Here is a 56,959-nt window from a genome sequence, read left to right on the forward strand (position 1 = left end):
TACGCGCCGCGGTCCTCGGGGCGGACCACGAACATGGCCAGGCCGGCGGTGAGCCGGTCCAGGCGGTGCGCGGGGCTGAGCTCGGGCAGCTCCAGGGCGTGCCGCAGCCGGGAGAGCGCGGTCTCGGTGACGTGGCTGCCGCGCGGGGTGGTGGCCAGGAAGTGCGGCTTGTCCACGACCACCAGGTGCTCGTCGCGGTGCAGCACGACCAGGTCGAAGGGGACGCGCACCTCCGGCGGGAGGTCCCGGTGGAACCACAGGTGCGCACCGGGGCGGAACGGTTCGTCCGGGGTGAGCGGGCCGTGCTCGCCGACGATCTCGCCGTCGCGCAGCGCGGCGTCGATCCGCGCGGCCGGGACGGCGGGCAGCCGCTCGACCAGGTGGTCGCGCAGGGTCGGCCAGGGGCCTTCCGGCGGCAGCCGGAGGTGCACCGGGTCCACGCCGTGGCGCTGCGGGAGGGGGGAGGCCGGGCGGCGGCTCTTGCGTCTCATCTCCCGGCCCAGCGTAGTGCGCGGCCCCGCCGGAGCCGCGGGCGAGGTGCGGCCGCGTCCGGCGGGCGGGGCGCCGCCGTTCGTGCGCACGGGGCTGCCGCCGTCCGTGGGGGCGCTGCCGCCGTCCGGCGGGCGGGGCTGCCTCCGTTCGCGGGCGCGGGGTTGCCTCCGTTCGCAGGCAGGGGCGCCGCCGCTGTCCGCGGCCGGGGCCGGACCGGACCCGGTCGAGGTGCTGACCCGGGTCGGGGCGGGGAGAGTGGACCGGTGGCCCCCGCACCCCCGGGGCCGCCGACCATCCGCCCACCCCCGCCGGCCCCGCGCCGGCCGTCTGCCGGACCCCGGTCGGACCTTCCGACGGACCACAGGAGGACGCGTGACCGCCGACGGCCCGGACGGGGTGCCGCCGCTGCACCTGCCCCGACGGACCCGGATGCTGCTGTACGGCTCGCTCCTGCTGCTGGTCGCCGCCGTGGTGGCCGCCCTGGCCATCGGCCCCGGGACCACCCTGGCGCCGCTGCTCGCGGTGGCCCCCGTCCTCGCCGGGGCCACCACCCGGCGGGCCCGGGTGCCGCTGCTGGTCGGCGCGGCGGCGCTGCTCGCGGTCGGGCTGCTGGAGTCGGCCAACGCGCAGCTGCCGCTCTCCGTCCGGATCAGCGTGCCGGTCACGGTGCTGGCCTCGACACTGGCCAGCGCCGCCAGCGTCGTCCTGGTGGCGGCCCGCGAACGGGAGCTGTTCCAGGTCCGGACGGTGTCCGAGGCGGCGCAGCGGGCCCTGCTCCGGCCGCCGGCCGAGCGGATCGGGCCGCTGCGGGTGGCGGTGCGCTACGTCGCGGCCGCGGCCGAGGCGCGGATCGGCGGGGACCTGTACGCCGTGGTGGAGACCCGCTTCGGGGTGCGGATCCTGCTCGGGGACGTCCAGGGGCACGGGCTCCCCGCGGTGGAGACGGCCGCGGACGTCCTGGGGGTGTTCCGGGAGGCCGCGCGGACCGAGCCCGACCCCGGGCGGCTCGCGGAGCGGCTGGACGCTGCGCTCACGGCCCGCCCGGACGGGGACCGGTTCGCCACCGCGGTGCTGCTCGACGTGGCGCCGGACCGGGGGCCGGTGCGGGTGGTGAACTGCGGCCACCCGTCCCCGCTGCTGCGCCGGGCGGGCCGGGTGAGCGAGCTGGAGCCCCCGTTCCCGGCGCCGCCGCTGGGGCTGCTCTCGCTGACCGGCGAGGAGTACCCGACGCGGCACTTCGACCCGGAGCCGGGCGACCTGCTGCTCCTGCACACCGACGGCGTGTCGGAGGCCCGGGACGCCGGCGGGCGGTTCTACCCGCTGGCCCAGCGGCTGCCCGGGCTGCACGGCGGGAGCCCGGCGGACGTGCTGGACGCCGTGCTGACGGACGTCGGCGGCTGGGTCGGGGACTCCGGGCTGGCCGACGACGCGGCGGTGCTGGCGGTGCGCTGGGAACCGTGACCGGGCGGCGTGCCGGGCGGCGCCGGCCCTTCGGGCGCTCGGACGCTTCGGCCGCTCGGGCGCGATTGTCAGTGCCGTGTGCCAGGCTCGGTACGCGATCGGCGGGGAGCCCGCCGGCGGGACGTGTTCCGCAATCGACGAGGGGACTGTGCCATGGGGTTCAAGGCCGAGGGGTCGTTCGAACTGACGGCGTTCGAACCGGTGGAGACGGAGGAGCGCGAGGGCGCGTCCTTCGGGCGGATCCGGATCGCCAAGACATTCACGGGCGCGCTGAGCGGGACGAGCGAGGTGCGGATGCTCTCCGTCGGAGGCCCCTCCGGCGGCCCGGCGTCGTACGTCGCGGTGGAGCACGTGACGGGTGAACTGGACGGCCGCAAGGGCTCGTTCGTGCTCCAGCACACGGCCTGGGACACCACCGCCACGACGATACGCGTGGTGCCGGGCACGGGCGCGGGCGAGCTGTCCGGGATCGCCGGGGAGTTCCACCTGACCGTCGACGAGTCCGGCGCCCACACCTTCGTCCTGGAGTACGAGCTGGGCTGAGGCGCGCCGCCCGGCCGGGCCCCGGCGCGCCGTGCCCGTGCGGCGCCGGGCCGCGCTGTCACGATGATGCGATCAGTGCACGATCGACATCGGAGGGTGGCACATGCCCGACACGGCGGTGGATCGTATGACGGCAGCCGACGCGGCCACCGGCACAGGGACAGCCACGGCCACGGCCACCGGCACGGCCACGGAGGAGTCCGCCCGCGCGGAGGCCGACACGGTGGAGGAGGTGCTCGGCCGACTGCGGGCGATCGGGGCAGGGCTGCCCGAGGCCGACGGCGTGGCGGTCTTCAACCGGCTCTACCTCGATGTCACGGCGGCGGTCCGCGACCGGCTCGCCGGCGGGTACTTCGCCGACCCCGCGGCGATGGCCGAGCTGGACGTGCTGTTCGCCCGGCGGTACCTGCGGGCCGTGGCCGCCGACGCGGCCGGGCAGGAGCCGCCCGCCTGCTGGCGGGCCCTGTTCGCGCTGCGCGCCCACCCGGGCGTGCACCCGCTGCAGTTCGCCCTGGCCGGGATGAACGCCCACATCCAGCACGACCTGCCGCTGGCCGTCGTGGACACCTGCCGCCGCCGGGGCTGCGGACCGGCCGCGGTCGAGGAGGACTACCACCGGATCAACGGGGTGCTGGCCGAGGTGGAGACGGCCGTCCGGGAGCGGCTGATGCCCGGGCCCGACCTGCTGGAGCACGCCGAGCCGCTCACCCACCTGCTCGGCACCTGGTCGGTCGAGACCGCCCGCGAGGGGGCCTGGTCCGCCGTCGAGGCGCTCTGGGAGCTGCGGCACCTGCCCGGCGCGGCCCGGGCCTTCGCCACCGCGCTGGACGGCTCGGTCGGACTGCTCGGCCGTGCCCTGCTGCTCCCGCTGGGGCTGCGCGGCGGACGGGACGCCCCCGGACCGGCGCCGGCCGGCCGGCTCCCCGAGGCGAGGAACCGGCCGGCCGGTGGATCATCCGCCGGAGCGGACGGTGGCGGAGCGGACGGTGGTGGACCGGGCAACGACGCAGCAGGCACCGAGGCGGCGGGCGTCTGCGCCGCGGCCGCGGTCGATCAGGCCCAGCTGGAGTGCAGCGGCTTGCCCTCGGCGTAGCCTGCCGCGCTCTGGACGCCCACGATCGCCTTCTCGTGGAACTCCTCCAGGCTGTTGGCGCCCGCGTAGGTGCAGGAGCTGCGCACGCCGGCGATGATCGAGTCGATCAGGTCCTCGACGCCCGGGCGGGCCGGGTCGATGAACATCCGGGAGTGCGAGATGCCCTCCTCGAACAGCCCCTTGCGGGCCCGGTCGTACGAGGAGTCCTGGGCGGTGCGGTTGCTGACCGCGCGAGCCGAGGCCATGCCGAAGCTCTCCTTGTACTGGCGGCCGTCGGCGGCGGTCTGCAGGTCGCCCGGGGACTCGTACGTCCCGGCGAACCAGGAGCCGATCATCACGTTGGAGGCGCCGGCGGCCAGCGCCATCGCGACGTCGCGCGGGTGCCGCACGCCGCCGTCCGCCCACACGTGCTTGCCGAGCCGGCGCGCCTCGGCGGCGCACTCCAGGACGGCGGAGAACTGCGGCCGGCCGACGCCGGTCATCATCCGGGTGGTGCACATGGCGCCCGGGCCGACGCCGACCTTGAGGATGTCGGCGCCCGCCTCGACGAGGTCGCGGACACCGGCGGCGGAGACCACGTTGCCGGCCACGATCGGGATCTGCGGGTCCAGACCGCGCACCGCGCGCAGTGCGCTGATCATGGACTCCTGGTGGCCGTGCGCGGTGTCGACCACCAGCACGTCGGCACCGGCCTCGATCAGGGCCTTGGCCTTGCCCGCGACGTCGCCGTTGATGCCGACGGTGGCGGCGATCCGCAGCTTGCCGGCCGCGTCCACGGCCGGGGTGTACAGGGTGGCGCGCAGCGCGCCCTTGCGGGTGAGGATGCCGACCAGGCGGCCCTCGCCGTCGACCACCGGGGCGAGCTTGCGGTGCCCCTCGGTGAGCTTCTCGAAGGCGGCGCGCGGCTCGATGGACTCGTCGAGCAGCAGCAGGTCGCGGGACATGATGTCGGCGAGGCTGGTGAAGCGGTCCACGCCCTGGCAGTCGGAGTCGGTGACCACGCCGACCGGCTTGCCGTCCTCGACGACCACGAGGGCGCCGTGCGCGCGCTTGGGCAGCAGCGAGAGCGCCTCGGCGACGGTGGCGCCCGGGGCGAGGGTGATCGGGGTGTCGAACACCAGGTGGCGCTGCTTGACCCAGGCGATGACCTCGGCGATGACCTCGGTGGGGATGTCCTGCGGGATGGCGACCAGTCCGCCGCGGCGGGCGACGGTCTCGGCCATCCGGCGGCCGGCGATGGCGGTCATGTTGGCCACGACCAGCGGGATGGTGGTGCCGGTGCCGTCGTTCGAGGAGAGGTCCACGCCCTGCCGGGAGCCCACGGCGGAACGGCTGGGGACCATGAAGACGTCGTCGTACGTGAGGTCGTACGAGGGCTTGAGGTCGTTCAGGAAGCGCATGAAGGGGGCTCTCTGGCTGGGAGAAATTACACCTCGGGTGCGGTTGCGGCGATGCCGTCGGGGCGCACTCGGGCGCCCTGCACCCAGCATTCGATTCTCCGTGAGGGCGGGGGCAAAAGCCAGTTCGAGGAACATTGCTGGGGCTGTGCACAAACCGTGATCAAAGCTCCGCGCGTAGACCTGGAGGATCATCCAAAGACTGCCTCCGACGTCGGCTTTTCGCCCCGGTCGGGACGACTCCCGTAGCATTCACGCGGTAATGGGCGAGGCGAACGGGAAAGCGGCAGCAGGCGTGGGCATCGGGCAGACGGACATCCAGCACGGCCAGGACGAGGGCACCGAGGAGGAGATCGACTACGGTCCGGGCCTCGACCCCGAGCGGCTGAAGCTCTGCCTCGACGTGATCGCCGAGCTCGACGAGCTGCACGTCGACCACCCGGACGCGATCACCGTCCGGCAGGCCGTGGGCGGCATATTCCGCACCCTCAAGCAGCGCCGCCGCCAGGAGACCCGGGCCCGCAAGACCGCCAACGACCGCGCGGTCACCGCCCGCACCGCCACCGGTGCGCCGACCCGGATCGACGACGAGACGGCCGGCGCCTTCGGCCTGACCACCGTCACCACCACCGAGATCGCCGGGATCCTGGAGCGCCCGCGCTCCTGCTACACCTGCAAGCAGCGGTACGTCGAGGTCGACGCGTTCTACCACAACCTCTGCCAGAAGTGCGCGGTGCTCAACCGATCCCGCCGTGACGCCCGGGCCGACCTCACCGGCAAGCGCGCGCTGCTCACCGGCGGCCGCGCCAAGATCGGCATGTACATCGCGCTGATGCTGCTGCGCGACGGCGCCCACACCACCATCACCACCCGCTTCCCCAATGACGCCATCCGCCGCTTCAAGGCGATGCCGGACAGCGCCGAGTGGATCCACCGGCTCAAGATCATCGGCATCGACCTGCGCGACCCTGCCCAGGTCATGGCCCTCGCCGACGAGGTCGCCGCCGACGGCCCGCTGGACATCCTGATCAACAACGCCGCGCAGACCGTGCGCCGCCCGCCGGAGTCCTACCGCGAGCTGGTCAACGCCGAGTCCGCCCCGCTGCCGGCCGGCGAGCTGCCGCAGGCCACCACCATCGGCCGCTTCGGCAGCGGCGGCGTCGCCCTGCCCGAGCTCCCCCACCAGGCGACCGGCGGCGAGCAGCGGCTGGCCGCCGAGGACGTCACCTCGCTCGCGCTGGTCACCGGCTCCGCCACCCCCGCCCGGATCGAGGCCGGCACCGCGATCGACGCCGGCGGCCTGGTGCCCGACCTCGCCGACACCAACAGCTGGGTGCAGACCGTCAGCGAGGTCGGCCCGGTCGAACTCCTGGAGGTGCAGCTCTGCAACTCCACCGCGCCGTTCATCCTGATCAGCCGGCTGCGCCCGGCGATGGCCGCGTCCGCGTCCCGCCGCAAGTACGTGGTCAACGTCTCCGCGATGGAGGGCGTCTTCACCCGCGGCTACAAGGGCGCCGGCCACCCGCACACCAACATGGCCAAGGCCGCGCTCAACATGCTCACCCGCACCAGCGCGCAGGAGATGTTCCAGAACGACGGCATCCTGATGACCGCCGTCGACACCGGCTGGATCACCGACGAGCGGCCGCACCCGGACAAGATGCGCCTCGCCGAGGAGGGCTTCCACGCCCCGCTCGACCTGGTCGACGGCGCGGCCCGGGTGTACGACCCGATCGTGCGCGGCGAGCAGGGCGAGGACCTCTACGGCTGCTTCCTCAAGGACTACGAGCGCGCCAACTGGTAACCATCCGAAGGAGAGCCCGAGTTGACCACCGCACCGCAGGCCGGGACGACCGCACCGATGCTCGGCGCCGGGATCATCGTGCCCACCGGGGACGGCCGGGTGCTGGTCGGCCGACGCACCACCGCCGGTGAGCCGCCCACCTGGAGCCTGCCGGGCGGCAAGGTCGACCCGGGCGAGTCCTTCGAACAGACCGCGGCCCGCGAACTCGCCGAGGAGACCGGCATCGTGCTGCCGGCCGGGGGGATGCGGGTGCTCGCCGTGCACCTCGACCACGAGCTCGGCCGGCCGCGGCTGACCGCCGCCGTCCTCGCCCCGCCCAGCCTGGCCGAGGCGGTGGTCACCGAGCCGCACGCCTGCGCCGGCTGGGAGCGCTTCGCGGTGGACGAGCTGCCGGAGCCGATGTTCTACCCGTCCGCGCTGGTCCTCGGCAGCTGGCTGCCCGGCCTGGACGGCGTGCGGCGGGACGGGACGCACGGCTACCCCGTCGTCCGCTGAGCGCGGGCGGCGGGGCGACCGGCGCGGTGGTCGGCTCCGTCACGGCACTCACCGGCCGTGACGGCGCTCAGCCGTTGCGGTGCCGGCCGTGACGGCGCTCAGCCGTTGCGGTGCCGGCCGTGACGGCGCTCAGCCGTTGCGGTGCCGCCGCCGGCCCGGCGATCAGCGAGAATGCGGCCCTGACCCGGGGAAACACCCGTTCCGGACGCGAAGTCGCACACGGAAAGCAGGGGGTGGCCGCGCGACCACCCCCTGCCCCGTACCTCGACCCGGCACCCCCACGGTCGAACCGGGCCACGGCCGCGCCCAGGCACGGGGGGCGCCGCCGGTACCCAGCCTGCCCGGCCGGGGCCACCGCTGCCGAGGGCCGAACGTCCCGGCTGCGGGGCCGAGCGGCACTGGCGGGACGGACGGCGGAACGAACGACGGAAGTGGCGGCCGGCTCGCGGCGACAGCGGTCCTCCGGGCGCGCACGACTCTTGTGCCCGGGGCCCGACGGGTGGAAATTGGTGGCGAACCGCCGTACTCCCCCGCGCCCCTGAGGAGCCGTCAACGTGTCCGACACACCCCGCACGGCCAGGCCCGCGTCGCTCCCGCAGCGAACCGGCCGTCAGCTGCGGCGGGCCCTCGGTGCCCGGCACGAACCCCTCGCCCGCCCGCTCGACCGCTCCCGCGCCCGGGCCTGGCTGCTCGCCGCACTCGGCGCGGCGCTCGTCCTCGCGGTCTCGACCGTCGGCGCACTGCTGCTGTACCGCGTCGCCGCGCCCCAGGCCGACACCGAACGCGCGCGACTGCACCAGGTCGACGCCGTGATCCGCACCGTCCCCGGCCAAACCGCCGCCGGCGGCGGGCGGTTCGCCGGGGGCCACAGCAGCCGGACCGACGTCGAGGCCACCTGGACCGCCCCCGACGGCACCCCGCACGCCGGCACCGTCCAGGCCCTGCGCCCGGCCGCCACCGGCAGCAGTGTGTCGATCTGGATCGACGCGGCCGGCAACGCCTCCCCTCCCCCGGTCGACCGCGCCGCCCTCGCCGTCTCCGCGGCCTGCGCCGGCACCGGCACCCTCCTCACCCTGCTCGCCCTCGTCGTCCTCGCCCTCCGTCTGCGCCTGCACGCCCTCGACCGCCGCGCCGAAACGGCCTGGACGGACGGCTGGGCCCGGCTCGAACCGCTCTGGAGCGGCCGCGCGGGGCACCGCCACGAGGACTGAGCCGCCCGGCACGGCGGGGCGGCAACGCCTGGCCGACGAACCCGGCTCGGGGCCCGGGGCCGCCCGGCGGGCGCAGCCGGCGGCCACGGACGGGCGGGCGGCGTCCGCCGCGCGCCCGCTCACAAGGGCTTGGTCCACTCCGGGGCGGGGGTGGACCCGGCGCTCCGGTGGGTGGCCACGGCGACGGCGAGGAGGAGGACGAGGGCCAGGCCGAGGGCGCCGGGGACGTCGGCGTGCAGGACGAGGACCGCGCCGAGGAGGGCACCGGCGAACATCCAGACCGCGGAGGCGAAGCGGCGGGGGCCGGTGAGGTCGGCGGCGAGGGCGGTGATCGTCATGGTGAGCACGGTGGTGGTGAGGTCGGGGATCCTCAGTGCGCGGACCACCGCGTTCTGGCCGCCCATGGCGAAGCCGAGCAGCCCGATCAGGGTGTAGCGGGCCGGGGCGGAGGTGTGGCCGATGACCGCCGCCAGCACGGTGCCCGTCGCGACGAGCGTCGCCTGGGCGCCGACGGCGGTGGTCAGCAGCCGGCCGCGGTGGCCGGGCAGGCGGCGGGCGAGGTGACCGCCGGCCAGGGCGCCGAGGAGGAACGCGGCCAGGGCGGCCAGCGAGGCGATGGCGGAGAGGTTCGGCGCCCCGGCGATCGCGAAGCCGAGGAACACCACGTTGCCGGTCATGTTGGCGACGAAGACGTGGCCGAGTGCGAGGTAGCTGACCGCGTCCACCACTCCGGTGACCACGGTCAGCACCAGCAGCATCAGCACCAACGGTCCGTGCTTCGGATCGGGGCTCGGCATCGGGCCTCCCAGGCGGCTCATGTGACGGTCCTTCCGTTTTACCCCCCCGGGCGGGCGCCGGGCCGCCCGGCTCGGACCACGGCCGCCCGCGCCTTGCCCCGTCTCTCCCCGCCTCTCCCGCGCCCCTCGGCTCTCCGACACCTCCCGACTCTCCTTCGACACCTTTGTAGAAGTTTGACCGAGCCCGACCCGCGGCGGGTCCGCCTTGAACTTCATCGCCCGGCATATATAGTTCACCGACATATGCAGTCGAGAAGCTCACAAGGGGGAAGTGTGTCCACCACCGATCCGGCCCGGCCGGGGCCCGTCCTGCAACTGGCCAACGTCACCCGGGTGCACGGGCGGGGCGCCGCCGAGGTGCACGCCCTGCGCGGCATCGACCTGGCCGTCCACCCCGGGGAGTTCGTCGCCGTCATGGGGCCGTCCGGCTCCGGCAAGTCGACCCTGCTGACCCTGGCCGGCGGGCTGGACCGGCCCAGCGACGGCGAGGTCCTGGTGGAGGGGGTCCCGCTCGGCAAACTCGGCAGGGGCAGGCTCGCCGACCTTCGGCGGCGCTCCATCGGGTACGTCTTCCAGGACTACAACCTGATCCCGGCGCTCACCGCCGCCGAGAACATCGCCCTGCCCCGCGAACTCGACGGCGTCCCGGGGCGCCGGGCCCGTCGGGAGGCGCTGGCCGCGCTGGAGGAGCTGGGCATCGGCGAACTGGCCGACCGCTTCCCCGACGACATGTCGGGCGGCCAGCAGCAGCGCGTCGCGATCGCCCGCGCCCTGATCGGCGAGCGGCGCCTGGTGCTCGCCGACGAACCGACCGGCGCGCTCGACTCCGCCACCGGCGAGGCCGTGCTCGGGGTGCTGCGCGCCCGCTGCGACGCCGGGGCGGCGGCGATGATGGTCACCCACGAGGCCGCGCACGCCGCTTGGGCGGACCGGGTGGTCCACCTCCGGGACGGCGCGGTCGACTCCGAGAGCCGCGGCCCCCGATCCGCCCGCCACCGGTCCACCGGTCACCGACCCGCCGACGGCCTTTCCCCCGGCGACGGTTCCGCCTACGACGGTTCCGCGTACGACGGTTCCGCGTACGACCGTTCCCCGTTCGGCCCTTCCACCGACGACGGTTCCGCGTACGACCGTTCCCCGGACCGTCCGACGACGGTCCACCGCCCCGGCTCGATCGGCGGGGTGACGCGGTGAGGCTCGGAGCCTGGCGGGTCGCCCTGCGCATCGCCCGCCGCGACGCCCTGCGGGCCAAGGGCCGCAGCGCCCTGATCGCCGCCATGATCGCCCTTCCCGTGCTCGGCGTCACCGGCGCCGACGTGGTCCACCGCAGCGGGCAGCTCACCCCGGCCGAGCGGGTCGAGCGGGTGGTGGGCGGCGCGGACGCCCTGGTCACCGCCCTCGACCCGGGCCGCACCGTCGAACAGGCGCCGGTCGCGGAGGACGGCGTCCTCGTCGTCCAGCCCCGCCCGGGGGAGCAGCCCACCGCCGAACAGCAGAAGGGCGCGACCGCCGACCCGATCGGTCTGGTCGGCTCGCTGCTGCCGTCCGGCAGTGCGCTCACCCCGGCCCGTCCGGGGCCGGAGAGCGGTGCGACCTCACCCGAGGGCCTGGTCCGCACGCTCACCACCGAGGCGAACCTCGCCGACCCGATCTGGCACGGCCGGATCGACCTGGTCGAGGGCCGCGCCCCGAGCGCCCCGCGCGAGGTGGCCGTCACCCGGGCGTTCCTGGACCGCTCCGGGCTCCGGCCGGGCGGCACCACCACCGTCCAGGGACTGGACGGGACGACCTTCACCATCACCGGTGTCGTGGAGCACCCGGACGAGCTCGGCCGGGTCGAACTCGTCGCCCGGCCCGGCGAGTTGCTGGACCAGCTGGCCGCCGCCCAGGCCGCCGGCCGACCGGCCGCCGAGCAGCGTCCGGCCGAGCGCGCCGCCTGGCTGGTCCGGCTGCCGTCCGGGGCCGCGCTCGACTGGGCCGCGGTGCAGCGGTTCAACGCCCACGGCTTCACGCTCACCGCCCGCTCGGTGGCGCTCGCCCCGCCGCCGGAGCAGGCCGTGCCCTACTACCGCGACGCGCACCGCTTCGGCGACCTGTCGACCGGCGACAACACCGAGATCGTCGTCGCCACCGTCACCGGCATGGCGCTGCTGGAGGTCGCCCTGCTCGCCGGGCCCGCCTTCGCGGTCGGCGCCCGCCGCTCCCGCCGCCAGCTCGCCCTGCTCGGCGCCGCCGGCGGCAGCCGCACCCACGTCGGCGCGGTGGTCCTCGGCGGCGGGCTTGTCCTCGGCGCGGCCGGGGCGCTGGCCGGGGTGTCGCTCGGCACCGGGCTGGTCGCGGTGCTCCGGCCGCAGATCGAACGGGTCGGCGGCGCACGGTTCGGACACCTCGCCCTGCCGCCGCTGGACCTGCTCGCGATCGCCGGGATCGGCCTGGTCACCGCCCTGCTCGCGGCCGCACTGCCCGCCGTGCAGGCCGCCCGCCGCAGCGTCACCGCCGGACTCACCGGCCGGGACACCGTCCGCGGCCCCAGCCGCGCGGTCACCGTCGGCGGCGTGGTGCTGGTCGCCCTCGGCGGCGTCCTCGCGGTGTACGGCGCCGGTGCCGTGCAGCGCGACCGGCCGGGCGTCGGCGGCTACGACACCCGGACGCTCACCGTGCTCGGCGGCTCGGTGACCGCCGAGATCGGGCTGCTGCTCTGCACCCCGATGCTGGTCGCCCTGATCGGCCGGGCGGCCGGCAGGCTGCCGCTCGGGCCCCGGCTCGCGCTGCGCGACTCCGCCCGGCACCGCTCGCGCACCGCACCGGCGGTGGCCGCGGTGATGGCCGCGGTGGCCGGCGCCGTCGCCATCGGGGTGTACACCACCAGCACCGACGCCGAGAACCGGCGCGACTACCGGCCGCAGGCCCCGTACGGCGCCGTCCAGCTCACCAGCTCCACCGACGGGCCCCGGCTCGACCGGCTGCGCGGCGAACTGGAGGAGCAGCTGACCGGCCTCGGCCCGCGCGGCGACCTCGCCGACGTCATGTACCGCTTCTGCGAGAACTGCTCCAGCACCGTCCAGCTCAAGGGCCCCGTGAACCGGCGCAGCCTCGGCGCCCCGCCGCACCTGGCCGCCGGGGACGCCACCGTGCTGCACAACCTGTTCGCCGTCCACGACCCGGCCGCCGAACAGGCGCTGGCCGCGGGGAAGCTGCTGGTCTTCGACCGCGCCCTGCTGGGCGCCGACGGGAAGGCCGTGCTGATGCTGCGCGGCGGCAGCGGCGCGGTGCAGCCGGGCGAGGTGCCCAAGCCCGAGCTCCAGGAGGTCCCGGTCGACGCGGTGCTGGTCGACAACGAGGCCGCCGCGGGCTTCGCCCAGGGCATGGTGCTGCCCTCCGCGCTGCCGCGCCTCGGGCTCTCCGCGCGGCCGACCGGCTCGGTCTGGCTGCCCGCCACGCCGCCAGACCGCCGGGCGCAGCAGCGCGCCGAAGCGGCTGCGATCCGGCTGGACCGGATGGCCACGCTCTCGGTCGAGCGCGGTTTCCAGCCGAAGAGCGACGCGCTCACCCTGGCGCTCACCGGCTTCGCCGGGCTGGTCGTGCTCGGCGCGGCCGGGATCGCCACCGGCCTCGCGGCCGCCGACTCCCGGCAGGACCAGGCCACCCTGGCCGCCGTCGGCGCACCGCCGCGGATCCGGCGGAGCATGGCGGGCCTGCAGTGCGCGCTGATCGCCCTGCTGGGGGCGCTGCTCGGCGCGGCCAACGGGTTCGTGCCGGCGGTGGGGCTGCTGAAGTCCCGGGCGAGCGGGTTCGGGGCCAAGCCGGCGCTGATCACCGCGCCGTGGGTCGAGCTGCTGCTGGTGGTGCTGGTGCTGCCGGTGGTCGCGGGGCTGCTCGCCGCGCTGTTCACCCGGTCCCGGATCCCGCTGGGGCGGCGGCTGTCCTGACCCCGGCCCGTCGGGTTCGATCACCGGTTGCACACGTACCGGGCACCGGTCGACACCGCTCGGACACCACCTGGGCACCACCCGGAAGACGCCGGGCGCCCGCCTCCGGAGGCCGGGGGCGGGCGCCCGGCGCTCGCCGTAGCATGGGCCGCGTTCCGGTGGGCGAAGGGCGCCGGCGGTGGGCTCGGCGAGGGAGACAAGGGCGGTGCTACGGGGCTTCGGCGATCTGGAGGCCGAGATCATGGACCGGCTCTGGGCCTGGGGCCGACCGGCCACGGTGCGCGAGGTCGTGGACGATCTGCGGCAGCAGCGCGCCGTCGCGTACACCACCGTCACCACGGTCGCCGACATCCTGCACACCAAGGGCTGGCTGCGCCGTGACAAGGTCGGCCGCGCCTGGGTGTACGAGCCGACCTGCACCCGCGAGGAGTACACCGCCCGGCTGATGCACCAGGCGCTGGAGACCACCCCCGACCGGGCCGGCGCGCTGCTCCGCTTCATCGACCGGATCAGCGGGGACGAGGCCTCCGCCCTGCTCGCGGCCCTCGAACAGGTGAAGTCCCGGGATCCGGAGTGACCCTCGCCCTGCTCGTCCTCTACCTGGCGGTGACCGGGGTGCTGCTGCCCCGGCGGCTGGCCGGCTCCGCGCGGCTCCAGGCCCGTCCGGCGGCCGGTGCGGGGCTCTGGCTCGCGCTGATGGCCTCGTTCACGGTCGCCCTGCTGCTCGCGGCGCACCACGCGGTGGAGCCCTTCGCCCACGAGCCGGCCGGGCTGCTCGGCCTCCTCCCCCACGCCGAGCCGGCCGGGGGTCTCCTCCCGCACACCCACGACTGGTGGCTGCTGGCCGCCGCCGGGGCGGTGGTCGCCGCCCTGGTCACCGCCGTCGGCGTCCGCACCGGGCGGGCCCGGCGCCGGCACCGGGCCGTGCTGGACCTGGTCGCCGTCCGGGACGGGCGCTGGGACGCACTGGTGCTGGAGCACGCGCACCCGACCGTGTACTGCCTGCCCGGACGGCGCTCCCGGGTGGTGTTGTCGCGCGGGGCGCTGCGGCTGCTGGACGAACGGCAGCTCGCCGCGGCCGTCGCCCACGAGCACGGGCACATCCGGGGCCGCCACCACCTGTTCCGGCTGCCGGCGGACACCTTCGCGCTGCTCCTCGGACCGCTGCCGCTGGCCCGGCTGGGGCGCTCGGAGGTGGCGGTGCTGCTGGAGATGGCGGCCGACGACGCGGCGCTGGCGCTCGCGTCCCGGGGTGAACTGGCCTCCGCGCTCTACGCGTTGGCGACCGCCGGGGTCCCGTCCCCGGACGGCGGGGTGGCGGGCGGCGGGGCGCTGGGGGTGGCCGCCACCGGGGTGCTGGCCCGGGTCCGGCGGCTGGCCCGCCCCGGTGGCGGCCGGCGGCGGCCGGCCTGGCGGCTCGGGGTGCTGGCGCTGCCGGTGCTTCCCGCGCTGCCGTACCTGCTGGCCTGCGCACCGCACCCGTGACACCGGTGGCACCCGAAACACCGGTAGCACCTGCAGCACTCGCAGCGGGCCGTCCGCGACCGGCCCGGAACGCCGCGGGCCCGCCGCCGCCGGAGCGGGAGCGGGCCTGCGGCGGGCAGTGCGGCGGCCGGGCCGCCGCGGGCGCGGTCAGGCCGGCCGGACGGCGCCCATGTACGGCATCGCGGAGATCGGGAGCACCTCGATGTTCTTGCCGGTGCGCGGCGCGTGGATCATCTTGCCGTCACCGATGTACAGCCCGACGTGGTGCAGGTCGTCGTAGAAGAAGACCAGGTCACCGGGCTGCAGGTTGGCGCGGTCGACGTGCGGGCCGTCGTTCCACTGGTCCTGGGACATCCGGGAGATCGTGCGGCCCCCCGCGCGGTAGGCCTGGCTGGTGAGGCCGGAGCAGTCGAAGCTGTCCGGGCCGGTCTTGCTCCAGCCGTACGGCTTGCCGAGCTGGGCCTGGGCGAACGCGATGATGGCCGCGGCCCGGCCACTGGCGGCCGGCAGCGGGGCGTTCATGTCGGGGCGGTCGGCGGAGCGGGAGGCGCGGTCCGCCGCGGCGGCGGTGCCCGCGGCGGCTGCCTGCTTGGCCTCGGCCTTGGCCTTCTCCGCGGACTGCTGGGCGTTGATCCTGGCGCGGTCCTCGGCGCTGAGCTTGTTCAGCATCTCCTGCGCCTGCGCCAGCTTGGTCTGGATGCCGTTCTTCTGCTCCGCCAGCTGCTTGCCGACCGCGTCGAGCGACGCGAGGGTCGCGGTGGCCTCGGCACGGTCCTGGTCGAGCTTGCGCTGCTCGTCCTGGGCCTGCTTCAGCAGGTTCGCCTGGGATTCGGCGACCTGGTTCTGCACCGCGGCGCGCTCCAGGTAGCCGGACGGGTCGGAGTCGAGCATCAGCTGGACCGACGCGTCGATGCCGTTGGTCCGGTACTGGTCGGCGGCGACGGCCCCGAGCCGGGTGCGCAGCTCGTTCATCGCCTCCTGGCCCCGGACCACCTTCTCCTGGATCTGGTTGGCGTCGACCTGGAGCTTCTGCTGCTGGGCCTGGAAGCCGTTGTAGCGCTCGATGGACTGCTCGGCCTCCTCGTTGAGCTTGTCCACCTGCTCCTTGACGGAGGCGAGGGTCGGCGCGGGCTCGGCGTGTGCGGTGCCCGAGGCGAGGACCGCGCCGCCGGCCGCCATGGCCGTGGTGAGGACCGCCATACGGGCCCGGCTGGGGGGGCTGGGCTTGCGGCGCTTTCCCATGGGCGGTCGGCTCTCCTTCGGGGGAATCCGGGGCCGGCCCGTACGGGCCGGGGACGGCGAAGGCAGGCGGGGCGAGCAACGGGGGGATGCTGCCCCGCCCACCTTCTTCGAAGTAACTTAATAGATGAGGGGCGGGGTTCCGCAATCCCCCTGATCATGACGTTTCGGGGCCATGACGGGACATCGATCGCGTTCCGTGCCATCGGTATTGACTACGGGCGCCGCCGCGGCCGCGGTTCACCCCGGTTCAGCTCGGTTCCCCCCGGCCCGACCGCCGGCGCTCCTTCCCCCGCTCCCGCCGCGGGTGACCCCGCCGGATCCGTGATCGCCGGCCCATGGCACGGCCCGCCCCGCGGAGTGCTGAGAATGCGCCAAATCGAGGGAAAGGTCACACACGGCGCCCCTCCTGCGGGTACGCGAACGGGCGCTAACCTGCGCACATGAAGGTCCCGCCCGAAGGGCTCCCCCTCGCCGCCGAGTTCCCGGCCGCGCACCGTGAGCAGTGGCAGCAGCTCGTCCAGGGCGTGCTGCGCAAGTCCGGTGCCCAGCCCGAGGACGGCGCCGCCGCCGAGCAGGCACTCACCACCGAGCTCCAGGACGGGCTCGGTGCACGCCCGCTGTACACCGCCGAGGACACCGCGGTCGACCCCGGGTACCCGGGCTTCCCGCCCTTCGTCCGCGGCGGCCGGCCGCAGGGCTCGGCCGTCGCCGGGTGGGACGTACGGCAGCGGCACGCCGACCCGGACCGGCGGCGCGCCAACGAGGCCGTACTGGCCGACCTGGAGAACGGCGTCGGCTCGCTCTGGCTGGAACTGGGCGGCGGGGCCCTCCCGGTGGACGCCCTGCCCGAGGCGCTGACCGGCGTGTACCTGGACCTGGCCGCGGTGGCACTCGACGCCGGACCCGAATTCACCGACGCCGCCGAGCAGTTGTTCAAGCTCTACGAGCAGCGCGAGGTCTCCCCCGGCGACGCCTCCGGCAACCTCGGCGCCGACCCGCTCGGCCTCCAGGCCCGCACCGGCGACACCGCCCGCACCGACGCGCTGCTCGCCGAGGCCACCGCGCTCGCGGCCCGCTGCGCCGCCGACTACCCGAACGTCCGGGCGCTGACCGTCGACGCCCTGCCGTACCACGAGGCCGGCGCCTCCCCCGCGCAGGAGCTGGGCTGCGCGCTCGCCACCGGCGTCGCCTACCTGCGCGCGCTCACCGCCGCCGGACTGTCGGTGGACGCCGCGCTCGGCCAGCTGGAGTTCCGCTACGCGGCCGACGCCGACCAGTTCCTGACCATCGCCAAGTTCCGTGCCGCGCGCCGCCTCTGGGCCCGCGTCGCCGAGGTGTCCGGGGCGTCCGCCGCGGCCTCGGCGCAGCGTCAGCACGCCGTCACCTCCCGGGTGATGATGACCGCCCGCGACCCGTGGGTGAACATGCTGCGCACCACCATCGCCTGCCTGGCCGCCGGGGTCGGCGGCGCCGACGCCGTCACCGTGCTGCCCTTCGACAGCGCGCTCGGCCAGCCGGACGCCTTCGCCCGCCGGATCGCCCGCAACACCCAGTCGATCCTGCTGGAGGAGTCCCACCTGGCCCGGGTGATCGACCCGGCCGGCGGCTCCTGGTACGTCGAGCAGCTCGGCGAGGAGCTGGCCCGGGCCGCCTGGGCCTGGTTCCAGGAGATCGAGCGGGCCGGCGGCCAGCAGGCCGCCCTCGGGTCCGGGCTGGTCGGCGAGCGGCTCGCCGTGACCTGGGCGGAGCGGTCCGTCAGGCTCGCCAAGCGGCGCGAACCGGTCACCGGCGTCAGCGAGTTCCCGCACCTGGACGAGCAGCCGCTGGTCCGCGAGCCGGCCCCGGCCGCGCTCGCCGGCGGCCTGCCGCAGGTGCGCCGCGCCGAGGCGTACGAGGCGCTGCGGGACCGCTCGGACGCCGCGCTCGCGGCCACCGGCGAGCGGCCGAAGCTGTTCCTGGCCTCGATCGGCACCGCCGCCGCGCACACCGCGCGCACCACCTTCGCGGCCAACCTGTTCCAGGCCGGCGGCATCGCGACGACCTCCCTCGAAGGCGTCGACCCGGCGGCGTTCGCCGAGGCGTTCACCGCCTCCGGCGCCACCGTCGCCTGCCTCTGCTCCAGCGACGCCCTGTACGGCGAGCACGCCGAGGCCGTCGCCGGCGCCCTGAAGGCGGCCGGCGCCGCGAAGGTGCTGCTGGCCGGACGGCTCGGCGAAGCCCCGGCCGGAGTGGACGGGTTCGTCCACGCGGGCGGGGACGCGGTCGCCGTCCTCACCTCCCTGCTGGACCAGATCACCGGCGCGCGCGGCGCCGACGACGACGAGAGCGAGGCGGCTCGATGATTCCCGACTTCACCGGTATCGGGCTGGACGGCGGCGCCGCCGACGTCTCGGACGACCAGTGGCAGGCCGCCTGGCGGCAGTCCACCGGCAAGGACGTCGACGAGCTGGTCTGGGACACCCCCGAGGGCATCGGCGTCAGGCCGCTGTACACCGCGGCGGACCTGGCCGGGCTGGACTTCCTGGAGACCTACCCGGGCATCGCCCCGTACCTGCGCGGGCCGTACCCGACCATGTACGTCAACCAGCCGTGGACCGTCCGCCAGTACGCGGGCTTCTCCACCGCCGAGGAGTCCAACGCCTTCTACCGCCGCAACCTGGCGGCCGGTCAGAAGGGCCTCTCGGTCGCCTTCGACCTGCCGACCCACCGCGGCTACGACAGCGACCACCCGCGCGTCACCGGCGACGTCGGCATGGCGGGCGTCGCGATCGACTCGATCTACGACATGCGCCAGCTGTTCGACGGCATCCCGCTGGACCGGATGTCGGTGTCGATGACCATGAACGGCGCCGTCCTCCCGGTGCTGGCGCTGTACATCGTCGCCGCCGAGGAGCAGGGCGTGCCGCCGGAGAAGCTGGCGGGGACCATCCAGAACGACATTCTCAAGGAGTTCATGGTCCGCAACACCTACATCTACCCGCCGCAGCCGTCGATGCGGATCATCTCGGACATCTTCGCGTACACCTCGCAGAAGATGCCCCGGTACAACTCGATCTCCATCTCCGGCTACCACATCCAGGAGGCCGGGGCCACCGCCGACCTGGAGCTGGCCTACACCCTGGCCGACGGGGTGGAGTACCTGCGCGCGGGCCTGGACGTGGGGCTGGACGTGGACGCCTTCGCGCCGCGGCTGTCGTTCTTCTGGGCGATCGGCATGAACTTCTTCATGGAGGTCGCCAAGCTGCGCGCGGCCCGGCTGCTCTGGGCCAAGCTGGTCAAGCAGTTCGACCCGAAGAACCCCAAGTCGCTTTCGCTGCGCACCCATTCGCAGACCTCCGGCTGGTCGCTCACCGCGCAGGACGTGTTCAACAACGTCACCCGCACGTGCGTGGAGGCGATGGCCGCCACCCAGGGCCACACCCAGTCGCTGCACACCAACGCCCTCGACGAGGCGCTCGCCCTGCCCACCGACTTCTCCGCCCGGATCGCCCGCAACACCCAGCTGCTGCTGCAGCAGGAGTCGGGCACCTGCCGGGTCATCGACCCGTGGGGCGGCTCGGCGTACGTCGAGAAGCTGACCAACGACCTGGCGGCACGCGCCTGGCAGCACATCCAGGAGGTCGAGGCCGCCGGCGGCATGGCCAAGGCGATCGACGCCGGCATCCCCAAGATGCGCGTCGAGGAGGCCGCCGCCCGCACCCAGGCGCGCATCGACTCCGGCCGCCAGCCGGTGATCGGCGTCAACAAGTACCGGGTGGAGAGCGACGAGCAGATCGACGTCCTCAAGGTCGACAACTCCGCGGTGCGGGCCCGCCAGATCGAGAAGCTGCGCCGGCTGCGCGCCGAGCGCGACGAGGCCGCCACGCAGGACGCGCTGAACGCGCTCACCCGGGCCGCCGAGGCCGGACCGCAGCGCGGCGGCTCGCTGGACGGCAACCTGCTGCACCTGGCCGTCAACGCGGCCCGGGCCATGGCCACCGTCGGCGAGATCTCGGACGCCCTGGAGAAGGTGTACGGCCGCCACTCCGGCCAGATCCGTACCATCTCCGGTGTGTACCGAGACGAAGCGGGCCCGTCGGCCTCCCTCCAGCGCACCCGCGACCTGGTCGAGCGGTTCGAGGAGGCCGAGGGCCGCCGGCCGCGCATCCTGGTCGCCAAGATGGGCCAGGACGGCCACGACCGCGGCCAGAAGGTGATCGCCACCGCCTTCGCCGACCTCGGCTTCACGGTGGACGTCGGCCCGCTGTTCCAGACCCCGGCGGAGGTCGCCCGGCAGGCCGTCGAGGCGGACGTGCACATCGTCGGCGTCTCCTCGCTGGCCGCCGGCCACCTCACCCTGGTGCCCGCGCTGCGCGCCGAACTCGCCGCGGCGGGCCGGGAGGACATCACCATCGTGGTCGGCGGGGTCATCCCCCCGCAGGACTTCGACGCGCTGTACGAGGCGGGCGCGGCGGCGGTGTTCGGACCGGGCACGGTCATCCCGGACGCCGCGCACGACCTGCTGACGGCCCTGGCGTCCGAGCTCGGCCACGAGCTGTGAGCCGCTGAGCCGATGCCTCCGCGGACGATCGACCTCGACAGCTACGTGACGGGTGTCCTCGACGGCTCGCGCGCCTGGATCGCGCGCGCCGTCACCCTCGTCGAGTCCTCCCGTCCCGACCACCGCGCGCTCGCGCAGCAGCTGCTCCAGCGGCTGCTGCCGCACGCGGGCGGGGCGGTCCGGGTGGGCATCACCGGGGTTCCCGGTGTCGGCAAGTCGACCTTCATCGACTCCTTCGGCACCATGCTGACGGGGGAGGGCCACCGGGTCGCGGTCCTCGCCGTCGACCCGACCTCCAGCCGGACCGGCGGCTCCATCCTGGGCGACAAGACCCGGATGGAGCGCCTGGCCGTCGACCCGCAGGCCTTCGTCCGCCCCTCCCCCACCTCGGGGACCCTGGGCGGCGTCGCCAAGGCCACCCGCGAGTCGATGGTGGTGATGGAGGCGGCCGGATACGACGTGGTGCTGATCGAGACGGTCGGCGTCGGCCAGTCCGAAACGGCGGTGGCCGGCATGGTGGACACCTTCCTCCTGCTCAGCCTCGCCCGGACCGGCGACCAGCTCCAGGGCATCAAGAAGGGCGTCCTGGAACTCGCCGACGTCATCGCGATCAACAAGGCGGACGGCCCGCACGAGACCGACGCCCGCGCCGCGGCCCGCGAACTCGCGGGCGCGTTGCGGCTGTTGCAGGCCCCCGACGCGGCCTGGACCCCACCCGTCCTCACCTGCAGCGGCCGTGAGAACGCCGGCCTCGACGTGCTCTGGGAGCGCCTCCAGCAGCACCGCAAGGTCCTCGACGCCACCGGCGCCCTGGCCGCCAAGCGCCGCGACCAGCAGGTCGAGTGGACCTGGGCGATGGTCCACGACCAGCTCTACGCCCGCCTGCACGAGCACCCCGACGTACGGCGCCTGGCCCCCGACCTGGAAGCCCGGGTCCGCGCCGGCACCCTCCCGGCCGGACTGGCCGCCCAGCGCATCCTGGACGGCTTCTTCGGCACGCCCTGACGACCGGTTGCGGGGCGGTGGCGGCACGACCGCCGCACCGCCCCGCCCGGGCGGCGCAACGCGTCACGGAGTGGTCTGGACCGGGTAGCCGGTGGGGCGGCCCTGGGCCTTCAGCCAGGTGAGCACCTGGTCGAGGGCTTCGACGGTCTGCTGGCGGTCGCCGCCGCCGTCGTGGAACAGGATGGTCGGGCCGAGGTGGAGCTCCTTCTTGACGGTGTCCACGATGGCGCCGGTGCCGGGCTTGTTGAAGTCCTTCGAGTCGACGTTCCAGCCGAGCGGACGCATGCCGTTCGCGGCGGCGATGCGCCGGCTGTCGGGGGTGAACGAGCCGCCGGGAGCCCGGTAGTACATCACCTTGGCGCCGCCCGCGGCGTCCTCGATCATCTTCTTCGCGTCCAGGATCTCCTTCTCCTGGTACGCGACCGGCTTCTTGTCCATGGAGGTGTCGTGGTCCACGGTGTGGTCGCAGAGCCGGTGGCCCTCCGCGACGACCCGCTTGACCAGGTCGGGGTGGGCCTTGGCCTGCGGTCCGATCATGCAGAACGTCGCCTTCACGCCGTGCCGCTTGAGGACGTCGAGGACCTTCGGCGTCCAGTTCGGATCGGGGCCGTCGTCGATGGTGATGTTGACGGCGTTGCCACCGCTCTCGGAGGCGTGGGCGATGCCGTCGGGTATCCCGCTGCCCTGCTGCGTGCCGCCGTCGCCGCCCTTGGCGCCGTCCCCGCCGCTGCCGTCGGCGGACGTGCCCTGCTCCTGTGCGATGTCCTGCCGGGGGACGCCGTCCGGCCCGGCGAGGGTCGCGACCCCCCAGGCGCCCGCCGCCAGGGCGACGGCCGCCACCGCGAGCGCCACCCGACTGCCGGCCAGGTCCTTCATCCGTGCTTTGCGGTCCATCGGCTGACTGCCCCCCACCTGTCTGCGGTCTCTCCGAGGTTCATGACGTGAACCCGATCGAACGGGTTCCCGAAATCCCCCGTCATCGCAGGTGAAGGCTTGATCGTCGACCGCCCTCAGGAGGCCCGGCCCCGGGCCCGGCCCAGGCGACGGCAACGAGGCAGGGACAGGGGCAGGCGGTGGTGTGCTCTGCGGGCGGAGCGGAAGGGAGGGGCTCGGACCACCCGACCGGTCCGGGACCCTCCCCGTCACCCGAACGAGGTCAGGCGCCCGTGACGGCCGCGAAGCGGGCCGAGACGTCCTGCCAGTTGACGACGTCCCACAGGCGGGTGACGTAGTCCGGGCGGACGTTGCGGTACTGCAGGTAGTAGGCGTGCTCCCAGGCGTCGAAGGCCAGCAGCGGCGTGGTGTTCTGGCCGACGTTGCCGTGGTGGTCGTAGACCTGTTCGACGATCAGGCGCTTGCCGAGCGGCTCCCAGGAGAGGATGCCCCAGCCGGAGCCCTGGACGCCGGTGGTGGCGGTGGTGAGCTGCTTCCTGAATGCCTCGAAGCTGCCGAAGTGCTCGGTGATGGCGTCGGCCAGCTCGCCCTCGGGGCGGTCGCCGCCCTCCGGGGAGAGGTTCTGCCAGAACAGCGAGTGCAGCACGTGGCCGGACAGGTGGAAGGCGAAGGTCTTCTGAAGGCCGACCAGGCCGCCGAACTGGTCCTTGTCGCGCGCCTCGGCGAGCTGGTCGAGGGTGTCGTTGGCGCCCTTGACGTAGGCGGCGTGGTGCTTGGAGTGGTGCAGCTCCAGGATCTCGGCCGACATCGCCCGCTCAAGCGCGGAGTAGTCGTACGGAAGGTCGGGAAGCGTGTAGGTGCCCATCAGGACACGGCCCCTTTCGGCGGGTTGAGCGATGCTGATCGTGCCGGGACAACACTATTGCGTATGACTTGCAGGAACGAGCCATGGGCTCCTGCTTATTCCTCGGCTTTGACGCTCGATCGGGGGCTTCCCGTCAGGGTCTGACAACTTTTCCGCTCCCGGGGCTTCCCGCAGCCGCCACCCGTGTGCCATTTTACATGTCACACATTGGAGCGGCTGTGTCCCCAACCACGGCCACCACCGGCCCCGGAGGCCCCCACACATGCGTCCCTTCCGGATAGCGAAGGCGAACGCGCGCAGGCTCCCTGCGCTCGGCGCCGCCTTCTTCCTCGCGCTCGGACTCTTCGCACCGCAGGCCCACGCGGCGCCCGCCCCCACTCCCCAGGGCAAGCCGACCGCGCCCACCGCCAAGTCCGCCGCGCCGCACGCCATCCCCGTGCCCAAGTCGCCCGACACCCCCAGGGACGCCCGGCCGCTCGCCTCGGACGCGCGGGCCAAGGCCACCGCCCCGACGGCGGGCAGCACCATCGGCACGAACGCCAAGGCGCCCCGGCAGCTCGCCGCCAACGCCTGCGACGTGTCCGCGTTCACCGGCAACTCCGGTGCCGCGCTGGTCCAGCAGGTCAAGGCCGCCGGCCTCGACTGCGTCAACACGCTGTTCACCCTGACCGGCGACAACGCCAGGGCCGCGTTCAACGAGGCCCAGATGGTCAGCGTCGCCAACGCCCTGCGCGACGTCTCCGCCGCCTACCCCGGCGACGACTCCACCTCTGCCGGCCAGCTGGTGCTCTTCCTGCGCGCCGGCTACTACGTCCAGTGGAACAACAAGGACGTCGTCGGCCCGTACGGCACCGCCCTGCAGACCGCCGTCCGCGGCGCGCTGGACGGCTTCTTCGCCGCCCCGCACAGCAAGGACGTCACCGAGGCCAACGGCGCCACCCTCGCCGAAGCCGTCACCCTGATCGACAGCGCCCAGGAGAACGCTCGCTACACCGGCGTCGTCAAGCGCCTGCTGGACGGCTACTCCAGCGCGTGGACGGGCTCCATGGCCGCCGCCGTCGCCAACACCGAGACCGTCATCGAGCGCGGCTTCGACCTGCCCGACTTCGTCGGCGCCCTGCAGGCCGACCCGTCCTTCGCCACCAGCATGGCGGGCTTCGTCACCCGCAACGCCTCCCAGCTGACCGGCTCCGACACGGTCACCTCGATCGGCATCCAGATCGGCAACCTGGTCGCCAAGGACGCGCTGCGCGCCCAGGGCCGCCCGATCGTCAAGGACCTGGTCAACCGCTACCCGCTGGTCGGCAACACCGGACCGCTCACCATGAACCTGCTCTGGTTCGCGGAGAACAAGGACAGCGGCAACTGCTCCTACTACGGCACCTGTGACGTCCCGGCCAAGCTCGTCCCGCTGGTGCTCACCGTCGACCACACCTGCAACGCCAACCTGCGCATCCGCGCCCAGGACATGACCGCGCAGCAGCTCGCCGACACCTGCACCAGCCTGGTCAACCAGGACGCCTACTTCCACAAGGTGGTCAAGGACGGCGGCCCGGTCGCCAACGACAACAACACCAGCCTGGAGGTCGTCGTCTTCGACGACTACTACAACTACAGCCTCTACGCCTGGGAGATGTACAAGATCGCCGTCGACAACGGCGGCATGTACGAGGAGGGCGACCCTGCCAAGGCCGGCAACCAGGCCCGCTTCATCGCCCACGAGGCCTCCTGGCTGCGCCCCCAGTTCCAGATCTGGAACCTCAACCACGAGTACACCCACTACCTCGACGGCCGCTACGACTTCTACGGCGACTTCGACGCCGGGATGACCACCCCGACCATCTGGTGGGTCGAGGGCCTCGCCGAGTACATCTCCTACAGCTACCGGGGCGTCCACTACGACGACGCGGTCGCCCAGGCCGGCAAGGGCACCTACGCGCTGAGCACCCTGTTCGACAGCACCTACGCCAACGCGGACTCCACCCGGATCTACAACTGGGGCTACCTGGCCGTCCGTTACATGCTCCAGTCGCACCCGCAGGACATCGACGCGCTGCTCGCCAAGTACCGCGTCGGCGACTGGAACGGCGCCCGCACCCTGCTGAAGTCCACCATCGGCACCGCCTACGACGCCGACTTCGCCGCCTGGCTCAAGCAGTGCGCCGCCGACAACTGCGGTTCGCTGCCCGCCTCCCAGGCGCCGCTGTGCACCGCCGCCGACAGCCGGCAGTTCGACAAGAACTGCCGCCGCGACGGCGCGGCCGCCACCACCGGGAACTACAGCTACAGCTTCCTGTACCTCCCGGCCGGCGTGCAGCAGCTGACCATCACCACCAGCGGCGGCACCGGCAACGCCGACCTCTACTACAACGGCGGCGCCTGGGCCACCACCGGCTCGTACCAGGCCAAGTCCACCAACAGCGGCAACGCCGAGACCCTCACCATCGCCAACCCGCCGTCCGGCTGGGTGTACTTCAGCCTCTACGGCCAGCAGGGCTTCGGCGGCGTCACCGTCACCACGACCTACAACTGACCGCTCCTGCACGCACCGGAGGGCCCCGCGGCGACGCGGGGCCCTCCGCCGTTCCCGTCCGCGGCGCCGTTCCCGCCCGGGCCGCCGACCGGACGACCAGCGGCGGGCGGACGGCGGGCCGCGGGCGGCGCGTGGACGGGCAGGCCGATGGCCCCGGCCCTCGGCTCCATACCGTCATCTTCCCCCCACCCGCGGACGTTCCGGATCAGGGTTATAACAATTTGCCCTTCGAATGGCCGACAACATTGCGCGAGGATTCGAATAGCGACTGTCAAAGGGGTGTCGGAACGTCGGACGGTCGGTTATGGTCCAAGAACGGACGGGGCGTTCGGAATCCTTCGACGGAATTCCGTATCCGCCGCCCGGCCGGGGCGCGTCCCGTGTCGCGCCCGATGTGTCCCGCCCACCGCCACAGAACGGAGACAGCCATGAAGATGATCAAGGCGATCGTCAAGAAGTTCAAGAAGGACGAGGACCTCGCCGCCAACGCCTGGATCCTGCACGTCATCTGACGTACCGCCGCCGGGCGGCGGGGACGCGGCGCGGCCGAGCCGCGCCCCCCGCCCGACGACGCGGCGCGAAGACGCGCCACCGAAATTCCGATATTCCGACAAAGGCAGGAAACTCGTGGAAGAAATGGCGCCGACCGCCGCGCGCGACCATTCCCTGGTTTATGCCCCGAAAATCCGCGACCTGCTGGACCGGACCGAAAAGGTATTCCGGATCGACCCGGCCACGGTGGGCGTCGCCGACTGCCGGCTCCTGGCCGAAATCGTCGCGGCGCGTCCCGTGCGGTCCGACGAACGCTCGGTCTACAAGCCGGCCGCGGGCGCCGACATCCCCCACGACAGCGCGACCCGGACGATCCGCGCGCTCGGCCAGGACGTCATGGCCGGCATCCGGACACCGCCGCCCCCGGCCCGCGGACTCGCCGGCGCCTGGCCCTACGCGTCCACCTCCTACCTGCGCCGCTGGCTCTTCGGGTCCGACCCGCTGCCGGTCTCCCTGCTGTCCAGACGCGGCGTCACCCGCTCCGACGTGCTCTCCCGGATCGTCGACCGCGCCGTCACCGCCTGGCCGGGGCCCGGGGCCGCCGGAACGTCGACCGCCCTGGCCGAACTGATCCGCGGAGCCTCCGACCCCCTGGACCGCAAGCAGGCCGTCGCGATGTACCGGCGGGCGACGGCCACCCTCTGCGACGGCGTGGCCGCACTGGCCGGCAACGCCGTGTGGCTGCTGCGGCAGGAGCAGCAGGGCGGGGAACCGGACGCGGCCCCCGCCGACCTCACCGCCGCCCTGTGGGAGACCCTGCGGCTGCTCCCACCCGCGTGGATGCTGTGGCGCAAGGGCGGGGAGGCCTACACCGCGCTGCACCCCGAGATCGGCCCCGGGGACGACATCGCGCTGTTCCCGCTCCTGATGCACCGCCACCCGGACCACTGGTCCGACCCGATGGAGTTCCGGCCCGAACGCTGGACCGGGGTGGCGGACCCCGAGAAGACGCCCGGCTTCATGCCGTTCGGGTTCGAGGGCGCGCGCTGCTGGGCCAAGCACCTGGTCGTCCCGCTGGCCGAACGCCTGCTGACCGTCGCCTTCGACAACGGCCTGGTCATCCGGGGACCGCACCGGGACGCCCCCGTCCCCCTGCGCTCCCTGCTCTCCGTGCGGTTCGACGCGGCGACGGCGGCCTGACCCGGCGGCCCCGGGCGGGAAACCGCCGACCGCCGACCGCCGACCGCCGACCGCGAAAACCGAAACCCCTGACACCACGGGACACACCATGGAATCGCCCACGCTGGCCCACTGGGTCGGTGACGTCGAGAGCTTCGCCGACCACCGGTGGCAGCGCGAGCCCGCGGTCTTCACCCCACAGGCCCCCGCCCCGCCGTTCGGCCTCGACGCGTTGGACGCCGCCTTCGATGGAGGGCTGCTGCGCACCCCGTACCTGGAGATGGTGCGCTCCGACAAAATCACCGTCCCGGCCGGGGCCTTCACCACCCCGCGCGTGGTCAACGGCGTGACGTACGAAGGCTTCGCCGACCGGGCGAAGGTCCTCGCCCGCCTGCGCGCCGGCGCGACACTGCTGCTGCGGTGCGTCGACCAGTGGCACCGCCCGACCGGTGAGCTGGTGGCCCGGCTGTCGGAGGAACTCGACCGGCGCGTGGAGGCGTTCTTCTTCGTCACCCCCGCCGGCGCCCAGGGCCTCGCGGTGCACCGCGACGACGCCGACGTGTTCGTCCTCCAGAGCGCCGGACGCAAGACCTGGTACGTCCACGACGCGCCGGCGGCGCCGGACTGGTCCCTGGGAGAACTCCCGGACGACGAGCACTCGCCGCAACGCCTGCGCCACGTCCTCGAACCCGGCGAGGTGCTCTACGTCCCGCGCGGCTTCGCCCACCGCGCGGTGGGCGCCGGCGGGCTGTCCGCCCACCTGTCGCTGACCGTCCGCGACCTCTCCCTGGACGACCTGCGGACGGCCCTCGCGGGCCGGCTCGCCGAGGGGCTGGACCTCCCGGCCCGACCGCTCGGCCAGGCCGCGATCGCCGACGCCTGCGCCACCCTGATCGGCCATGCGAGGACGCGGCTCGACGCCCTCGAACCGGGGGACCTGCTGCGCGCCGCCCGGGCGGCGCGGCCCTCCTCCGCGCAACCGGCGGTGCCGACCGCACCGGGCGGGCCGGCGGAACCGGCCGCGCGGAGGGACTCCGTCACCGGGACGGCGCCGGAGACCTTCGCCGGGGCGGCCCGGGCCTGGCACGACGGCGGGCCCGGCGTCGGACGCGGCGGGCCGGGCCCGGTGGGCCGCACCTGGCGCCGGCTGCGCGACGCGGCACGCGCCGCCGACTGACCCCGGACCGCCGGGGAGACGAGCCACCGGGGAGACGGACCGCCTGGGCGCCGGGACCCCTGGTGAGTGCGGCGAGCCGGCCCGACCTCGTCGAAGCCGGTCCGCGCCGCTGCCCGTTCGACGTCCGCCATCAGCTCGTCGATGAGATGGCCGAGGTGGACGTTCTCCGCGGCACCCAACGGCCAGCGCGCGAACTCCTGCGGCGCCCGGGCCACCCGGGACCACATGCCGTCGGTGTCCGGTTCCTCCACCGGCACGCCGTCCCAGGTGATCCGGCCGGACTGCGACAGGTAGAGGCCGGAGAGCAACTTCAGCAGGGTCGACGCCGCCGTACCCCTTCACGAGCCACCACATCCTGGGCTTCAGCCTGTCGACGACGTTCCCGTGGGTGACCGAGGGGGTCCCGTTCACCGACCCCCTGGGGAACGGCACCTACCGCGTCCGCCGCCCGTACAGCCTCGACGTGCTCGGCACTCCGGACGGCCCGGAGGCGGCCGTCGCCCTGGTCGTCGCACACCTCCCGCCGGACCTCGGACCGGTCTTCGACCGACCCCAGGGGGTTCCGACCCGTGGGGTCAGGGAGCCACCGGCGGGTGGAGGGCGAGGAGGGACGGCACGCGGGCCGGGGCTGGCGAGGCGGAGGAGGCCGTGACCGATGCCGGCGAGGCCGACCATGAGGGACGGGCTGTGGACGCCGTGCGGGAGCCCGCAGAGCCAGCCGCGGGTGTCGAGGGCGGCCAGGGTGGTGCGGGCCCGGGCGTGCCAGGGGGCGCCGGCGAGGTGGAGGGTCTCCAGGTTGCCGAGGTCGCCGTGGCAGAGCGAGAAGTTGAGGCCGAAGCCCTCGCGGCGCACCGTGTCGAGTGCGGTGTCCCGCTCCTTGCGCAGCGACTCCGCCCGGTCCGGCAGGAGTTCGGCGAGTTCGACCCGGGCCAGGGCGATCCCGGAGGCGCCGTGGCACCAGAGGGCGGGGAAGGAGGGGCCGTCCGGGCCGTCGTCCTCGCGGACGTCGCGCCAGTTGGCGGCGGACGGGTCGAACAGGGTGCGCTCGTAGTCGAGGCCGGCGAGGGCGAGTTCGGGCAGCGCCGGGTCGCCGAGGCGGTGGCCGGCGCGGGCGAGGGCCCAGGCGATGCCGGAGCCGCCGTGGGCGAATCCGGCCAGGGGCCGGTCGGCGGCCCCGCCGAGGGAGGCGGGGAGCCAGCCGACGCCGCCGTCGGGGTGCGGGGAGGCGGCCCCGGCCAGGCGTTCGGCGCAGGCGGCCAGGGCGGCGGTGACGGCCGGGCCAGGCCGGACGGCCTCCCAGGCGAGCAGGCCGCCGATGGCGCCCGCGTTGCCGGAGAGCAGGTCGTGGAGGGTGTCCTCGGGTGCGGTGGTGGCGATCCGGCCGATCACCAGCCGGGCCAGGTCGTCGAGTTCGGCGTCGGGATGGTGGGCGGCGAACTGTGCGAGGGCGTAGAGCACGCCGCCCGTCCCGGCGAGCCCGCCGCCGAGCCGGTCGACCCGGCGGCGGATCTGCTGACGAAGTGTCAGTTTGGCGGCGCGGGCGGCCTCAGCGTGCGAGCGGTCCCCGGTGACGACGGCGAGCTGGTGCAGGAAGAGCGTAATGCCCGCCGTGCCGCTGTAGAGGTCCGGACCGAGTTCGGCGGGGGCCCAGCGGCCGGGCGGCGTCCAGTTGGGGCCGGACCAGGCGAGGTCGGCGCTGCCCCGGTGGGCCTCGCGGAGCAGGTGCTCGCCGGCCTCGACGGCCTTGGCGACGGCGCGGTCGGCGAGCGCTTGTGCCGCGCCGGGATCGCCGTCCTCGGCGGGTAGGTCGCGCACGTCGGCGGGCAGGTCGCGCGCCTCGGCGGTGACACCGGGGATGACGGCGCCGGTGGCGGAGCGGGCGTCGACGCCGTCCGGGCGGACGGTGAAGACGGGCACGTCGCCGCGCCACAGGTCGGCGCGTTCGTGGGCGACGAAGGCGAGGGCGTGCTCCTCCCAGGCGGCGAGTGCCCAGAGCCGGTCGAGGTGGCGGTCCTGGTCGAGGGCGTCGCGCAGCAGGTCGGGGTGGCAGGCGGTGTTGAGGAGGCTGCGGTACTCGAAGGTGTCGCGGCGCAGCAGCCGGGTCTCGTCCCCCGCGAACGCCCGGAGCAGCGTGCGGAGCCGGTCCTTGTCGGCGGCCAGCAGCCGGTAGGCCTCGGTGAATCCGGCTTCCAGGGCGTCGAGGTGGTCGGCGAGTCGCAGCGGCTGCCCGGCGGGGACCGGGCGGCTTCCGGGCGCTTCGACGGGCAGCCTCCGGTACTCCAGGCGCAGTTCGTCCGTGCCCTGGCCGACGAGGACGGGGGCGGGCCGGGGCGGGAGGCTGGCCGGGTCCCAGCCGAGGGCGGAGAGGTCGGTGCCGCCGTTGCCCTCGTCCCACATGCGTTCGGGGAGCAGGCCGGAGCGCAGGACGGAGTGCCGGGCCCGGTGGCGGGCGAGGCGCTCGGACTCGGAGCGGCGGCGGGGGCCTGGCGGTGGAACGCGGCGGCGAGCCGCTCGGCCCACGGGGGCACCCCGAGGCGCCCGGCGAGCGCGTCCGGGTGCTCGGTCAGGAGAGCGCGCAGGGCCTCCGGGTCGAGGCCGTCGGCGGCGAGGCGGCGCTCGAACCAGCCGTCCGTAGCAGCCCACGGAACCGCGGGCCACCGAACAGCGGGCCACGGCGCAGGAGCCCGCCGAGGGGCCCGCCGGGGAGTCCGCCGGAGGGCCCGGCCAGGCCTGAGCGCGCCACCCACCGCCCGGAGCCCACCGCCCGCCCGCCGGACCCCCGCCGCCCTCCGTCACTCCGCCCGCAGGGCATCCACCGTCCTCGCCCGGGCCGCCCGCACGGCCGGGAGCAGTGCGCCGAGCGCCGCGATGAGCACGCCGCCCAGCCCGAGCAGCACCAGCACCGGGGTGCCGAGGACGTCCAGTGCCGCGTCCGGGAAGTTCAGCCCGGCGGAGTGGCCCATCGCGGGCACCGTGACCCGGTGCAGCAGGAGGCCGGCGGGCAGGCCGATCGCGCCGCCGACGACGCCGACCAGGAGCACCGGGGCGAGCACCACGCCCACGGTCTGCGCCGGGGTCATGCCGATCGCCTTGGTGACGCCCGTGTCCCGCCGGCGGTCCTGGGCTTCCAGGACGACGGTGTTGAACACGCCGAGCCCGGCGACCGCGACCAGCAGTGCGGTCAGTGTCGCGGTGAGGGATCGCATCGTGAGGATCATGTCGCTGGAGCCGTGTGGCACGTCGGCCTCGGCGGTCATGTGGACCGGGGCGAGCGCGGCGCCGACGGCGGTGGCGTAGGCGACGCGGTCGGTGCCGGGCTTCAGCGTGACGAACCAGACGTCCGGCTTCGGGTCCGTCCCGGAGGGGAAGGTGGCGGCGTCGGTGAACAGCTCGTTGGTCTGCACGTGGGGGTCGAAGACCTCGCCGACGATCCGGACGGTGACCGCCCGGCCGTGGGTCGTGAAGGTCACCGGGTCGCCGATCTTCGCCGAGGCCTCGGTCAGGAAGGTGGCGGGTGCGACGGCCTCGCCCGGACCCCGGTACCAACGGCCTGACACCATCCGGTAGCCGGCCCCGTTGCTGTCGCCGGCGAAGGCGGTCACGGTCGTGTTCCCGGCGACCCCGGGCACGGTGACGTCCTCGACGCCGGCGCCGTAGTGGCTCGCGGTGCCCGGCTGGGCCGTCAGGGCGGCGGTGACGGCGGCCGGATCGGCCGCGGCCGGACCGGCCGTGGGGGCCGACCGGGCCGCGGCCGGGACGTCGGGCCGCTCGGGGTGCACCCGGATGTCGGCGATGTCGTGGTTCTTCGCCTGCTGCACCCAGGTCATCGTCCCGCCCATGCCCACCGCGAAGACCGCCGCCGTCGTGCCGAACAGCACCGCCGCGAGCATTCCGGCGGCCCGGGCGGGGCGGGCGAAGGGCTGGGCGAGGCCGAGGCTCAGCGGCCGGGGCAGCGGCAGCCGGGCGGCCAGCGCGGCGGCGCGGGCGGCGAGGGCGTCCCGCCGGGTGCCGCCCGCCGTGCGGCCGACCGCGAGTGCGTCCACCGTGCGCAGCCGTCCGGCGCGGGCGGCGGCGGCCCAGGCGACCAGGGCGACGGCGGCGAGGGTGCCGCCCGCGACCGCGGCGTCGACCCAGGGGTCGAGGCCGGAGGTGGTGGTGCCGTAGAGCTGCCCGGTGGTGGCGAGCACCGGGACGGTCAGCAGGTTTCCGGCGGCCACGCCGAGCAGGGTGCCCGCCGTGGCCGGGATCAGCGCCTGGGCGACGTAGGCCCGCACCACCTGGGCGGGGGTGCAGCCGAGCGCCTTGAGGACGCCGATCCGCCGGGTCGCGGTGCCGACCGCGCCGGCCACCACGTTGCCCGCCACCAGCACCGACATCGCCAGGCCGAGCAGGCCGAAGGCGACCATGAAGGGCAGGAACAGCGCGGTGTTGCGGTCGGAGCCCTGCTTGGCGGTGAGCCAGGACTGCGCGCCGGTGAGCGAGTCGGCGGGCGCGGCGGCGGTCACGGCGGCCCGGTCGGCGGCCATCTCGCCGGTGGTGCCGGCCCGGGCGAAGCGGCAGAGCAGTTCGTAGCCGGGGGTGCTGCCGGGCGCGGTGAGGGCGGCGACGGCGTCGGGGGTCACCCAGGCGTCGGAGGTGCGGCTGACGGACCGGGCGAGTCCGACGACCTTCAGCGTCGGTGTTCCCGGCAGGCCGGGCAGGCGCAGCGTGCCGCCGATGTCCACCCCCTGGTTCCCGTACCCGGAGTCGATCACCACCTCACCCGGCTGCTTCGGCCAACTGCCTTGCAGGATCTCCACGTTGTCAACGTCCGCGGTGGCGGAGGCGCGACCCGTGACGGTCATCGGCGCCATGGTCACCCCGGGCGGGACGCTCGATCCCGGGCCGGGTTCGGGGTCGACGGTGACGGTGCGGAACGGCCCGGCGGCGACCGTCACCCCGGCGGCGTGCGCGGCGGCGGCGAGCTGCCCGGCGTCCGTCCTGGTGCCGTCGAAGCGCGCGGTGAGGTGGGCGCCGTGCTGACGGTCGAAGGCCCGGTCAAAGGGGGCCTGGGAGGCGACCAGCAGCGAGCCGCCGAGGACGGAACAGGTGGTCGCCACCATCGCGGCCAGCCCGACCGCGACCGACTGGGTCCGGCGCCTGCGGACTCCGGCACGCACGACCCTTCCGAGCGCGGTCACGCCGTCACCGCCGAGTCCGCCTCGACCCGGCCGTCGCACATCCGGACCGTGCGGGTCGCGCAGTCCTCGGCCAGGCCCAGATCGTGGGTGACGAGCAGGACGGTCTGGCCCTCCTCGTGCAGGTCCCGGAACAGCTCCTTGACGTCCTCGCCCGAAGCCGAGTCCAGCGCACCGGTCGGCTCGTCGGCCAGCAGCACCGTCGGCCGGTTCATCAACGCCCTGGCCACCGCGACGCGTTGGCGCTCACCGCCGGAGAGCCGGCCCGGGTGGACACGGGCGTGCCGGTCGATGCCGAGCGACTCCAGCAGCTCGCCGGCCCGGCGCCGGGCCTCGGCGCGCGGCACGCCGGCCAGTTCACCGGCGAGCACCACGTTGTCGGTGACGGTGAGGTCGTCCAGCAGGTTGAAGAACTGGAACACCATTCCGACGGTGGCGCGCCGGTAGCGGGCCGAGGCCGCCTCGCCCAGCCGGTCGACGCGGACCCCGGCCACGGTGACCGTCCCGGCGCTCGGCCGGTCCAGTCCGGCCACCAGGTTCAGCAGCGTGGACTTCCCGCTCCCGGACGGCCCGAGCACGGCCACCGACTCCCCCGCCCGCACGCTCAGCGTGACTCCGTCCAGCGCCGCCCGGGCTCCCGCGTAGTGGCGGCTCACCCCGTTCAGCTCGATCACCGGGCCGCCGCCCGGCCCCGGTCCGGTCACTCCTCGGACTCCGCTCATCCCCGCTCCTCGTACGTCGTGCCTGGTGGTCGGCACGACGGTACGGACGGGCGGCGCCCGGTCGCGTCCGCCGCCCGCGGCAACTCCCGTACCGCGCCCGGTGGACCGGACGCGGCGTCATCCTTGCGACGTAGTCGCCGGGTGTACCGGTCACTGCCGCCCGCGGGGCTGTGCCGGGCGGCCCCCGGCCCGCACAATGTCCCGGTGATCAACCATCCGACGGTGCGGCGGCTGCGCGCGGCGCTCCGCCCGGCCGACGGCCCGGGCGGCGCCCCGCCGCCCCGGCCGACCCGGCGCGGCCAGGCCTTCGACGTCGCCCTGGCCCTCTTCCTCGCCATCAGCAGCGGTCGCTACGCCACCATCGCGGACAACCCGCAGGTGACCACGGTGACCGGGCTGTTGCTGCTGGTCCCGCTGGTGCCGCTGCCGCTGGTGCTGCGCCGGCGCTTCCCGCTGGCTGTGCTCTGGACGGTGCTGCCGACTGCGCTGCTGGTCCGTCACCAGTCGCAGGACATCGCGTACTCGGCGGGCGTGGCCGTGATCGTCGCCGCGTACAGCGTGGCCGCGTACGAGCGCCGTCCGCCGGCCGTGCTGCTCAGCCTCCCGGTCGCGACCGCCGCGCTGGTGGTGCTCTTCGCCGAGGCCAAGCTGCCGCACTTCCCCAACGGGGTGATCGCCGTCCTGGTGCTGGTGCCGGTGTTCGCGGTCGCCTACGAACTGCGGATGTGGCGCCGCCGGGTGGACGAGGGGCGGGAGCGGCTCTCCGCGCTGGAGGGCGAGCAGCTGGCCGCGCTGCGACGCGCGGTGGAACTGGAACGGGCCCGCATCGCGCGGGAGTTGCACGATGTCGTCACCCACAACGTGAGCATGATGACGATCCAGGCCGGGGCCGCCCGCAAGATCCTGGACACCGCCCCGGACAGGGCCCGCGAGGCGATGGCCGCGGTGGAGTCCGGCGGACGCGCGGCGATGACCGAACTGCGGCAGGTGATGGGCCTGTTGACCATCGACTCGGAGACCGGCGGGGACCCGGCCGCCGAGGCCGACCTCAGCCCCCAGCCCGGCCTCGGCCGGCTGGACGCCCTGGTCGAGGGCGTCCGCCGGGCCGGGCTGCCCGTCGAGCTGGCCGTCCGCGGCGAGCGCCGGTCCGTACCGCCCGGGGTCGAACTGGCCGCCTACCGGGTCGTCCAGGAGGCCCTGACCAACACCGTCAAGCACGCGGGCGGCGCCGCCGCCGCGGTGACCGTCGAGTACGCCCCCGACCACCTGAAGGTGCAGGTCACCGACACCGGCGGCCGCCCCACCGGCGCCGCCTCCACCGGCAACGGGCGCGGCCTGCTCGGCCTGCGCGAACGCCTCGCCGTCTACGGCGGCACCCTGCAGACCGGCCCCCGGCCGCGCGGCGGCTACCGCGTCACGGCCCTGATCCCCTTGGAGAGTTCATGAGCGCGCAGCCGCTGCGGGTGGTGGTCGCCGACGACCAGGCCCTGGTCCGCACCGGGTTCCGGCTGATCCTGGAGTCCGAGGGGATCGACGTGGTCGCGGAGGCCGAGGACGGCGAGCAGGCCGTCGCGGCCGTCCGCCGGACCGCGCCCGACGTGGTCCTGATGGACATCCGGATGCCCGGCCTGGACGGCCTGGAGGCCACCCGCCGGATCCTCGCCGCCCCGGCCCAGGAGCCGCCGCGGATCATCATGCTGACCACCTTCGACCTGGACCACTACGTCTACGCGGCGATGGCCGCCGGGGCGAGCGGCTTCCTGCTCAAGGACGTCACCCCGGAGCACCTGGCCGCCGCCGTCCGGCTGGTGCGCACCGGGGACGCGCTGCTCGCCCCCGCCATCACCCGGCGGCTGGTCGAGCGCTTCGCCCGTCCGGACGCCGGCGCCGCCACCGCGGCGCCGCACCGCGAGCTGGGCACGCTCACCCCGCGCGAGCTGGAGGTGATGGCGCTGCTGGCGCGCGGCCTCAGCAACGCCGAACTCGCCGCCGGGCTGCAGCTGTCGGAGGCGACGGTGAAGACGCACGTGGCCCGGATCCTCGGCAAGCTGGGCCTGCGGGACCGGGCGCAGGTGGTGGTCGCGGCGTACGAGACGGGGCTGGTCAGCGTGGGCGCCGCACCCGACGCGCCGTGACGACGCGGCCCCGCGGGCGGGAGCCCGACGCGCCGTGACGCGGGCGGGAGCCCGGGGGTCGATCGCCCCGGGCTCCCGCCCGCACTGCCGTGGGGATCAGACGAGGTCGAAGCGGTCCGCGTTCATGACCTTGACCCAGGCCGCGACGAAGTCCGTCACGAACTTCTCCTTGGCGTCGTCGCTCGCGTACACCTCGGCGACGGCCCGGAGTTCGGCGTTCGAGCCGAAGACCAGGTCGGCCCGGGTGCCGCTCCACCTGACCTTGCCGGAGGCGTCCCGGCCCTCGAAGGTGTGCGAGTCCTCCGAGGTGGCCGTCCAACGGGTGCCCAGGTCCAGCAGGTTGACGAAGAAGTCGTTCGTCAGCACGCCGGGGGTCTCGGTGAGCACGCCGTGCGCGGACTGCCCGTGGTTGGCGCCCAGCACGCGCAGGCCGCCGACCAGCACGGTCATCTCCGGGGCGCTCAGGCCGAGCAGGTTCGCCTTGTCGAGCAGCAGGTACTCGGCCGGCAGGCGGTTGCCCTTGCCGACCCAGTTGCGGAAGCCGTCGGCCTTGGGCTCCAGCGCGGCGAAGGACTCGGTGTCGGTCAGCTCCTGCGGCGCGTCCACCCGGCCGGCCGCGAACGGCACCTCGACGGCGAGGCCGGCCGCCTTGGCCGCCTGCTCGACGCCGACGCCGCCGGCCAGCACCACCAGGTCGGCCAGCGAGACCTGCGTGCCGCCGCCGGCCTGCGCGTTGAAGTCCCGCTGCACGCCCTCCAGGGTGCGCAGCACCGCGGCCAGCCGGTCGGGCTCGTTGACCTCCCAGCCGATCTGCGGCTGCAGCCGGATCCGGCCGCCGTTGGCACCGCCGCGCTTGTCGCTGGAGCGGAACGAGGAGGCCGCCGCCCAGGCGGTGGAGACCAGCTCGGCCACCGAGAGGCCGGTGTCGTTGATCCGCCGCTTGAGGTCGGCCACGTCGGCCGCGCCGATCTGCCGGTGGTCGACGGTCGGCAGCGGGTCCTGCCAGAGCAGGTGCTCGGCCGGGACCTCCGGGCCGCGGTAGCGGACGACCGGGCCCATGTCGCGGTGGGTCAGCTTGTACCAGGCGCGGGCGAAGGCGTCGGCGAACGCCGCAGGGTCCTCCAGGAAGCGCCGGGAGATCGGCTCGTAGACCGGGTCGAAGCGCAGCGACAGGTCGGTGGTGAGCATGATCGGGACGTGGCGCTTGTTCGGGTCGTGGGCGTCCGGGACGGTGCCCTCGCCCGCGCCGTCCTTCGGCTTCCACTGGTGGGCGCCGGCCGGGCTCTTGGTGAGCTCCCACTCGTAGCCGAACAGCGTCTCGAAGAAGCTGTTGTCCCAGGTGACCGGGGTGGGCGTCCAGGCGCCCTCCAGGCCGCTGGTGATCGCGTCCCCGCCGACGCCGGTGCGGAAGGCGCTCTTCCAGCCGATGCCCTGCTGCTCCATCGGCGCGTCCTCGGGGTCCGCGCCGACGTTGTCGGCCGGGCCGGCGCCGTGGGTCTTGCCGAAGGTGTGGCCGCCGGCGATCAGCGCGACGGTCTCCTCGTCGTTCATCGCCATCCGGTAGAAGGTCTCGCGGATGTCGCGGGCGGCGGCGATCGGGTCCGGGTTGCCGTTGGGGCCCTCGGGGTTGACGTAGATCAGGCCCATCTGGACGGCGGCCAGCGGGTTCTCCAGCTCGCGGTCGCCGGTGTAGCGCTCGTCGCCCAGCCAGGTGGTCTCCGGGCCCCAGTAGACGTCCTCGTCGGGCTCCCACTCGTCCACCCGGCCGCCGCCGAAGCCGAAGGTCCGGAAGCCCATGCCCTCCAGCGCGACGTTGCCGGCCAGGACGATCAGGTCGGCCCAGGAGAGGCTGCGGCCGTACTTCTTCTTCACCGGCCACAGCAGGCGGCGCGCCTTGTCCAGGCTCGCGTTGTCGGGCCAGCTGTTCAGCGGGGCGAAGCGCTGCTGGCCGCCGCCGGCGCCGCCGCGGCCGTCGCTGATCCGGTAGGTGCCGGCGCTGTGCCAGGCCATGCGGATCATGAACGGGCCGTAGTTGCCGTAGTCGGCCGGCCACCAGTCCTGGGAGGTGGTGAGCACCTCCTGGATGTCCCGCTTGACGGCCGGGAGGTCGAGCGCCTCGAAAGCCGCCGGGTAGTCGAATTCCGCTCCGAGCGGATTGGCCACGGCGGGGTTCTTGGCGAGGATCTTGAGATTGAGCCGCTCCGGCCACCACTGGCGGTTGCCACCGCCCTGCGTGGGGTGCGCGGCGCGCCCGTGGTTCACCGGGCAGCCTTCCGCCTTCGCCTCTACGCCGGTTGCATCGTGGATGTCAGACATGGGAATCCTTCCCTCACAAGGCGGATCACGGTGTCTTCTGTGCTACCTACGGCATCTACATCTACTGCTGGTACCTAGGCTAGCGCCGGAGCCGATCCTACGATGGACGGAATCCAAGTCAAGAATGACACCAAACCCATATCCGATCGGGATCCGGATGACCCAGGATGTGTATTGGTAAACTCCGGTCTTCCCCTTGACCTGAATAGGTGAACCGATATGAGTGACCTGCTGGAGCGACTGCGCGGGCGCGGCTGGCGCCTCACCTCCCAGCGGCGTGTCGTGGCCGAGGTCCTGGACGGCGAGCACGTGCACCTGACCGCGGACGAGGTGCACGCCCGCGCGGCGGAGCGCCTCCCGGAGATCTCCCGGGCGACGGTCTACAACACCCTCGGCGAGCTGGTCACCCTCGGCGAGGTCATCGAGGTCTCCACCGACGGGCGCGCCAAGCGCTACGACCCCAACGCGCACCGCCCGCACCAGCACCTGATCTGCACCGGCTGCGGCGCCATCCGCGACGTCCACCCGCTCGGCAACCCGCTGGCCGACCTCCCGACGGAGCAGCGCTTCGGATTCACCGTCTCGCAGGCCGAGGTCACCTACCGGGGCCTCTGCCCGACCTGCGCGGGCTGATCCTTCCGGCTGCCCCGACAGCCCCGGCGGTCCGGCCGTCCGCTTCCCGGGGCGAAACCTGGACGCGTAGTGTCCTGGTTATGCGCATGGGCGAAGGAGTCGAGTAGCGCCTGGTCACCCTGATGGACGCGGTCTCCGCGATCGAAGGGCCCGACGACCTCTTCCGCTGCACCGAGATCCGGCAGCGCACGGAGGGGGCGGCCGCCGCCGGCGACGACCGCCCTGGACACCTTCGCCCTCGGGACCGACGCCTTCGTCGTCGCCGGCTTCCTTCCGTCCATGGCCGACGACCTGCACGCGTCACCGGCGACGGCCGGCCAGTCGATCACCGCCTTCGCCGCCGCCTACGCCGGCTGGTGCCAGCGCCCCCGCAGCAGCACCGGCTGATCGAGGTCGCCCCGTAGGAGGCCCCGCTGGTCGTCTCGCTCAACTCCTCGGCCATCTACGCCGGGATCGGGCTCGGCACGGTGCTCGGCGGCGCGACGCTGGGGTCGGGTGCCGCCGTGGTGTACGGGCTCGGCGCGGGGATCGCGGCGGTGGCACTGCTGTTCCTGCGGTGGAGCGCGCCTCACATCTGACGTCATGTCAGTTTTGGTGCACAGGACGGGACTTGGAGCGTTCCGGACCGTTGTCGCGGGTGAGGTCGCACCGGCCCGGCTCGGCGAACACCGCCGCAGTCGCAGTCGCGGTCGCGGTGCGGCGGCGGAGGCCTTCGAGCAGCGGGCCGCAGGTGCACCGGGTCCACGCGGTGCGGCGGGAACGAGGAAGCCGGGCGGCGGCTCGTGCGTCCCGCCTCCCGGCCCGGCCTCCGTCCCGCCTCCCGGCCGGTCTCCACAGGGAACCGCGGGGCCACCGGCCCGAGGTGCCGCCCGCCGGGAGCCCGGAGAGAGTGGATGGTGGGGCCGTTCCCAGCCTGGAGGACACGTGCGTGCCGACAGACCGGACGGGATGCCGCCGCTGCACCTGCCGCGGCGCGCCCGACTACTGCTGTTCTGCGCGTTCCTGCTGCTGGTCGCCGCCGTGGTGGCCGACCTGGTGACCGGGCCAGGGACGACGCTGTCACCCGTGCTGGCGGTGGCACCGGTGCTGGCCGGGGCGACCAGCCGCAGCGCCCGGGTGCCGCTGGCGGTCGGCGGTCTGGCCGTCGTGGCCGTCGGACTGCTGGAGACCACCAACACCGAGCTGCCGACCGAGGTGCACGTCACGGCGATGATCACCGTGCTCGCCGCGACCCTGGCCAGCGCGGCCGACGTGGTGCTGGTGGCGGCCAGGGAGCGGGAGCTCTTCCAGGTCCGCACGGTGGCCGAGGCGGCGCAGCGCGCCCTGCTGCGCCCGCCGCCGGAGCGGATCGGTCCGCTGCGGATCTCCGTGCGCTACGTCGCCGCGGCCGCCGAGGCGCGGATCGGCGGGGACCTCTACGCCGTCGTGGAGACCGGGTACGGCGTGCGGATCCTGCTGGGGGACGTGCAGGGGCACGGCCTGCCGGCCGTCGAGACGGTGGCGGACGTGCTGGGAGTGTTCCGTGAGGCGGCCCGGACCGAGCCCGACCTCGGACGGCTGGCCGAACGGCTGGACGCCGCGCTGGACGCCCGCCCGGGCGAGGGGCGTTTCGCCACCGCGCTGCTGCTGTCGGTGCCGCCCGGGCGGGAGCCGGTCGCACTGGTGAACTGCGGCCATCCGCCCCCACTCCTGTGCCGGGCCGGCCGGGTGGACGCACTGGCGCCGCCGATGGCCGCGCCCCCACTCGGGCTGCTGGGGCTGACCGGCGGCGGGTACCCGGCGGGCCGGTTCGAGGCCCGGCCGGGGGACCTGCTGCTCCTGCACACCGACGGGGTGACCGAGGCCCGGGACGCCCGGGGCGTCTTCTACCCGCTGGAGGAGCGGCTGCCGGGGCTGCCCGCGGAGAGCCCCGTCGACCTGCTGGACGCCCTGCTGGCGGACGTGGGGGACTGGGTCGGGGCCACCGGCCTGACGGACGACGCGGCGCTGCTCGCGATCCGCTGGGAGTCGTGACCGGAACCGCGGGGGGGGGGGGGAGGGCGGGGTGGATGCGGCGTTGTCAGCGCCGCCAGCGGATGCTCAAGCCCTTCAGCCCGTTCTGGAAGTTGGAGACGAGCCGCGTCGGCGACACTCCGGGAGTGAGCTCCAGGTCGGGCAGCTCGGCGATGATCCGCCGGAGCAGTGCCGACATCTGGATCCTGGCCAGTTGCGCTCCGACGCAGAAGTGCGGGCCGAAACCGAAGCTGACGTGATCGTTCGGCGTACGGGTGATGTCCAGGCGGTCCGGACCGGAGAACACCGAATCGTCGCGGTTGGCGGAAGCGTGGTACACCACCACCTTGTCGCCACCGCGGATCACCTGCCCACCGAGCTCGACGTCGCGTGCGGCGGTGCGTCGGAACTCCACTACGGGCGGCCAGAATCGCAGTAGCTCGTCCACCGCCGAAGCGGTCAGATCCGGCCGTCGGCACAGCAGGCGGTACTGGTCGACGTGGGTGAGCAGGGAGTACAGCCCACCCGGCAGGCCGTTGCGCAGGGTCTCGTTGCCGGCGACCGCGAAGAGGAAGAACATCGTCTCGAACTCGGCGGTGCTCAGCCCGGATTCCCGCATGCGGGCCACGATGCTGGCGGGCGGCGGCTGCTCGGCGAGCGCGTGTGCGTAGGCGAACATGTCCGCAAGTGCGGCCCGCGAGCGCGGGTTGACGGGCCGGCCGTCGGGGGTGGTGCGAGCCTCCGGGCGGTGGGCCAGCGCGGCGCGCCCCAGGTCGGTGAGCCGGGACGGGTCGGCGGTGCTGGAGTGGGCGTGGTCGGGGTCCTGGTAGCCGATGACGCGGTTCGACCAGTCGACCAGCAGCTGCCGGTCCTGCTCCGGCACGCCGAGGATCCGGGCGAGCGTCCACACCGGCAGGTCGGCGGCGAGCGGCACGAAGTCGGTTTCGCCCAGCGGGCGGACGGCAGCGACGAGTTCGGCTGCGCGGGCCTCGATGGCGGCGGTCAGCTCCCGGAGCGCCCGCGGGGTGAAGGCGGCGGCGACGGCCCGGCGCAGCCGGGAGTGGTCGGGCGGGTCCTGGTTGAGCATCATCGCCCGGGCGAACGCCAGGTCGGCCGCCGAATCGGGGTCGCGGATCTGGGTCGCGCCCAGGTACGAGGAGAAGTCCTCCGGGCTGCGCAGCACGTGCTTCACGTCCGCGTGCCGCAACACCGCCCAGTAGCCGGGCCCGGCCGGCCACTCCCCCACGGCCGGCTCCTCCACCCAGCAGACCGGCGCGGACGCGCGCAGCTCACGGAAGAGCCCGTACGGAACCCCCTCGGCGTAGGTCGCCGGGAGGAAGATCTGGTTCACGTACGCCTGGTCGAGGGTCACATGGACGGACGGTACGGCAGAGTCCCCAAGATGTCATGGACGGTGGCGAGTTGTTCGAGGTGAGCGGGTTCCTCGGTCCGGTCGAACGCGTCGGCGACGGCGTCGAGAAGGACGGGGCCGCGCAGCCATGCGGTGAAGGCCCGGTAGGACGGGCTCGTCCGGTCCCAGAAGGCGTTCCGGGGCCCGGGGCCGGCGAGGAGGAACTCGTGCAGGCGCTCGACGGCGGTCGGTGTCGCCAGTCGGGCCCATTCCGCCAGCCGGCGGTCGACGCTCCCCGGGTCGGCGGCGGTGAGGGCGCACAGGACGGCTTCGGCGTCCCACCACTCGGGGCCGGTCAGGACGTCCGTCCAGAGGGCGTCGAGGAGTTCGCCGAGGTACGGGGCCTCCGGCCAGTCCCGCCAGGCCGCCCGGTCGAGCTTGCCGCAGAACGGTTCCAGGTCGGGGAGCAGGAGTTCACCGGTGAGGAGGAGCCGCAGGATGCGGGGCGTGAAGTACCGCAGATCCGCCGGGGAGCCGACGGTGTTCAGCACCGACGTGGCGTAGCGCGTCAGTTCGTCGGGCCCCAGCAGTTCGCGGGGTGTGCGCAGCAGGGTGTCGAGGGCGGCCTGCGGGGTGCAGCAGGGGCAGGCGTCGATCCGGCCGGGCCGGGGCGCGGCCGCGAAGGCGGCGGGCAGGCCGGCGAGGAGGTGCTGCAGCCGGCGGCCGGGCGGTCGCTCGGGACTCACCGCGAGGCCGCCCAGGAGAGCAGCAGCCGCAGGGCGTCGTCGGAGGGGGTGTCGGGGTCGGCGGTGTAGGTGACGAGGGCCTGGGAGGGGTCGTCGGCGGGGCGGAGGGTGTCGTAGGCGAGGTCGAGGGCGCCGGCCAGGGGGTGGTGGAAGAGCTTGCGGCCCGAGGTCTTGTCGGCGACCGGGTGTTCGGCCCAGAAGCGGTGGAACTCCTCGCTGGAGAGGCAGAGTTGGCCGACCAGTTCGGCGAGCAGCGGGTCGTCGGGGCGGCGGCCGGCCTCCAGGTGGAGGAAGGCGACGTTCTCCCGGGCGCAGGTCGCCCAGTCGCCGTAGAGCTCGCGGGAGGCCGGGTCCAGGAAGGTGATGCGGGCGATGTTGCGCTCCTCGACCGGGAGGGCGCCGTAGTCGCCGAACAGCGCGGTGGCGGCCCGGTTCCAGGCCAGGACGTCCATCCGGTGGCCCATCACGACGGCCGGGGTGTGGTCCAGCTGTTCCAGCAGGCGCAGCAGGGAGGGGCGGGGCTGCTGGCGGACGGTCGGCCGGCGGGGGCGGGTGACGGGGCGGGCCAGCCGGTGGAGGTGGCCGGACTCGTCGGGGGCGAGGCGCAGGGCGCGGGCGACGGCGTCCAGGACGGCTTGTGAGGGGTTGCCGACCCGGCCCTGTTCCAGGCGGGTGTAGTAGTCGACGCTGACGCCTGCCAGGTGGGCGAGTTCCTCGCGGCGCAGCCCGGCGACGCGGCGGCGGCCGCCGTAGTCGGGCAGGTCGACGTCCTCGGGCCGCAGTCGGGCGCGGCGGGTGCGCAGGAATTCGCTCAGGGTGCTGCTCGGGTTCACGGGAGTGATTCTCACCCGGGCGCGCCCTCCCGTGCCTGGTCCTGGCAGGACCAGGCACGCGGGGAGGGCCGGGTCCGGCCTCCGGAAAACCACCCGGTTGCGGGGAATCGAAGCGGTCGGCACGTCGTTGGGCCAAGGCGACGAGCCAGTACGGAACTCGCGGACTTCGCGGAATCGCAGGACTCGCAGAACTCGCAGGACTCGCAGAACTCGCAGAACTCGCAGACGAGGGGCTTCCCATGAAGATCGGCATCATCGGCGCGGGCAACATCGGCGGAAACCTGACGCGGCGGCTGACCGCGCTCGGGCACGATGTCTCGGTGGCCAACTCGCGCGGCCCGGAGACGCTGAAGGCCCTGGTCGAGGAGACGGGCGCGACGGCGGTGCCGGTCGCCGAGGCGGCGCGGGGCGCGCAGCTGGTGGTCGTGACCGTCCCGTTGAAGAACGTGCCGGACCTGCCCTCCGGGCTGTTCGACGAGGCTGCCGACGGCGTGGTCGTGATCGACACCGGCAACTACTACCCGAAGGAGCGCGACGGCCGGATCGACGCGATCGAGGACGGCGGGCTGACCGAGAGCCGGTGGACGGAGCAGCACCTCGGCCACCCGGTGGTGAAGGTGTTCAACGGCACCTACGCGCAGGACCTGCTGGAGCGGCCGCTCCCGGCGGGCGACCCGGACCGCCTCGCCGTGCCGGTGTCGGGGGACGACGAGGCGGCCAAGCAGGTCGTCCGGGCGCTGGTCGACGAGCTGGGCTTCGACACGGTGGACGCGGGCGGCCTCGACGACTCCTGGCGCCAGCAGCCGGCCACCCCGGTGTACGGGCTGCGGGCCGGCGTCGACGCCGTGACCCGGGCGCTCGCGGAGGCGTCCCCGGAGCGCCCGGCGGCCCACCGGGCCTGAGCCGGAGGCGGGCGAACGGGCGCGGGCGAACGGCCTCGGGCTGACCGGCCCGGGCGTCAGGCGGACGCCGGTCGTCCCCTCGTCACGCGCTGCTCCCCCGCACCACCAGCTCGGTGGGCAGCTCCAGGCCCGCCGCCGGTACCGCCTCCCCCCGCACCCGGCCCAGCAGCCGGCCGACCAGCGCCGCGGCGATCGCGCGCAGCGGCAGCCGGACGGAGGTCAGGGCGGGGTGGAGGTGGCGGCAGAGCGGCGTGTCGTGGAAGCCGGTGACGGCCACCCCGCCGGGCCCGACCGCCAGCCCCTCCGCCCGCACCGCCTCGTACACGTCCAGCGCCAGCAGGTCGCTGCCGGCCGCGAAGGCGGTGGGCCGGTCGGGCCCGCTCAGCAGCGCCCGGACGGCGGCGACCGCGGAAGGCTCCGCGGCCGCCTCTCCCGCCGTCCGCGCCTCCCCCGCCGCCCCGGGGAGCGCCACCGCGGACAGGCCCAGCCGGCGGGCCTCGGCGAGGAAGCCCGCCCGGCGGGCCGCCATCCAGGGCAGCTGCTCGTCGACCCCGAGGTAGCCGATCCGGCGGTGACCCTGCGCCGCGAGGTGCCGCACCACCTCCGCCGTCGCCGCGTCGTTGGCGATGTCCACCCAGTGCTGCGGCTCCCCCGGGCCGGTGCGGCCGAAGCTGACGAAGGGGACGCCGAGCCGTGCGACGTGCGCGATCCGGGGGTCCTGCGCCAGCACGTCCGCCAGGACCAGCCCGTCCACCTGACGGGCCGCCACCAGTTCGTCGATCGCGGCCACCGGGTCCCCGGCCGGCGGCGCGGCCCGGAACAGCAGCACCCGCTGCCCCTCGGCTCCGGCCGCGTCGACCAGGGCCTCCAGGAAGCCGGCCATCAGCGGGTTGGGGTCGAGCGGGTCGTCCACCGGGGCGAGGTAGCCGAGGGTGCGCCGGGCGCCGCTGCGCAGCGAACGCGCCGACTGGTCGGGCTGGTAGCCGAGTTCGCGGATCGCGGTGGTGACCCGGTCGAGGGTCTCCGGGCGGACCCGCTGCGGGGCGTTGAGCGCGTTGGAGACGGTCTGCCGGGAGACCCCGGCCGCGCGGGCGACCTCCTCGATCGTCGTGGCGCCGCGGCGCGGTCGCTGCGGTCCCTCGGGCATCCGGTCTCCTCCAGGCGTGGTCGGCTGCGACTCCGGGCGTGGTCAGCTGCGGCGCAGGGTCAGCAGTCCGCCGCGCGGCACGGGGATCGGTTCCGCGCGGTCCAGCTCGACCTCGCCCTGCCGGACGATACGCCCCCGGGCGTCCTGCACCGTCATCGTGGCCGTCCCGCTGCCGCCGGTGAGCCGGACGTCCGGGTCGGTGTCGGCGTTGGCCACCAGCAGGGTGTGCCAGCCGCCGGAGGCGTCCACCGGCAGCGCGGCGTAGCGGGCGACGGCGACGGTGTCGGCGCCGCGCGCGGTGACCATCGGGTAGCCGAGGTCGGGGCGGGCCGGGAGCAGTTCGCCGAGTTGCAGGGTCGCGGTGTGCGTGCGGAACACGCCGAGCCAGAAGGCGATCGCCTCGCGCTGCCCGTCGCTCTGCGCGGTGAGGTCGACGGAGATCTGCGGGACGGAGAACAGCACGTTGATCAGGTGACAGGCGACCTGCTCCGGCGGTTCGGCGGGGTGCCACATCAGCATGTCGGCGTGGACGGGGACGGGCCCGGCGGCGAGCCGCACGTCGATGGTCCGCTGCCGGTTCTCCTGCGGGCTGAGCGGGCAGTCGGTGGCGCGGATCATGGTGACGTACGGCCACAGGCCCGGGCTGACGTACGGCTGGCGGTGCTCGATCATGGCGTCGGGGTTCGCGGCGGTGATCCGGCGGCGGATCCCGGCGAGCAGCCGCTCGACGCCCTCGTCCACGCTCGCGCAGTCCGCCTCGGGCCCGGCCGGCGGGGCGCCGTCGGCGTCCCGGGCGAACCAGTCGACGAAGTCGACCTTGAGGCCGTCCATGCCCCACTCCTCGACCGCGCGGGCGAGCCGGTCGGTGAGGAAGGCGCGGACCTCGGGGTGGCGCGGGTCGGCGACGACCGCGCCCATGTGGGCGGCGTCGGCGAGCGCGTGGCGGCCGATCCGCTGGTACGCGGCGCTGTCCTTGCCGATGAACGGCAGGGCGTACCAGAGCAGGTAGCGCACGCCGAGGTCGTGGACGCGCCGTACGTGGGCGGCGGTGTCGGGCAGCGAGACGGGCTCCCAGTCGCCGCAGTGGGCGTAGCCGCGGGTGCGGTCGGCGGTCATCCAGCCGTCGTCCACGATGATCACGTCCAGGCCGAGTTCCTTGCCGAGCGCGGCCTGCGTCTCGACGCCCTCGGGCGAGACGTCCTGGTGCATCGAGTACCAGGTGGAGTAGGCGGGGCGGCGGGCGGCATCGGGGATGTCGGCCTTGTGGTCGGCGCCCCACCAGGCGGCGAGTTCGGCCAGGCTGCGGGCGTAGTGCCGGCGCGAGGTGTCGATCCGGACGGTGAGCCGGTCGGTGGCCTGGGCCCAGAACCGGAACTCGCCGCTCTCCTCGACCACGCCGGCCCCGGCCAGCACGTCGGGGCGTCCGGCGGCGAAGGCGCACAGCGCGACGTCCCCGGTGCCGACGAGCGCGGCGATCGGCGCGCCGCGGGTCAGCCCGGTGCGCTGCGGGGCGCTCCAGGCGGCGGGCAGCCGGCCGGTGCCGTGCGGCTCGGGCGTCCACAGCGCGGTGGCGTCCACGCAGGGCACCCGCCACTCGATCCGGACGTCGCCCTCGCCCTCGGCGCTCACCTCCAGCACCCCGTCGGCGATCTCCCGGGCCGTGGCCGCGCCGCAGACCCGCAGGTCCAGGCCCTGGGCGTGCAGCGGGCGCAGGCCGCCGCCGGCGGCGGCGGGGGCGTGCGGCTCCCAGATGTCGGTCACGGTCGTCATCCCTTCGTGGCGCCGGCCAGCAGGCCGGAGATGAACTGCCGTTGGAGGACCAGGAAGAGGACCATCATCGGCAGGGTGGAGAGCGCGGTGCCGGAGAGGATCGCGCCGTAGTCGGTGTTGGACTTGTTGCCCTGCAGGGTCGCCAGTGCGACGGGCAGGGTGTGCATCGCGGGGCTGCGCAGGGCGATCAGCGGCCACACGAACTGGTTCCAGGACCCCAGGAAGAGGAAGATCGACAGCGCGGCGAGCACCGGCCGCATGACCGGCACGACCACGCTGAACAGCACCCGGAGTTCGCCCGCGCCGTCGACCCGGGCGGCGTCCAGGAGTTCGTCCGGCAGGCTGCTCAGCGACTGCCGCATCAGGAACACGGCGAACGGCACGCACAGGCCGGGCAGGATCAGCGCCTGGTAGGTGTCCAGCAGACCGAAGTCCATCATCATCTTGAACAGCGGTACCAGCATGACCTGTTCGGGCACGACGAGGGTGGAGAGCAGCAGTGCGAAGAGCAGGGTGCGGCCGCGGAAACGGAACTTGGCGAAGGCGTACCCCGCCAGCAGCGCCACGACGAGGGCGCCGATCGTCTGGACCCCCGCCACCAGCAGCGAGTTGCCGACCACGCGGAGCAGGCCGATCTTCTGCTGGAGGTGGCTGAGGTTCTCACCGAGGTGCCCGCCGGGCAGCAGCTTGGGCGGCCAGTCGAAGATCTCGGTGTCCTTGCGGGTGGAGGCGATCACCAGCCAGTAGAAGGGGCCGACGGACAGCCCGGTGATGCCGGCGAGCACGAAGGTCAGCGGCCAGCCGCGGAGTTTGCGGAGGTTCATCGGTCGCGCTCTCCCATCAGGCGCATCTGGGCCGCGCCGAGCACCGACACGAGCAGGGTGAGCGCGTAGGCGATGGCGGACGCGTAGCCGAAGTCGAAGTACCTGAAGCCGTTCTGGTACAGGTACATGGAAACGGTGAGTGTCGCGTTGTCCGGGCCGCCGCCCGTCAGCACGTACGGCTCGTCGAAGAGTTGGAGCGTGCCGATGGTGGACAGCACGAGCGTGAAGAGCAGCACCGGGCGCAGGCCCGGCAGGGTGATCGCGGTGAAGCGGCGGATCGGTCCGGCGCCGTCGACCATCGCGGCCTCGTACAGTTCCTTGGGGATGGACTGCAGGCCGGCGAGGTAGATGACGGCGTTGTAGCCGGTGTAGTGCCAGGTGAGCACCAGGACGACGGCCATCCGGGCCCAGAACGGCTGGCCCAGCCAGTCGGCGGTGGGCAGTCCGACGGCGTCCAGCAACCAGTTGACCGCACCGTCGTCGGCCTTGAGCAGATAGGCGAAGATCACGCCGGTGGCCACCAGGCCGGTGACCGAGGGCATGAAGATGCCGAGCCGCCACACCGCGCGCCAGCGCACGAACGCGGAGTTGATGCCGACGGCCATCAGCACGGCCAGCGCGAGCATCAGCGGGACCTGCACGACGAGGATCTCGGCGGTGTTGCGCAGCGCCGTCCAGAACAACGGATCGTCCAGCAGGCGGCGGTAGTTGGCGAGGCCGGCGCTGCGGGTGGCGGCGCCGGAGCCGGTGGTGAAGGACAGCAGCAGCGAGTCGACGACCGGGTAGGCCTTGAACACGCCGAAGGTCAGGAGGGCGGGGGCGAGCAGCAGGTACGGCACTGCGGTGCGGCGCCACCGGGCGGTGCGGTGGGCCCGCGCGGCGTCCTTGGCGAGGCTGACGGACGGGGCGGTGGCGGTCATGCGATCGTGCGTCCGGTCTGCTGGGCGAGCTGCTTCGCGGCGTCCTGGAGGACGGCGGCCGGGTCGGCGCCCTTGAGGAGGACCTTGGTCTGGGCGTCGCTGACGAGCTTGAGGGCGCGGGCGTAGTCGCCGGAGTAGTTGGTGGGGTCGCCGCCGTCGGTGGCGAGGTCGGCGAAGGTCTTGAGCACCGGCTGGCCTCCGTAGTACGCGCTCGGCGCGGCGTACAGCGGGTCGGTGTAGGCCTCCGTGAGGGCCGGGAAGACACCGCCGGCGTTGAACATGGCGTTCACCGAGGCGGTGCGGGTGAGCGCGTACTCGACGAACTTCCAGGCGGCGCGGCGGCGCGGGCTGGAGGCGGCGACGGCCAGGTGGGTGGAGTTGACCAGGGCGGTGCGCTTCCCGCCGGGGGTCACTGCCGGGGGCTTGGTGAGGCGCCAGTTTCCGCTCTGGTCGGGGAACTTCTTCTCCAGGTAGTGCGCGACCCACGCGGGCATCGCGGCCACCGCGAGCTTGCCCGTCTTCATCACGGGCACCCAGCTCTGGACTCCGGGGGTGTCGGCGATCAGTCCGGCCTCCTCCAGTCGCCTGACGATGGTCAGGGCGCGCACGGCCGGCTCGGAGCCGACGGTGATCTTCCCCTGGAGGTCGAAGTAGAAGGCTCCCTGGAGCTGCATAAGGCCCTGGAGGAAGTCCAGGTCGGGAGTCGGGTTGGCGGCCTTGTTGAGGCCGATCACGGCGATGCCGGGGTTGGCGGCCTTGAACCGGTCGGCGACGGCGATCAGGTCGTCCCAGGTGGCGAGGGACTCGGGATCGATGCCCGCCTTGTCGAAGTAGTCCTTGCGGTAGAAGAAGCCGAGCGGATTGACCTCCCACGGCAGCGCGTAGACGTGGCCCTCCTTGCCGGTGACGACCGGCCACAGGCCCTTGGCGAACTTGTCCTTGTGCGCGTCGGCGCCGAACTCGGAGAGGTTGGCCAGGCCCCCGGGGAACTTCTCCAGGTAGCCCGGAAGGTAGTCGCAGCCGATGTGCAGGACGTCGCCGAGGCCCTGGCCGCCGGCCGCCATGCCGACGGTGATCTTGTCCCAGATGGCCGGTTCGCCGATGTCCTGGACGTCGACCTTGATCCCTGGGTTTTCCTTCTCGAAGGCCGGGACGATCCCGCGCAGGGCCTCGGCGGCGGTGGCCCAGGACCAGACGGTGACGGTGCCGCTGTCGGCGTCCCCGCCCGAGGCGCCGCCCGAGCCGGAGCCGCCGCAGGCCGCGAGGCTGCCGCCGGCGGCGAGGGCCAGCAAGCCCGCTCCGGACGTGCGGAGCAGGTCGCGGCGAGAAAGGTGTGACATTGCATTCCTCTCGATGGAGCGGCACTGGAAGGCAGGGGAGGGGGGGTGATGGCGCACTCGCCGGGTTCCGTGGGGCACTCGGAGCGTTTTGAACGTTCAAACACACAAAACAAACCAGAACCAAACGGGTTCCAACGAGCGGGACACAGCAAACGCCCGCCCTCCCCGCGCCGTCAAGAGGTGCGCACGGGAGGACGGGCTCCGCAACCGTTCCGTTATCAGCCGCTCGGCACCCCGCCCGGTGGAGCTACCGTCCCACCTCACGCGCCCGGAAGTCCTCCACCGTCTCCCGCCGGATCAGCAGCCGCGCCCGGCCGTCCCGCACCGCGGCGACCGCCGGGCGGCCGACCAGGTTGTAGCCGGAGGCCATCGACAGCTGGTACGCCCCGGCCGCCGGGACGGCCAGCAGGTCCCCCGGCCGCACGTCGGCGGGCAGCACCGCGTCGCGCACCAGCACGTCCCCCGCCTCGCAGTGGCGCCCCACCACGTCCACCCGGGCCTCGCCCGCCTCCGAGCGGCGGCCCACCAGGCGCACGCTGTACGGCGATCCGTACAGCGTCGGGCGCGGGTTGTCGCTCATCCCGCCGTCCACCGCGACGAAGCACCGGCCGTCCGCGACGCGCTTCACCGACAGCACCCGGTACACCGCCACCGCGGCCGGCCCGGCCAGCGCACGACCCGGCTCCACCACCAGCCGGGGCACGTCCAGCCCGGCCTCCGCGCAGCGCACCGCCACCCGGTCGGTCACCCGCACCGCGAACTCGGCGAGGTCCAGCTCCGCGTCCCCCGGCAGGTACTTGATGCCGTGGCCGCCGCCGAGGTCCAGCTCGGGCAGCTCCACGCCGTGCCGGTCGCGGACCTCCGCCAGCAGGCCCACCAGCGCGTCGACCGCCCGCAGGTACGGCTCCACCTCGGTGATCTGCGACCCCAGGTGGCAGTGCAGACCGGCGAGTTCGAGCCCCGGCTGGTCGAGCACCCGGGCCAGCGCGTCGGCCGCGTCGCCGCCCTCGATCGGGAAGCCGAACTTCTGCCCGCCGACACCCGTCCGCACCGCCGCGTGGTGCCCGGCCGCGATCCCCGGGACCACCCGGACCAGCACCTTCTGCGGGGTGTCGGCCGCCACCAGCGCGGCGAGCCGGGCGATCTCGGCCGGCCCGTCGATGACGATCCGCCCCACCCGCAGCCGCCGGGCCGACCGGAGCTCCTCCGGCGACTTCGCGTTGCCGTGCAGCAGGATCCGCTGCGGCGGGAAGCCCGCCGAGACCGCCAGCCACAGCTCGCCGGACGAGCAGACGTCCAGGCCCAGGCCCTCGTCGGCCACCCAGTCGGCCATCGCGCTGCACAGGAAGGCCTTGGCCGCGTACAGCACCTCGGCGTGCGGCAGCGCCCGCCGGTACGCCCGCGCCCTGGCCCGCACCTCGCCCTCGTCCAGCACGTACAGCGGGGTGCCGAACCGCTCGGCGGCCTCGGCCAGCCCGACCCCGCCGACCAGCACGTCGGCTCCCCGACCGGGCCGCGCCGACGCCGGCCACGGACCGCCGAGCCGGTCGGCGGCGGGACCGTCGGTGACGGGAGAACCGGCGGCGGGAGCGTCGGCGGCGGGAGAACCGGCGGCAGCACGAGTGATGAGCTGGGTCATGAGGGTGCTCCTGGGGGGTGGGTCGGGGTGGCGGCCGGTCAGTCCTCGTAGTGCATCGCGAAGCGGCAGTGCGCCGGGCGGGTGCGGATGCGGTCGCGCTCGTCCGCCGGGGCCGGATCCGGCGGCTCGGGCCGGTCCTGGCGCCCTGTGGCGGACACCGGGCGGGCGGTGCGCTCCAGCGGCCGGTCGACGTCGACGAGGAGGGTGGCGGTGGTCATGGCGGGTCCTCTCGGTGCTGGGTCGTGCGGTTCGTCCCGCGGTGGCGGGCATGGAGCCCACCCCGGTGGCGGGCCGCACCTCCGTTCACCTCCAGTGGAGACCCTCCGCACACCGACCGCACGGTCCTTGACGGATGGCCTACGCCGCCGCCGCCGACCTTGACGTTCCCCTGACAGGGCCGCAGCCCCGGTGTCAGGGAGCCGTCAAGGACGGCATCCCCGCCGCCAAGCCTGCGTCAAGAGCGGCATGGCGCGCGGACCGGCGGTGGTGGGCTGTCCGCCGTCCCCGCCGATCCCCGAACCGCCGCCCACCCGACCGGGCGGCCCGGAAGGTCCCCCGAGACGATGCGCCGTTCGGCCCTCACCACCCCGGACACCACCACCGACCAGCAGAACCGGTCCCGCCGCCGGGAGCATGCACCCGTGCAAGCTCCGCAGCACCCGAGCCACCGGCCGCCCGACCCCCGGACCGGCCGCCGCCGGCTCATCACCCGGCAGCAGCTCGCCGAGGCGCTGCCCGCCGCCGTCCGCAAACTGCACCCGCGCGTCATGGCGCGCAACCCGGTGATGCTGGTGGTCGAGACCGGCTCGGCACTCACCACCCTCACGGCGGTGCTCCACCCGGGGGTCTTCGCCTGGGTGATCTCGTTCTGGCTGTGGCTGACCGTGCTGTTCGCCAACCTCGCCGAGGCCGTCGCCGAGAGCCGCGGCAAGGCGCAGGCGGACTCGCTGCGCCGCGCCCAGGTCGGCACCACCGCCCGACGGCTGCTGCACTGGCGGGTCGGCACCCGCGACCTGCGCCACGAGGTCATCCCCGCCGAGCAGTTGATGCTGCACGACATCGTCCTCGTGCCGGCCGGTGAGGTGATCCCGCAGGACGGCGAGGTGGTCGAGGGCGTCGCAACCGTCGACGAATCCGCCATCACCGGGGAGTCCGCACCCGTCGTCCGCGAGTCGGGCGGCGACCGCACCGGCGTCACCGGCGGCACCAAAGTCCTCTCCGACCACCTGGTCGTCCGGGTCACCTCCCGGCCCGGGCACAGCTTCGTCGACCGCATGATCGCCCTGGTCGAAGGCGCCAACCGGCAGAAGACGCCCAACGAGATCGCCCTCAACATCCTGCTCGCCTCCCTCACCATCGTCTTCCTGCTCTCCGTCGCCTCCCTCCAGCCGATGGCCATCTACGCGAACGCGCCGCAGACCACCATCGTGCTCGTCGCGCTGATGGTCGCGCTCATCCCGACCACGATCGGCGCGCTGCTCTCGGCGATCGGCATCGCCGGCATGGACCGGCTCGTCCAGCGCAACGTCGTCGCCCTCTCCGGCCGCGCGGTGGAGGCCGCCGGGGACGTCGACGTCCTGCTGCTCGACAAGACCGGCACCATCACCCACGGCAACCGCCGCGCCGTCGCCCTGCACCCCCTGCCCGGCGCCACCACCGAACAGCTCGCCGAAGCCGCCCAGTTGGCCTCGATCGCGGACGAAACACCCGAAGGGCGGTCACTCGTCGAACTGACGAACCGTCAGTACTGGGTGCCGCCCCGCTCCCCCGGCGAACTCGGCGAGCAGCAGCCCGTCCCGTTCACCGCGCACAGCCGGATGAGCGGCGTCGACCTGCGCTGGCCCGACGGCACCACCTGCCTCATCCGCAAGGGCGCCGCGAACGCCGTCGCCCGCTGGGTCGTCGAATCCGGCGGACGACTGCCGATCGAGGCCAAGCCGCTGGTCGACCGGATCGCCGAAGCCGGCGGCACCCCGCTGCTGGTCGCCGTCCACGACCGGCACGGCGCCCGCGCACTCGGCGTCGTCGAGCTCAAGGACGTGGTGAAGGAGGGCATCGCCGAACGCTTCGCCGAACTGCGCCGCATGGGCATCCGCACGGTCATGGTCACCGGCGACAACCCGCTGACCGCCAGGGCGATCGCGGAGGAGGCCGGCGTGGACGACTTCCTCGCCGAGGCCACCCCCGAGGACAAGCTCGCCCACCTGCGACGCGAACAGGCCGCCGGGAACATGGTCGCGATGACCGGCGACGGCACCAACGACGCCCCCGCGCTCGCCCAGGCCGACGTCGGCGTCGCCATGAACTCCGGCACCCCGGCCGCCAAGGAGGCCGGCAACATGGTCGATCTCGACTCCAACCCGGCCAAGCTGATCGACATCATCCGGGTCGGCAAACAACTCCTCATCACCCGCGGCGCGTTGACGACCTTCTCGATCACCAACGACGTGGCCAAGTTCTTCGCGATCATCCCCGCGATGTTCGCGAACGCCTACCCCGGGCTGCACCACCTGAACATCATGGGCCTGCACAGCCCCACCTCGGCGATCGCCTCCGCGATCATCTTCAACGCGCTGATCATCGTCGCACTGATCCCGCTCGCGCTGCGCGGCGTCCGCTACCAGCCCGCCTCCGCGACCGACCTGCTCCGGCGCAACCTTCGCGTGTACGGGCTGGGCGGGCTGGTGCTGCCGTTCCTCGGCATCAAGGCGATCGACCTGGTGATCCAGTTCGTGCCCGGTCTCGGCTGAGCACCACCGGCGGGCGCACCGGCCAGCGGGCCACTCGTCAGCAGGCCGTCAAGATGTGTGCGACCGGCGTCATGGTGGCGTCAGCGCCGGTGCGGACGGGCCGGTTCCGGGGTTCACTGGAGGCATCCGCAGCGAGGAGAACCGAACCGGCGAACCCCACGGGACCCGCCCTCCGGACCCACCCTCCGGACCCGCTCACGGAACGGACCACGGGACGGACCACGGGGCCCGTACACCGGACCCACCCACCGGACGGACGGGACCGACCACCGGACAAACCACCGGACAGACCACCGGAGCGATTCCGGAGAGACGGAGGCGAACGGCCATGACCGGGACCACCCGAGTGATCGTCGGCCTGAGCGGATCCCTGAGCAGTCTGGCCGCCCTCTACCACGCTGTCGGCGAGGCGGCCCGGCACGGGGCGGTGCTGGTGCCCGTCGCCGCGTGGACGGCCGGCGAGCGGGACGCGCTGCGCCCGCGGTCCGAACTGGAGCACGCCGCCCGCCGCCGGCTCGACGTCGCCTTCGAACAGGCCTACGGCGGCTACCCGTCCGGCCTGGTCATCCGCCCGCTGGTGGTCGACGCCGACCCCGGGCGCGCCCTGGTCGGCGCCGTCACCGGCCCCGACGACCTGCTCGTCCTCGGCGCCGCCACCCGCCGCCGCTTCGACCGCCTGCGCCACGGCTCGGTCGCCCGCCACTGCCGCCACCGGGCCGGCTGCCGGGTCGTCGAGGTCTCACCGTCCGCGCTGCTCACCCGCCTGGAACTCCCCGCCCGCACCGGCGCACCGCTGCCACTCCTGGCCCGCTGAGGCCCCGGCCCCCGGCCCCCCGCTGCGCCCCCACGCCCCGCGTGGGGGCGCAGCGATCGTGTGCGGGGCGCAGCGATCGTGTGCGAGGCCGCCACGGCTCGACGTTCTGTCGCACGGCCGGATCCACGGGCTCGACAACAGAGTCGGACTTGACATGCTCAGGCTATGCTTGGGCGAAGCCGCTTTCGGGCGCGAGCGCCATCAACCAACAGTACCTGCACCTCTCTTGACGCTACGTCAACTCCACGTGCCCACGCTTCACCACCAGGCTCTCCACGGCGTGCCCCGGACCGCCCACCGCCGTTGTACGGGAG

General features: G+C 74.2%; 42 protein-coding genes and 2 pseudogenes (1 of these 44 running past the window's edge). 24 read left to right on the forward strand and 20 right to left on the reverse strand.

Annotated features, from left to right (window positions below; genetic code table 11):
• Positions 1-491, reverse strand: the start of a protein-coding gene (locus ACIGG8_RS11015; RefSeq protein WP_396547109.1) for a pseudouridine synthase. It extends 565 nt beyond the left edge of the window; only the first 491 of its 1,056 coding nucleotides appear in the window; the start codon lies at positions 489-491; its stop codon lies off the left edge, out of view.
• 373 nt (positions 492-864) lie between these two features.
• Between ACIGG8_RS11015 and ACIGG8_RS11020 the strand changes: the two genes are divergently transcribed.
• From ACIGG8_RS11020 to ACIGG8_RS11030, 3 genes are all read left to right on the forward strand, one after another.
• Positions 865-1,953: a PP2C family protein-serine/threonine phosphatase gene (locus ACIGG8_RS11020; protein WP_396547111.1), complete on the forward strand. Its 1,089-nt coding sequence runs from the start codon at positions 865-867 to the stop codon at positions 1,951-1,953.
• A gap of 153 nt (positions 1,954-2,106) precedes the next feature.
• Positions 2,107-2,496, forward strand: a complete 390-nt coding sequence (locus ACIGG8_RS11025) for a DUF3224 domain-containing protein (protein WP_396547112.1) — start codon at positions 2,107-2,109, stop codon at positions 2,494-2,496.
• 127 nt (positions 2,497-2,623) lie between these two features.
• Positions 2,624-3,589, forward strand: coding sequence for a DUF5995 family protein (locus tag ACIGG8_RS11030; RefSeq protein ID WP_396547114.1), 966 nt, complete (start codon positions 2,624-2,626; stop codon positions 3,587-3,589).
• Here ACIGG8_RS11030 and ACIGG8_RS11035 read toward each other — a convergent pair.
• Complete coding sequence (locus ACIGG8_RS11035) at positions 3,550-4,989, reverse strand: GuaB1 family IMP dehydrogenase-related protein (RefSeq protein ID WP_396547116.1); 1,440 nt, start codon at positions 4,987-4,989, stop codon at positions 3,550-3,552. The two genes, ACIGG8_RS11030 and ACIGG8_RS11035, sit on opposite strands and share 40 nt — an antisense overlap.
• Before the next feature lie 259 nt (positions 4,990-5,248).
• Here ACIGG8_RS11035 and ACIGG8_RS11040 point away from each other — a divergent pair, with 259 nt between their 5' ends.
• From ACIGG8_RS11040 to ACIGG8_RS11050, 3 genes are all read left to right on the forward strand, one after another.
• A complete protein-coding gene (locus tag ACIGG8_RS11040) occupies positions 5,249-6,790 on the forward strand; it encodes an SDR family NAD(P)-dependent oxidoreductase (protein ID WP_396547118.1) in 1,542 nt (513 codons plus the stop codon).
• 21 nt (positions 6,791-6,811) lie between these two features.
• The gene (locus tag ACIGG8_RS11045) at positions 6,812-7,285 is read left to right on the forward strand and encodes an NUDIX domain-containing protein (RefSeq protein ID WP_350525019.1); all 474 of its coding nucleotides are present in this window, start codon (positions 6,812-6,814) and stop codon (positions 7,283-7,285) included.
• Positions 7,286-7,839: 554 nt separating this feature from the next.
• Positions 7,840-8,496: a hypothetical protein gene (locus ACIGG8_RS11050; protein ID WP_396547120.1), complete on the forward strand. Its 657-nt coding sequence runs from the start codon at positions 7,840-7,842 to the stop codon at positions 8,494-8,496.
• 119 nt (positions 8,497-8,615) lie between these two features.
• On the opposite strand, the gene ACIGG8_RS11055 is transcribed toward ACIGG8_RS11050, so the two are convergent.
• The gene (locus ACIGG8_RS11055; RefSeq protein ID WP_396547121.1) at positions 8,616-9,314 is read right to left on the reverse strand and encodes a YoaK family protein; all 699 of its coding nucleotides are present in this window, start codon (positions 9,312-9,314) and stop codon (positions 8,616-8,618) included.
• 222 nt (positions 9,315-9,536) lie between these two features.
• Here ACIGG8_RS11055 and ACIGG8_RS11060 point away from each other — a divergent pair.
• The 4 genes and pseudogenes from ACIGG8_RS11060 to ACIGG8_RS11075 all read left to right on the forward strand — a co-directional run.
• Positions 9,537-10,253: pseudogene (locus ACIGG8_RS11060) on the forward strand (ABC transporter ATP-binding protein); the annotation flags it as partial.
• A gap of 230 nt (positions 10,254-10,483) precedes the next feature.
• Positions 10,484-13,222 carry an FtsX-like permease family protein gene (locus tag ACIGG8_RS11065; protein WP_396547122.1) on the forward strand — a complete coding sequence of 913 codons (2,739 nt, stop codon included), beginning with the start codon at positions 10,484-10,486 and terminating at the stop codon, positions 13,220-13,222.
• Positions 13,223-13,427: 205 nt separating this feature from the next.
• Positions 13,428-13,799 carry a BlaI/MecI/CopY family transcriptional regulator gene (locus ACIGG8_RS11070; protein WP_396547124.1) on the forward strand — a complete coding sequence of 124 codons (372 nt, stop codon included), beginning with the start codon at positions 13,428-13,430 and terminating at the stop codon, positions 13,797-13,799.
• The gene (locus ACIGG8_RS11075; protein WP_396547126.1) at positions 13,796-14,707 is read left to right on the forward strand and encodes a M48 family metalloprotease; all 912 of its coding nucleotides are present in this window, start codon (positions 13,796-13,798) and stop codon (positions 14,705-14,707) included. Before ACIGG8_RS11070 ends, ACIGG8_RS11075 begins: the two co-directional genes overlap by 4 nt.
• A gap of 147 nt (positions 14,708-14,854) precedes the next feature.
• Here the strand turns inward: ACIGG8_RS11075 and ACIGG8_RS11080 are convergent, their stop codons facing one another.
• Positions 14,855-15,949 carry an NlpC/P60 family protein gene (locus tag ACIGG8_RS11080; RefSeq protein WP_396547128.1) on the reverse strand — a complete coding sequence of 365 codons (1,095 nt, stop codon included), beginning with the start codon at positions 15,947-15,949 and terminating at the stop codon, positions 14,855-14,857.
• Positions 15,950-16,389: 440 nt separating this feature from the next.
• Between ACIGG8_RS11080 and ACIGG8_RS11085 the strand changes: the two genes are divergently transcribed.
• The 3 genes from ACIGG8_RS11085 to meaB are packed head-to-tail and all read left to right on the forward strand — an operon-like array spanning position 16,390 to position 21,494.
• Positions 16,390-18,291, forward strand: a complete 1,902-nt coding sequence (locus ACIGG8_RS11085) for a methylmalonyl-CoA mutase subunit beta (RefSeq protein ID WP_396547130.1) — start codon at positions 16,390-16,392, stop codon at positions 18,289-18,291.
• The gene (scpA, locus tag ACIGG8_RS11090) at positions 18,288-20,489 is read left to right on the forward strand and encodes a methylmalonyl-CoA mutase (RefSeq protein WP_396547131.1); all 2,202 of its coding nucleotides are present in this window, start codon (positions 18,288-18,290) and stop codon (positions 20,487-20,489) included. Before ACIGG8_RS11085 ends, scpA begins: the two co-directional genes overlap by 4 nt.
• Before the next feature lie 12 nt (positions 20,490-20,501).
• Entirely contained in the window at positions 20,502-21,494 is a 993-nt protein-coding gene (gene meaB / locus ACIGG8_RS11095) for a methylmalonyl Co-A mutase-associated GTPase MeaB (RefSeq protein ID WP_350525029.1), read from the forward strand.
• 63 nt (positions 21,495-21,557) lie between these two features.
• On the opposite strand, the gene ACIGG8_RS11100 is transcribed toward meaB, so the two are convergent.
• Together ACIGG8_RS11100 and ACIGG8_RS11105 are read right to left on the reverse strand one after the other, a co-directional pair.
• Entirely contained in the window at positions 21,558-22,388 is an 831-nt protein-coding gene (locus ACIGG8_RS11100; RefSeq protein ID WP_396547132.1) for a polysaccharide deacetylase family protein, read from the reverse strand.
• Positions 22,389-22,650: 262 nt separating this feature from the next.
• Entirely contained in the window at positions 22,651-23,253 is a 603-nt protein-coding gene (locus tag ACIGG8_RS11105; protein ID WP_350525031.1) for a superoxide dismutase, read from the reverse strand.
• Between the two features lie 262 nt (positions 23,254-23,515).
• Here ACIGG8_RS11105 and ACIGG8_RS11110 point away from each other — a divergent pair, with 262 nt between their 5' ends.
• From ACIGG8_RS11110 to ACIGG8_RS11125, 4 genes are all read left to right on the forward strand, one after another.
• On the forward strand, positions 23,516-25,786 hold the full coding sequence (locus ACIGG8_RS11110) for a M9 family metallopeptidase (protein WP_396547134.1): 2,271 nt from the start codon (positions 23,516-23,518) through the stop codon (positions 25,784-25,786).
• 636 nt (positions 25,787-26,422) lie between these two features.
• Positions 26,423-27,478 carry a cytochrome P450 gene (locus tag ACIGG8_RS11115; protein ID WP_396547136.1) on the forward strand — a complete coding sequence of 352 codons (1,056 nt, stop codon included), beginning with the start codon at positions 26,423-26,425 and terminating at the stop codon, positions 27,476-27,478.
• An 88-nt stretch (positions 27,479-27,566) separates the two neighbouring features.
• Complete coding sequence (locus tag ACIGG8_RS11120) at positions 27,567-28,634, forward strand: JmjC domain-containing protein (protein WP_396547138.1); 1,068 nt, start codon at positions 27,567-27,569, stop codon at positions 28,632-28,634.
• A gap of 388 nt (positions 28,635-29,022) precedes the next feature.
• On the forward strand, positions 29,023-29,286 hold the full coding sequence (locus tag ACIGG8_RS11125) for a DUF6193 family natural product biosynthesis protein (protein WP_396547140.1): 264 nt from the start codon (positions 29,023-29,025) through the stop codon (positions 29,284-29,286).
• On the opposite strand, the pseudogene ACIGG8_RS11130 reads toward ACIGG8_RS11125, so the two are convergent.
• The 3 genes and pseudogenes from ACIGG8_RS11130 to ACIGG8_RS11140 form a co-directional block, all read right to left on the reverse strand.
• A pseudogene (locus tag ACIGG8_RS11130) lies at positions 29,253-31,430 on the reverse strand (lanthionine synthetase LanC family protein); the annotation flags it as partial. The gene ACIGG8_RS11125 and the pseudogene ACIGG8_RS11130 sit on opposite strands and share 34 nt — an antisense overlap.
• A complete protein-coding gene (locus ACIGG8_RS11135) occupies positions 31,427-33,793 on the reverse strand; it encodes an FtsX-like permease family protein (RefSeq protein ID WP_396547142.1) in 2,367 nt (788 codons plus the stop codon). The gene ACIGG8_RS11135 and the pseudogene ACIGG8_RS11130, both read right to left, overlap by 4 nt.
• A gap of 17 nt (positions 33,794-33,810) precedes the next feature.
• Positions 33,811-34,533: an ABC transporter ATP-binding protein gene (locus tag ACIGG8_RS11140; RefSeq protein WP_396547144.1), complete on the reverse strand. Its 723-nt coding sequence runs from the start codon at positions 34,531-34,533 to the stop codon at positions 33,811-33,813.
• Positions 34,534-34,737: 204 nt separating this feature from the next.
• Between ACIGG8_RS11140 and ACIGG8_RS11145 the strand changes: the two genes are divergently transcribed.
• Together ACIGG8_RS11145 and ACIGG8_RS11150 are read left to right on the forward strand one after the other, a co-directional pair.
• Positions 34,738-35,979 carry a sensor histidine kinase gene (locus ACIGG8_RS11145; RefSeq protein ID WP_396547146.1) on the forward strand — a complete coding sequence of 414 codons (1,242 nt, stop codon included), beginning with the start codon at positions 34,738-34,740 and terminating at the stop codon, positions 35,977-35,979.
• Positions 35,976-36,668: a response regulator gene (locus tag ACIGG8_RS11150; RefSeq protein ID WP_396547148.1), complete on the forward strand. Its 693-nt coding sequence runs from the start codon at positions 35,976-35,978 to the stop codon at positions 36,666-36,668. Before ACIGG8_RS11145 ends, ACIGG8_RS11150 begins: the two co-directional genes overlap by 4 nt.
• Positions 36,669-36,764: 96 nt before the next feature.
• Here the strand turns inward: ACIGG8_RS11150 and katG are convergent, their stop codons facing one another.
• A complete protein-coding gene (katG, locus tag ACIGG8_RS11155) occupies positions 36,765-38,984 on the reverse strand; it encodes a catalase/peroxidase HPI (RefSeq protein WP_396547150.1) in 2,220 nt (739 codons plus the stop codon).
• Positions 38,985-39,203: 219 nt separating this feature from the next.
• Here katG and ACIGG8_RS11160 point away from each other — a divergent pair, with 219 nt between their 5' ends.
• Together ACIGG8_RS11160 and ACIGG8_RS11165 are read left to right on the forward strand one after the other, a co-directional pair.
• Entirely contained in the window at positions 39,204-39,617 is a 414-nt protein-coding gene (locus ACIGG8_RS11160) for a Fur family transcriptional regulator (RefSeq protein ID WP_350521088.1), read from the forward strand.
• Positions 39,618-40,541: 924 nt separating this feature from the next.
• Positions 40,542-41,630 (forward strand): PP2C family protein-serine/threonine phosphatase, encoded by a 1,089-nt coding sequence (locus tag ACIGG8_RS11165; protein WP_396547152.1) that lies wholly within the window; start codon positions 40,542-40,544, stop codon positions 41,628-41,630.
• A 46-nt stretch (positions 41,631-41,676) separates the two neighbouring features.
• On the opposite strand, the gene ACIGG8_RS11170 is transcribed toward ACIGG8_RS11165, so the two are convergent.
• Genes ACIGG8_RS11170 through ACIGG8_RS11180 form a run of 3 tightly spaced genes read right to left on the reverse strand, consistent with a single transcriptional unit; the run spans position 41,677 to position 44,548 of the window.
• Positions 41,677-42,981, reverse strand: coding sequence for a cytochrome P450 (locus ACIGG8_RS11170; protein WP_396547154.1), 1,305 nt, complete (start codon positions 42,979-42,981; stop codon positions 41,677-41,679).
• Positions 42,978-43,706, reverse strand: a complete 729-nt coding sequence (locus ACIGG8_RS11175; RefSeq protein WP_396547156.1) for a hypothetical protein — start codon at positions 43,704-43,706, stop codon at positions 42,978-42,980. Before ACIGG8_RS11175 ends, ACIGG8_RS11170 begins: the two co-directional genes overlap by 4 nt.
• Positions 43,703-44,548: a helix-turn-helix domain-containing protein gene (locus ACIGG8_RS11180; RefSeq protein WP_396547288.1), complete on the reverse strand. Its 846-nt coding sequence runs from the start codon at positions 44,546-44,548 to the stop codon at positions 43,703-43,705. Before ACIGG8_RS11180 ends, ACIGG8_RS11175 begins: the two co-directional genes overlap by 4 nt.
• Before the next feature lie 230 nt (positions 44,549-44,778).
• Between ACIGG8_RS11180 and ACIGG8_RS11185 the strand changes: the two genes are divergently transcribed.
• Entirely contained in the window at positions 44,779-45,441 is a 663-nt protein-coding gene (locus ACIGG8_RS11185; RefSeq protein WP_350521100.1) for an NAD(P)-binding domain-containing protein, read from the forward strand.
• A gap of 82 nt (positions 45,442-45,523) precedes the next feature.
• Here the strand turns inward: ACIGG8_RS11185 and ACIGG8_RS11190 are convergent, their stop codons facing one another.
• The 7 genes from ACIGG8_RS11190 to ACIGG8_RS11220 form a co-directional block, all read right to left on the reverse strand.
• The gene (locus ACIGG8_RS11190; protein ID WP_396547158.1) at positions 45,524-46,588 is read right to left on the reverse strand and encodes a LacI family DNA-binding transcriptional regulator; all 1,065 of its coding nucleotides are present in this window, start codon (positions 46,586-46,588) and stop codon (positions 45,524-45,526) included.
• Between the two features lie 42 nt (positions 46,589-46,630).
• Complete coding sequence (locus ACIGG8_RS11195; RefSeq protein WP_396547159.1) at positions 46,631-48,358, reverse strand: glycoside hydrolase family 36 protein; 1,728 nt, start codon at positions 48,356-48,358, stop codon at positions 46,631-46,633.
• Entirely contained in the window at positions 48,355-49,182 is an 828-nt protein-coding gene (locus tag ACIGG8_RS11200; protein WP_350521103.1) for a carbohydrate ABC transporter permease, read from the reverse strand. The genes ACIGG8_RS11195 and ACIGG8_RS11200 overlap by 4 nt, the downstream gene beginning before the upstream one ends.
• Entirely contained in the window at positions 49,179-50,102 is a 924-nt protein-coding gene (locus ACIGG8_RS11205; protein ID WP_396547160.1) for a carbohydrate ABC transporter permease, read from the reverse strand. Before ACIGG8_RS11205 ends, ACIGG8_RS11200 begins: the two co-directional genes overlap by 4 nt.
• Positions 50,099-51,442, reverse strand: coding sequence for an ABC transporter substrate-binding protein (locus ACIGG8_RS11210; protein ID WP_396547161.1), 1,344 nt, complete (start codon positions 51,440-51,442; stop codon positions 50,099-50,101). Before ACIGG8_RS11210 ends, ACIGG8_RS11205 begins: the two co-directional genes overlap by 4 nt.
• A 247-nt stretch (positions 51,443-51,689) precedes the next feature.
• Positions 51,690-53,081, reverse strand: coding sequence for a diaminopimelate decarboxylase (gene lysA, locus ACIGG8_RS11215; RefSeq protein WP_396547163.1), 1,392 nt, complete (start codon positions 53,079-53,081; stop codon positions 51,690-51,692).
• Positions 53,082-53,119: 38 nt separating this feature from the next.
• A complete protein-coding gene (locus ACIGG8_RS11220; protein ID WP_396547165.1) occupies positions 53,120-53,299 on the reverse strand; it encodes a hypothetical protein in 180 nt (59 codons plus the stop codon).
• A gap of 345 nt (positions 53,300-53,644) precedes the next feature.
• Between ACIGG8_RS11220 and kdpB the strand changes: the two genes are divergently transcribed.
• Entirely contained in the window at positions 53,645-55,831 is a 2,187-nt protein-coding gene (gene kdpB / locus ACIGG8_RS11225) for a potassium-transporting ATPase subunit KdpB (protein ID WP_396547166.1), read from the forward strand.
• A gap of 328 nt (positions 55,832-56,159) precedes the next feature.
• Complete coding sequence (locus ACIGG8_RS11230; protein ID WP_396547168.1) at positions 56,160-56,645, forward strand: universal stress protein; 486 nt, start codon at positions 56,160-56,162, stop codon at positions 56,643-56,645.
• Positions 56,646-56,959 lie beyond the last annotated feature (314 nt).

It is taken from the genome of Kitasatospora sp. NPDC085464, from assembly GCF_044541955.1.
In the GTDB taxonomy this organism is placed as follows: Bacteria; Actinomycetota; Actinomycetes; order Streptomycetales; family Streptomycetaceae; genus Kitasatospora.

What these genes read in the sequence shown, in the direction of transcription:
- ACIGG8_RS11025 (WP_396547112.1), top strand. Translation starts at nt 2,107, where the DNA reads ATGGGGTTCAAGGCCGAGGGGTCGTTCGAACTGACGGCGTTCGAACCG.
- ACIGG8_RS11030 (WP_396547114.1), top strand. Translation starts at nt 2,624, where the DNA reads ATGACGGCAGCCGACGCGGCCACCGGCACAGGGACAGCCACGGCCACG.
- ACIGG8_RS11035 (WP_396547116.1), bottom strand. Translation starts at nt 4,989, where the DNA reads ATGCGCTTCCTGAACGACCTCAAGCCCTCGTACGACCTCACGTACGAC.
- ACIGG8_RS11040 (WP_396547118.1), top strand. Translation starts at nt 5,249, where the DNA reads ATGGGCGAGGCGAACGGGAAAGCGGCAGCAGGCGTGGGCATCGGGCAG.
- ACIGG8_RS11055 (WP_396547121.1), bottom strand. Translation starts at nt 9,314, where the DNA reads ATGAGCCGCCTGGGAGGCCCGATGCCGAGCCCCGATCCGAAGCACGGA.
- ACIGG8_RS11080 (WP_396547128.1), bottom strand. Translation starts at nt 15,949, where the DNA reads ATGGGAAAGCGCCGCAAGCCCAGCCCCCCCAGCCGGGCCCGTATGGCG.
- ACIGG8_RS11085 (WP_396547130.1), top strand. Translation starts at nt 16,390, where the DNA reads ATGAAGGTCCCGCCCGAAGGGCTCCCCCTCGCCGCCGAGTTCCCGGCC.
- scpA (WP_396547131.1), top strand. Translation starts at nt 18,288, where the DNA reads ATGATTCCCGACTTCACCGGTATCGGGCTGGACGGCGGCGCCGCCGAC.
- meaB (WP_350525029.1), top strand. Translation starts at nt 20,502, where the DNA reads ATGCCTCCGCGGACGATCGACCTCGACAGCTACGTGACGGGTGTCCTC.
- ACIGG8_RS11100 (WP_396547132.1), bottom strand. Translation starts at nt 22,388, where the DNA reads ATGGACCGCAAAGCACGGATGAAGGACCTGGCCGGCAGTCGGGTGGCG.
- ACIGG8_RS11105 (WP_350525031.1), bottom strand. Translation starts at nt 23,253, where the DNA reads ATGGGCACCTACACGCTTCCCGACCTTCCGTACGACTACTCCGCGCTT.
- ACIGG8_RS11110 (WP_396547134.1), top strand. Translation starts at nt 23,516, where the DNA reads ATGCGTCCCTTCCGGATAGCGAAGGCGAACGCGCGCAGGCTCCCTGCG.
- ACIGG8_RS11115 (WP_396547136.1), top strand. Translation starts at nt 26,423, where the DNA reads ATGGCGCCGACCGCCGCGCGCGACCATTCCCTGGTTTATGCCCCGAAA.
- ACIGG8_RS11120 (WP_396547138.1), top strand. Translation starts at nt 27,567, where the DNA reads ATGGAATCGCCCACGCTGGCCCACTGGGTCGGTGACGTCGAGAGCTTC.
- ACIGG8_RS11140 (WP_396547144.1), bottom strand. Translation starts at nt 34,533, where the DNA reads ATGAGCGGAGTCCGAGGAGTGACCGGACCGGGGCCGGGCGGCGGCCCG.
- ACIGG8_RS11150 (WP_396547148.1), top strand. Translation starts at nt 35,976, where the DNA reads ATGAGCGCGCAGCCGCTGCGGGTGGTGGTCGCCGACGACCAGGCCCTG.
- katG (WP_396547150.1), bottom strand. Translation starts at nt 38,984, where the DNA reads ATGTCTGACATCCACGATGCAACCGGCGTAGAGGCGAAGGCGGAAGGC.
- ACIGG8_RS11160 (WP_350521088.1), top strand. Translation starts at nt 39,204, where the DNA reads ATGAGTGACCTGCTGGAGCGACTGCGCGGGCGCGGCTGGCGCCTCACC.
- ACIGG8_RS11185 (WP_350521100.1), top strand. Translation starts at nt 44,779, where the DNA reads ATGAAGATCGGCATCATCGGCGCGGGCAACATCGGCGGAAACCTGACG.
- ACIGG8_RS11190 (WP_396547158.1), bottom strand. Translation starts at nt 46,588, where the DNA reads ATGCCCGAGGGACCGCAGCGACCGCGCCGCGGCGCCACGACGATCGAG.
- ACIGG8_RS11195 (WP_396547159.1), bottom strand. Translation starts at nt 48,358, where the DNA reads ATGACGACCGTGACCGACATCTGGGAGCCGCACGCCCCCGCCGCCGCC.
- ACIGG8_RS11200 (WP_350521103.1), bottom strand. Translation starts at nt 49,182, where the DNA reads ATGAACCTCCGCAAACTCCGCGGCTGGCCGCTGACCTTCGTGCTCGCC.
- ACIGG8_RS11205 (WP_396547160.1), bottom strand. Translation starts at nt 50,102, where the DNA reads ATGACCGCCACCGCCCCGTCCGTCAGCCTCGCCAAGGACGCCGCGCGG.
- ACIGG8_RS11210 (WP_396547161.1), bottom strand. Translation starts at nt 51,442, where the DNA reads ATGTCACACCTTTCTCGCCGCGACCTGCTCCGCACGTCCGGAGCGGGC.
- lysA (WP_396547163.1), bottom strand. Translation starts at nt 53,081, where the DNA reads ATGACCCAGCTCATCACTCGTGCTGCCGCCGGTTCTCCCGCCGCCGAC.
- ACIGG8_RS11220 (WP_396547165.1), bottom strand. Translation starts at nt 53,299, where the DNA reads ATGACCACCGCCACCCTCCTCGTCGACGTCGACCGGCCGCTGGAGCGC.
- kdpB (WP_396547166.1), top strand. Translation starts at nt 53,645, where the DNA reads ATGCGCCGTTCGGCCCTCACCACCCCGGACACCACCACCGACCAGCAG.
- ACIGG8_RS11230 (WP_396547168.1), top strand. Translation starts at nt 56,160, where the DNA reads ATGACCGGGACCACCCGAGTGATCGTCGGCCTGAGCGGATCCCTGAGC.